Raw genomic sequence first — 57671 nt, forward strand, 5'->3', positions numbered from 1 at the left:
CAGTCCCCGGCAGCCACCAACTCCTCGACCGAGTCGTGCCGTATGCGCTCCGACGGGATGCCGGCGTCCCGCAGGGCGTGGACACCGCTGCGGATCATTCCGGGCGGCCCCGAGACGTAGGCGTCGAACTCGTTCCACGGCCCGTACGTGCGGATGGCGTCCGGGAGTTGGAGATTCCCCTGCCGGTCGACGATCGGCCGGACCGCGAGCCAGGGATGGGACTGCTGGAGCCGAAGCATCGTGTCGATGTCATACAGGTCGTGGTCGGTACGGGCGCCGTAGAACACCTCCACCGGGCGCCGCTCGCCGCGTTCGGCGACGTCCTCGACCAGTGCCTTGATCGGCGCTATGCCGGTGCCGCCGCCGACGCAGAGCAGTCCGCTGTCGGTGGTGTGGTCCACGGTCATCGAGCCGGTCGGCGGGCCGAGCCGGATGACATCGCCGGGCCGGGCGCGGTGCACCAGTGCGTTCGATACCCAGCCCGCGGGGACGGCCTTCACATGGAAGGTCAGCAGCCCGTCCGAGCGGGGCGCCGAGGCGAAGGAGTAGTGCCGCCAGATCCGCGGCCACCAGGGCGTCTCCAGGCTCGTGTACTGCCCGGCGAGGAAGGGATAGGGCTGGTCCGGGCGGACGGTGACGACGGCGACGTCCCGGGTCCTGAGGTCATGGGTGACGACCTCCGCGTGCCACCAGGCCGGAGCGCGAAGTTCGTCCGCTGCGGCCGCGTCGATCATGACCTGCGAGATCGTCGTGTACGCCCGCACCCAGGCCGCCTCCGTCTCGGCGTCCCAGACGGCGGAGGCGTACTTGTTCAGCGCGCCGATGAGGCACTCGCCGACGGCCGGGTAGTGCTCGGCCCTGGTGCCGTACTTGCGGTGTCCGCGGCCGAGGTTCTGCAGATACGCGACGAGGACCTCGGTGTTGTCGATGTGCTCGGCGGCGGTCAGCAACGCCCTGAGCAACCGGTCCCGCTGGGTGTCCATCGCCGCCGGGAACAGCGACCGCAACTCGGGGTGGCGGACGAAGAGCAGCGCGTAGAAGTACGAGGTGACCTTGTCGGCCACGGGGCCGACTTCGGCCATCGTCCGTCGGATGAGTACGGCGTCCGGAGAGGCCTTCTCGGTGGCGGTGACGGGGCCGGAAGAACGCTGGGCGGGCACGCGCACGGGGGCGGCCTGGGCCTGGGCTGGGGCAGCTACCGTGACGGCCGGAGCGGGTGCTGCGGCGGGCTGCGGCGCGGGAGGCAGGGGTGCTGCCGGCGCGGGGGCGGGAGCCATGGGTGGGGCCGGAGTTGAGGGCTGGACGGGGGGCGAGGGCTGAACGGGAGTTGAGCGCTGCGGGGCGGTCACGGCCGACGGTATTCGCTGCTGCCCGGACGTCACATCCTGCTGAGCGGTGTGCCCGTCCGGAGGGGATGCGGGACCGTCGCCACTCGGAGTCGGCGAGACGGGTGGGGCCACTGAGGCGGGTGAAGCCGAGAGGGTGGGAGGAGCCGAGGGGGCTGGTGGAGTCGAGGGTGCCGAACTGTCCGTGGGGGGAAGCTCTGCACTCCCCGCCGCCAGGCCCCTGCGGACCGGACGGAGCACTGCCGGACGCCGTCCCTCGGTCGTCTCACGCTCTTCGCCCGCAGGCACCTCCGGCTGCTTTCGCGGAGTGAACCAACCGCCTCCGCCTCCGCCGCTGCCGCCGGACGTGCCGTTGTCGGCCGACGGGGTGGTCGGAGCGTCCATGGTGTGCCTCGCCTCGAACATCTTTCGGTCGGTCTGCGCGCTTCCTCAGCCGGAAGCTGACTGCTTCCGCGCGGACGGCTTGCTGCTCCCCGTTCGGTCAAGCTGCCGATACAGCCATATCCAACCCACATTCCCACTGCGTACGGACAAGTAAGGCGAGAGTGTGACATTGCCCGCAGTACTCTCCCGCAGCGTCCGGCTCCGGACAAGAACCGGAGTCGACCCTACCGGCCCATGGTCCGCACACAAATGCCGCCTCGCTCCCCCGCGAACAGAGGGAGGGGCGAACCATCGATTCCCTCAATTACCGGGCGCCGCGCACCAATTCGTAGGCATCCCATAGATCCCGCCCCTCATAGGAGTGGGTCGCGAGGCCCGACAGATGCTGATCCGCGTTGACCGCGACGGAGACGGGCACGGCACCGAACAGGTCCTTGTCCGACATCGAGTCGCCGTACGCGACGCAGTCCGCCCGCGTCACCCCGAACTCCTCACACAGCCGGTCCGCGATCACCACCTTGGCAGCGGAGCTGAGAACTCCGGTCAGGTCCATGGACGGCGCGGTGAACGGCACGGCGGGGAAAAGCGATCCGTGTGCCGCGTGGGCGCCCCAACCCGTGAGCCGTTCCACAAAAAAGGAAGGCGAGAGCGATACGACGGCGCAGTATTCGCCGGCGCTCCTGATCTCGGCCCAGACCTCACGGATCCGCGCCAGCCAAGGGGCTCCTTCAAAGGCCGCCGCCACGTGCGCCTCGGTGAGATCCGCCCATAGCGTGTACACGCGGGTCGCATACTCCGGCGGCCCGATCAGCCCGGTCGAGATCGCCTGTTCGAGTTCCACCGTCTCGGCCTCCAGGCCGAGTTGACGGGAGATCTCCATGGGCGCGCTGGTTCCGTGCAGCAAAGTACCGTCGAGGTCGAAGAGATGAAGTCTCGCCATGAGCCACGAGGTTAATGGGCGGACCTGTGGCACCTTCCCCGAGGCTGCCGGATGCTCGCCGTTCGCCGGTGTTTCACGTGAAACATCCGGCTTCTGTGGGTGCGTTGTGCCGCTGATCACGACATGGCCAAAAGCACGTACGTCTCACCGGAAACAGGTGGACGCCGACAATGCACGTCAGACAGCCTGACCTGCGTGCCGACTCCTTCCCTCGCCGCTCTGCCCATCCGCCGGCTGACACTCCGCGATCGCCTCGCCTGCGCCGACTTGTCCGAAGACCGGGGGTGGCCACGCGAGGAACACAAGTGGGGCTTTCTCCTCAGCGCCGGAAAGGGCTACGGCATCGACGCCCCCGAAGGCGGTCTCCTCGCGGCATGCGTCGTCACGGAGTACGGCCCGCAGGACCGCCCGGATCTGGTTGCCATCGGTATGGTCCTGGTCGCCGAGCGGTACGCCCGTCAGGGCGTGGGCCGCCGACTGATGAGCCACCTGGTCTCAGCGATGGGCACCGCACCGCTGACCCTGTACGCGACCCCGAACGGCCGCCCGCTCTACGAAGAACTCGGCTTCAAGGCGACCGGCCGAGCCGAGACCCTGCGCGGCCACTTCACATCTGCCGGACCCGAGTCCCCGATCGCCACCCGTGCGGCCACGGCCGATGACCTCACCGGCATTCTGCGCCTCGACGAGGCGGTGTTCGGCACCGACCGCACGCCCCTCATCACGCGACTGCCCGCCTTCTCCGACCAGTTGAGGCTCGCGGAGGAGAACGGCCGGATCATCGGCTACGCGGCCGCCTGGCCCAACATGGACACCCAGGTCGTGGGCCCACTGATCGCACAGGACACGGAGACGGCAAAGGCCCTCCTGGCCTCCCTCGCCGCCCACACCGACCGTCCCCTGCGCACCGACATCGACGTACGCCACGAGGAGCTGCTGTCCTGGGCGAAGGAACACGGCCTCGCATCCTCCGCCCTCAACTCCGTGATGACGTACGGCATCGCCGAACTGCCCGGCGACTGGACACGACGGTTCGCCCCACTCACGGTCGCGGCCGGCTGACAGCCCCCGAACACGCAGAACGCCGGTTCCCGACCAACCTCGTCGAGAACCGACGTTTCCGTCACCCACAGACGTCAGACAAGCGCCTCTACGGCGGCCTGGGCGAAGCCGTGGTCCTGCGCGGGTGCGCCGCCACCGACCCCGATCGCTCCGATCAGCCGGCCGTCACGGTGCACCGGGATGCCGCCCGCGATGAACAGCAGCGGCCGGTCGAGCGCGGTGGGCAGGGTGTGGAAGAGGCCTCCGGGCTGCACGGCGTCGACGAGGTCGGCAGTGGGCGCGTTCAGCTGGAGCGCTGTGTACGCCTTGCGGGTGCTGGTCTCACCGGAGATCAGCACAGCCTGGTCGTCCCGCCGGAAGGCGAGCAGATGGCCGCCCGCGTCCAGCACGGTGATGCTCACGGTGACCCCGGCGGCCTCCGCGGCTCGGCGGGCCTCGGCGACGAGCGCTTCGGCGTCCTGGATGGTCAGCGGGGTTACGGCGGTGGTGATGGTCACCAGGGTTTCTCCTTGCGGGTGTTGCTGTTTCTGGTGGTGGTCGGACAGCCGAGGCCGGCTGTTGGTCGGGAGACCGAGGCCGGTGGGGATGCACGGGGACGGCCCTGGCCCCGCGTCTCCCCGTTCGGCCGGGCGCGGTCAGTGATGGACGGCGGTCCGCTGCTCGCTCGGCGTGCCGGCCGCCATCACGGCGCCGTGGGCACTCGTGCGGCGCTCCAGGGCGGCCGAGAGGAACGCGAGGACCAGGGCGGCCGCGGCGAGGACGGCGCCAACCCAGTTCGGGGCGGTATAGCCGAAGCCGGCCGCGATGACGATGCCGCCGAGCCACGCGGACAGCGCGTTGCCGAGGTTGAACGCGCCGATGTTCACGGCCGAGGCCAGCGTCGGGGCGCCGTGCGCCTGGTCGAGGACACGCTTCTGCAGCGGCGGCACGGTGGCGAAGCCCAGGGCGCCGATGAGTGCGATGGTGACGGCCGCCGCGATCTTGTTGTGCGCGGTGACCGTGAAGAGCGCGAGCACGACGGCCAGGGAGCCCAGCGAGACGTACAGCATGGGCATCAGGGCACGGTCGGCGAACTTGCCGCCGACGAGGTTGCCGCCGACCATGCCGAGGCCGAAGAGGACGAGCAGCCAGGTGACGGAGCCGTCGGCGAAGCCGGCGACGTGGGTCATCATCGGCGCGATGTAGGTGATGGCCGCGAAGACGCCGCCGAAGCCGAGGACGGTCATCGCCATGGCGAGCAGGACCTGGGTGTTCTTGAAGGCGGCCAGTTCGTGCCGCAGCCGTACGCCCTCGGGTTTGGGCAGGTCGGGCACCAACTTGGCGATACCGGCCAGGCCGATCACACCGAGGCCCGCGACGATGGCGAAGGTGACGCGCCAGCCGACGGACTGCCCGACGAGGGTGCCCAGCGGGACGCCTACGACGTTGGCGACGGTCAGTCCGGTGAACATCATCGCGATGGCCCCGGCCTTCTTGTCCGGGGCGACCAGTTCGGCCGCGACGACCGAGCCGATGCCGAAGAAGGCGCCGTGGGCGAGCGAGGCGACCACGCGGCCGATCAGCATCACGGAGAAGCTGGGGGCGACGGCGGAGAGCAGGTTGCCGAGGATGAACAGGCCCATCAGCAGCATCAGCATCCGCTTGCGGGGGACCTTGGTGCCGAGCACGGTCATCAGCGGGGCGCCGATCACCACACCCAGCGCGTAGCCGGTGACCAGCAGTCCCGCGGTGGGGATGGAGACCCCGAAGTCACCCGCGACCTGGGGCAGCAACCCCATGATCACGAACTCGGTCGTTCCGATTCCGAAGGCCCCGATCGCTAGGGCCAGAAGCGCGAGAGGCATGTGGAGGTACCCTTCCCAGAAGATTGCAGGAGCGCTTTGCGTGCGTTCACAATAGTTGTAGACGCGGGCTACATGCAAGCGCGGACTATTTCATCTGTGCTCTATCCTGGGTTCAGCCGCTCCGGGACGGAGGAAACGCCAATGACAGCGACGGACCCCGCACTCACCGCCCTCGCCCAGGGCTGGTGCGCCCTCTCTTTGCTGCACGGGAGGATCGAGGCGCACATCGAGCGCGCCCTGCAGGCCAAGCACGACCTGAGCATGCGCGAGTACTCGCTGCTCGACGTGCTCAGCCGACAGCACGACGGTGACGGGGGCCATCTGCAGATGCGGCAGGTCGCCGACGCGGTCGTCCTCAGCCAGAGCGCCACCACCCGGCTGGTCACCCGGCTGGAGGACCGCGGCCTGCTCGCGCGGTACCTGTGCCCGACCGACCGACGGGGCATCTACACGAACGTCTCCGAGGCCGGCCTCGCCCTGCTCGAAGAGGCCCGCCCGACCAACGACACCGCCCTGCGCGAGGCCCTCGACGCGGCGGCCGCGAACCCCGAACTGGCGCCACTGGTCCGGGTCGTGGAGTCGATGAACGTGCCCGCGTAGGTCCGTCCCGCACCCACACACCTCTGCCTAAGGTGTGGTCATGGGAGATCTTGAAATACGAGCCGCGGTCACCGAGGACGTCCCCGCCATCGTCGCCATGCTCGCCGACGACCCTCTGGGTTCCCAACGCGAGTCACCGGACGACTTGACGCCCTACCTGGCCGCCCTGGACCGTCTGACCGCCGACCCGAACCAGCACCTCGTCGTCGCCGTCCGCGAGGACCGCGTCGTCGGCACCCTCCAACTCACGGTCATTCCGGGGCTGTCCCGCAAGGGCGCCACACGCTCGATCATCGAGGCCGTACGCATCCACGCGGATGAGCGGGGCAGCGGCCTGGGCACACAGCTCATCGAGTGGGCGATCGCCGAATCGCGGCGCCAGGACTGCCAGTTGGTCCAGCTGACGTCGGATGTCACGCGGACAGACGCTCACCGGTTCTACGAGCGACTCGGCTTCACCGCCTCGCACGTGGGCTTCAAGCTCCCCCTCTGAGAAGACCTCTCCTCCGAAGAGGGAGCGAAGCATCCGTCCCGGCCGACAGCGGGAGGGCGTCATGTTTCACGTGAAACATGACGCCTCTACGGCTACGGCGGCTAGCGGATCCCCCGCCACCCCTCCGGGTCCACCCCACCCGGCACGGAAGCGTTCTCCTCGTACGGCTGACGGGTGAAGACGAACGATCCGAGGTCCAGGTGACTCAGGGACCCGTCCGGGCCCCGTACGGGCCGTAGGGCCTCTCCGGCGTAGTAACCCTCCAGCCCGGTCCAGGTGCCGTCATCGTTGGCCCGGAACCGCGAACGGCGGCCGTTGCCGACCAGCGGCTCCAGCGAGGCCGCACCGTCGGCCGTCAGCCGCAGGGCGAAGCCGTGCGTACCCCAGTACCACTGCCCCGCCAACTCCAGTGCGGCGGCGTCGACTTCGGGAATCGGACGCCATGGCTCGGGAATCCTCGGCTCGGCCTCGGCGACGATCCGGACGAGATCGGCGCCCACCGAGGACAGCAGAGGCCCCGAGGTGCAGTTGGCCAGGACGACGGCCGAGACGTCGTCGGCCAGGCTGATGGTGAGGTTCGCCAGGAAACCAGGCAACGATCCGGAATGGCCGACGAGCAGCCGCCCATCGCGGTGCTGGACCTGCAGGCCGAGACCGTAAGCGGAGCCGTCCACGACATCGGCGGCCTCTGCCGGTGCCGCTGGGGTCCGCATCTCCCGTACGGACTCCGCGCTCAGAACCCGGTCGTCCCCATGGGCGAGGAAGACGGCGAACCGCGCCAAGTCGCCGGTGGTGGACCAGAGTTGACCGGCAGACGCCATCCGGCCCAGATCCTCGGCGGGTTCCGGCAACAGCGCATCGGCCCAGGGATGCACCGCCCAGCCACCCGCGTGCGGTGCCTGCGGCTGAGCACTCGTACGGTCGAGGCCCAGGGGTTCGAGCACTTCCCGCCGGAGTACGTCCTCCCACGGGGCGCCCCGCAACTCCTCGACAAGCGCGCCCAACACCGAATAGCCGGGATTCGAATAGTGGAACCGGCGGCCCACCGGATGCAGCAGCGGCTGTTCGCCCAGCACGTCGCGGAGCTCCGGACGCAGGGAACCCGGCGTCCGCTCCCACCAGGGCGCGGGCGACTCGGCCGCCAACCCGCTTGTGTGCGCGAGCAGTTGAGCGATGGTGGCCTCCCCCGCGCCGGTGCCGGGCAGATGCTTCTCCAGCGGGTCACCGAGGTCGAGGACGCCCTCGTCGCGCAGCCGCAGAACCAGGACGGCGGTGAACGTCTTGGTGATCGAGCCGATCCTGTACTGCACGTTCTCGTCCGGCCCGTGCCCGTCCACAGAGGTCCGCGCGCCGTGCCACACCGCCTGCCCGTCCCGCACCACCGCCGCGACCAACGACGGCGCCCGTCCCTCGGCCTGGGCCACGGCGATCCGATGCAGCAGCGCCCGGCGGGTACCGGGAAGCAAGTCGTCCTGAGATGTCGTCATGCCCCCAGTCCATCCGGCGGGACGGCCGTACGTCGAGCACATTTCTCGGGACACGGCCCCGGGTCGGCCGCCTACAGTCGCCCGGTCACGTCTGCGCCATGTCCACGAAGCGCGAGTAGTGGCCCTGGAAGGCAACGGTGATCGTCGCCGTCGGGCCGTTACGGTGCTTGCCCACGATGATGTCGGCCTCGCCCGCGCGCGGGGACTCCTTCTCGTACGCGTCCTCGCGGTGCAGCAGGATGACCATGTCGGCGTCCTGCTCGATGGAGCCGGACTCACGCAGGTCGGACACCATCGGCTTCTTGTCCGTGCGCTGCTCGGGACCACGGTTCAGCTGCGAGAGCGCGATCACCGGGACCTCCAGCTCCTTGGCCAGGAGCTTGAGGTTTCGGGACATGTCCGAGACCTCCTGCTGACGGCTCTCTTGGCGCTTGGAGCCACCGGCCTGCATCAGCTGCAGATAGTCGATGATCACCAGCTTGATGTCGCTGCGCTGCTTGAGCCGACGGCACTTGGCGCGGATCTCCATCATCGAGAGGTTCGGGGAGTCGTCGATGTAGAGCGGTGCCGACGACACCTCGGGCATCCGGCGCGCCAGCCGCGTCCAGTCCTCGTCGGTCATGGTGCCGGAGCGCATGTGGTGCAGGGCGACTCTGGCCTCGGCGGACAGCAGACGCATCGCGATCTCGTTGCGCCCCATTTCGAGGGAGAAGATGACGCTCGGGAGGTTGTTCTTGATCGACGCCGCGCGAGCGAAGTCGAGCGCGAGTGTGGACTTACCCATGGCGGGACGGGCCGCGATGACGATCATCTGGCCCGGGTGCAGACCGTTGGTGAGCGAGTCGAGGTCGGTGAACCCGGTGGGTACGCCGGTCATCTCGCCGCTGCGTGAGCCGATCGCCTCGATCTCGTCGAGCGCGCCCTCCATGATGTCGCCGAGTGGAAGGTAGTCCTCACTGGTCCGCTGCTCAGTGACCGCGTAGATCTCGGCCTGGGCCCGGTTGACGATCTCGTCGACGTCGTCGTCGGCCGCGTATCCCATCTGGGTGATGCGCGTGCCGGCCTCGACCAAGCGGCGCAGGACGGCGCGCTCGTGGACGATCTCCGCGTAATACTCGGCGTTCGCCGCCGTGGGGACGGTCTGGACGAGCGTGTGCAGATACGATGCGCCGCCGACTTTGTTGATCTCACCGCGCTTGGTGAGTTCGGCGGCGATGGTGATCGGGTCGGCCGGCTCGCCCTTGGCGTAGACGTCGAGGATCGCCTGGTAGATCGTCTCGTGCGCGGGTTTGTAGAAGTCGTGACCCTTGAGGACCTCGACGACATCGGCGATGGCGTCCTTGGACAGGAGCATGCCGCCGAGCACGGACTGCTCGGCATCGAGATCCTGCGGCGGCACGCGTTCGAAGGCCGAACCCGCGCCTTCCCACTCGCCGCCCTCCCTGCCGCGGTCGTGCTGCTCGTCCCGGCCGCGGCCTCCGTCACCTCGTCGTCGGGAAGCGGGCAGACGATCACTTGGACCGCTCTCGGCCCACGGGTCGTCCAAGGGCTCGGAAATACTCACCGAGCCACCTCCTCCCGTCCGTCGAGCGGACCTCGCCATGCCCCTTATTTCTACGGCACGGCACTGACAAATGAAGCGCCCAACTCCGGTACGGGCGCGTCGGTTTTGTGATGGTTCTCAGGCCGACGGACGGAGCGGGCGCCGGTCCACCGTAGGCCCGCGGGCACCGTCAGCCAATCTGGTTATCCACAGGCCATGTGGACGACGGCCCGGATGCTGTGGAGAACCTGCCAAAACCTGTGCACGACCCGGTGGACAGCCCTGTGAACAAGACCTCGCCACTTCCGCCGTAACCGATCTGACCTGCTCCTTTCCCGTCCACCGGCTGTGCAGAAGAAAAACTTTCCACATCGGACCAAGATCGCTTCGAACAGTGCGCGAGAGGACACGAGGCGAGATCAAAGGTAAGGGTCAGAAAGCAATTGCATCTCTTACCTGTGGACGATTAGATTAGTGCTCATGACACAGGCTCCTGCGGCCACCAGGGCTGCCCGACGACAGCACGACCGAGAGATCGTCATGCTGGCCGTTCCGGCCTTCGGCGCACTCGTCGCCGAGCCTCTCTTCGTCATGGCCGACAGCGCGATCGTCGGCCATCTCGGCACGGCACAACTAGCCGGACTCGGAGTCGCATCCGCCCTCCTGGGGACAGCCGTGAGCGTCTTCGTCTTCCTCGCCTATGCCACCACTGCGGCCGTCGCCCGACGCGTCGGCGCTGGTGATCTCCAGGCCGCCATCCGCCAGGGCATGGACGGCATCTGGCTCGCCCTGCTGATCGGCGCCACCGTCATAGCCGTCGTCCTCCCCTCGGCGCCCGCCCTCGTCGACCTCTTCGGCGCCTCGGACACCGCCGCCCCGTTCGCGACGACCTACCTGCGGATCTCCTCCATCGGCATCCCGGCCATGCTGATCGTCCTCGCCGCCACCGGAGTCCTCCGCGGACTGCAGAACACCAAGACACCTCTCTACGTCGCCGTCTCGGGCTTCGTCGCCAACGGCGTCCTCAACGTAGGGCTCGTCTACGGCGCCGACCTCGGCATCGCCGGTTCCGCCTGGGGCACTGTCATCGCCCAGTGGGGTATGGCTGCCGTGTATCTCGTCGTGGTCGTCCGTGGAGCCCGCCGACATGGCGCCTCCCTCAGCCCGGACGCCGCAGGGATACGAGCCTCTGCCCAGGCCGGCATACCGCTCCTCGTACGCACCCTCTCCCTGAGAGCGATCCTCCTGATCGCCACCGCTGTCGCGGCCCGTCTCGGGGACGCAGACATCGCCGCCCACCAGATCATCCTGTCCCTGTGGTCTCTGCTGGCCTTCGCACTCGACGCCATCGCGATCGCGGGTCAGGCCATCATCGGCCGCTACCTCGGTGCGGACGATCCCGCGGGTGCCCGAGCCGCCTGCCGTCGCATGGTGCAGTGGGGGATCGCCGTCGGAGTGGTGCTCGGTCTCCTGGTGATCCTGTCCCGCCCGCTCTTCCTCCCTCTGTTCACCAGCGACCCCACCGTCAAGGACACCGCCCTGCCCGCCTTGATCATGGTCGCGCTCTCCCAGCCGATCTGTGGCGTCGTCTTCGTCCTGGACGGGGTACTGATGGGTGCGGGAGACGGACCGTATCTCGCCGGGGCGATGGTGGTGACCCTGGCGGTCTTCGCTCCAGTGGCGCTGCTCGTACCAGCTCTCGGCGCCGGACTGACCGCACTCTGGGGAGCGATGACCCTGATGATGACGGTGCGGATGCTGACGCTCCTGCTGCGGGCCCGCTCAGGACGCTGGGTTGTCACGGGCGCGACCCGCTGACCGTTTCACGTGAAACACGACGCACCGTCATGTTTCACGTGAAACATGAGCGCCGCAGGGCCGCCTCGAACGCAACACACGGGCCACGTATGCCCCGTCCCGGAACACAGCAGAGGGGCCGCACCCCAACGGGTGCGGCCCCTCTCTCAGCTGTGCCGAGTGCAGCGATCAGGCTGCGATGACCTCGATGTTGACCTTGGCGGCAACCTCGGGGTGCAGACGCACGGACGTCTCGTGGGCGCCCAGGGTCTTGATCGGGGCAGACAGCTCGATACGACGCTTGTCGACCTCGGGGCCACCCGAAGCCTTGATCGCGGAAGCGATGTCGGCCGGGGTGACGGAACCGAAGAGACGACCGGCGTCGCCGGAGCGGACGGCCAGCCGGACCTTGACGCCTTCGAGCTGGGCCTTCACAGAGTTGGCCTGCTCGATGGTCTGGATCTCGTGGATCTTGCGAGCACGACGGATCTGCTCGACGTCCTTCTCGCCACCCTTGGTCCAGCGGATAGCGAACTTCCGCGGGATCAGGTAGTTGCGAGCGTAACCGTCCTTGACGTCGACGACGTCGCCCGCGGCACCGAGGCCGGAGACCTCGTGGGTGAGGATGATCTTCATTAGTCGGTCACCCTTCCCTTATCGCGCGGTGGAGGTGTAGGGCAGCAGCGCCATCTCACGGCTGTTCTTCACAGCCGTGGCGACGTCACGCTGGTGCTGCGTGCAGTTGCCGGTCACGCGGCGGGCACGGATCTTGCCGCGGTCGGAAATGAACTTCCGCAGCATGTTCGTGTCCTTGTAGTCCACGTACTGGACCTTGTCCTTGCAGAATGCGCAGACCTTCTTCTTCGGCTTGCGCACAGGCGGCTTCGCCATGGTGTATCTCCTGTGTGATCAAGAAGTGTGGGTACGACCCACCCTCGGCCCGAGGACCTAGAAGGGGGGTTCGTCCGAGTAGCCGCCACCGCCGCCACCGCTGGCGCCGCCGGAGTTTCCACCCCAGCCGCCGCCACCGCCGCCGCCCTGGTTTCCACCGGCAGGAGCGCCGGTGGCCCACGGGTCGTCGGCAGGAGCGCCGCCGGCCGGCTGACCGCCGCCGGAGTTTCCACCCCAGCCGCCGCCACCCTGGCCACCGCCACCGCCGAAACCGCCGCCCTGGCCACCGCGAGCGCCACCGGCGGTCTTGGTGACCTTGGCCGTGGCACTGCGCAGGCTGGCGCCGACTTCCTCGACGTCCAGTTCGTAGACCGTGCGCTTGACGCCCTCACGGTCCTCGTAGGACCGCTGCTTCAGCCGACCCTGCACGATGACGCGCATGCCTCGCTGGAGCGATTCGGCGACGTTCTCCGCCGCCTGACGCCAGACCGAGCAGGTGAGGAAGAGGCTTTCGCCGTCCTTCCACTCATTCGTCTGGCGGTCGAAGGTGCGGGGAGTGGACGCGACACGGAATTTCGCGACCGCCGCACCGGACGGGGTGAAGCGCAGCTCGGGGTCGTCGACAAGATTGCCGACGACCGTGATGACGGTCTCGCCTGCCATGGGGGAACCTCTCGGCGGGTTTGCTGCTGGCTGCTTGGTGCTGCTACTCGAATCCCGAGATCAGCTGAGCTGGATGCTCAGTGGGTCTCGGGGCGGAGGACCTTGGTCCGGAGGACCGACTCGTTCAGGTTCATCTGGCGGTCGAGCTCCTTGACGACCGCAGGCTCGGCCTGCAGGTCGATGACCGAGTAGATGCCCTCGGGCTTCTTCTTGATCTCGTACGAGAGACGACGACGGCCCCAGGTGTCGACCTTCTCGACCTTTCCGTTGCCCTCACGGACGACGGAGAGGAAGTTCTCGATCAGGGGGGAGACAGCGCGCTCCTCCAGATCGGGGTCGAGGATGACCATCACCTCGTAGTGACGCATGTGGAACCCACCTCCTTTGGACTCAGCGGCCACGGTCGATCCGTGGCAGGAGGGTTGTGATGCGTAAGCAACAGTGTGTGCCAGTAAAACAGCCGCCACTGACATCGGGTGCCCCTGGCGGGGATTCCGAGTCGTGACATGGGCAGACACCAGTGCAGAGGGTACAGAGTACCCGCACACCGGCTTCCGGTTGAAATCCGGTGGCGGAGAGCGTCAATCTGTACACATCGGGTGCGTCCGGCGCGACGATGCGCCGCCTTCCGCAGGAGGTGCCATATGGCACAGGCATTGCGACCCAACACCGCCGGTTCTCTTTTCGCCACAGACGGCAAGCCTCATCCGCTCCAGGACACGCTGCTCGCGGTGACCGTGGTGCTCGGGCTGACCGCGTTCATCACCGGGTTCTTCCACAACCTGCATCTGCTCAGCTCGTGGGCCGGCCTGGTGGGGATCCTCACCGGCGCGTACGGACAGTGGATCTCCGAGACGACGCGGGAGCGCTTCGGCCTGATCCTGGGTCTCGGTGCCGCGGGTGTCGGATTCTTCCTCGGCATGGCGCACGGCGGCCTGTTCGGCGGCGTCATCAGCTGACGGCCCGGACGCCGCAGTCCGAACTCCGCGTAAAACAGCACGGAACGCCTTGGCGGCCAACAGGCCGAGGCGAAGGTTGCATACGCCCAGTCGGGGCGCTCGCAAGGCGCAGTAGGCTTCGGCGCGAGAGCCGGAGCCCCTGTACCCATGGGGACACACCAGCCCGAGGAGCGCCCCGAATGAGCCTGACCCTGAGGACCATCAGCCGTGAGCAGCATCTGGCATTCATCCAGAGCCTGCCCTCGGCGAGCCACATGCAGGTCCCGGCATGGGCTGATGTGAAGGCGGAGTGGCGCTCCGAGAGCCTCGGCTGGTTCGACGAGAAGACAGGCGAGCTGGTCGGCGCGGGCCTGGTCCTCTACCGCCAACTCCCCAAGATCAAGCGGTATTTGGCCTATCTGCCCGAGGGCCCGGTCATCAACTGGTTCGCGCCGAATCTGGACGACTGGATCCAGCCGATGCTGGCCCACCTCAAGCACCAGGGCGCCTTCTCGGTGAAGATGGGCCCGCCGGTCATCATCCGGCGCTGGGAGGCCACCTCCATCAAGGCCGGCATCCAGAACCCGGACGTGAAGCGACTGCGGGACATCGAGGCCGACTTCATCGAACCGCGCGCCTTCGAGGTGGCCGACAAGCTGCGCCGTATGGGCTGGCAACAGGGTGAGGACGGCGGCGCGGGCTTCGGCGACGTCCAGCCGCGCTACGTCTACCAGGTGCCGCTGGCGAACCGCTCCCTCGAAGAGGTCCACAAGAACTTCAACCAGCTGTGGCGCCGGAACATCAAGAAGGCCGAGAAGGCCGGTGTCGAGGTCGTCCAAGGCGGTTACCACGACCTTGAGGAATGGCAGCGGCTGTACGAGATCACGGCGGTGCGCGACCACTTCCGGCCCCGCCCGCTGTCGTACTTCCAGCGCATGTGGACGGCCCTCAACACCGAGGACCCCAACCGGATGCGGCTGTACTTCGCCCGGCACGACGGGGTGAACCTGTCGGCGGCGACGATGCTCGTGGTCGGCGGACACGTCTGGTACTCCTACGGCGCCTCCGACAACATCGGGCGTGAGGTCCGGCCCTCGAACGCGATGCAGTGGCGGATGCTGCGCGACGCCTACGCGCTCGGCGCCACCGTCTACGACCTGCGCGGCATCTCCGACTCGCTGGACGAGACCGACCACCTCTTCGGTCTGATCCAGTTCAAGGTGGGCACCGGCGGGCAGGCCGCCGAGTACCTCGGCGAGTGGGACTTCCCGCTCAACAAGCTGCTCCACAAGGCGCTCGACATCTACATGTCGCGCCGCTGACCTCACGGTCCTCGCTTCGATAACGTCGACAGCTTCCATACTTCTGATACACCGCAGCCACCCGAAAGGTTCCAGGTCCGGCCATGGCGCTCACGCTCTACGTCGACACCGCGCGCTGGCGGGCGCATCACAAGCACGTTGCCGGGCAGTTCCCGGGGCTCGTCCCGGTCTGCAAGGGCAACGGCTACGGCTTCGGGCACGAGCGGCTGGCGGAGGAGGCGACGCGGCTCGGCGCGGACGTCCTCGCCGTCGGCACGACGTACGAGGCCGCCCGGATCAAGGACTGGTTCGGCGGTGACCTGCTGGTGCTGACGCCGTACCGCCGCGGCGAGGAGCCCGTTCCGCTGCCGGACCGGGTCATCCGCTCGGTGTCGTCCATCGACGGCGTGTACGGCCTCGTGGGCGCGCGTGTGGTCATCGAGGTGATGTCCTCGATGAAGCGTCACGGCGTGAGCGAGCAGGAACTGCCGCAGCTGCACTCCGCCATAGAGAACGTGCGCCTGGAGGGCTTCGCCATCCACCTCCCGCTGGACCGCACCGACGGCTCGGACGCCGTCGAGGAGGTCATCGGCTGGATGGACCGTCTGCGGGCCGCCCGGCTGCCGTTGCACACGATGTTCGTCAGCCACCTCAAGGCCGAGGAACTGGCCCGGCTGCAGCAGCAGTTCCCGCAGACCCGCTTCCGCGCCCGTATCGGCACCCGCCTGTGGCTGGGGGACCACGAGGCCACCGAGTACCGCGGGGCGGTCCTGGACGTCACCCGGGTCTCCAAGGGCGACCGCTTCGGCTACCGCCAGCAGAAGGCGGCCTCGGACGGCTATCTGGTGGTCGTGGCGGGCGGTACGTCGCACGGAGTGGGCCTGGAGGCCCCCAAGGCGCTGCACGGCGTCATGCCGCGCGCCAAGGGCGTCGCCCGCGCCGGCCTCGCCACGGTCAACCGGAACCTTTCTCCGTTCGTCTGGGACGGCAAGCAGCGCTGGTTCGCCGAGCCGCCGCACATGCAGGTCTCGATCCTGTTCGTACCGGCGGAGGCGGCCGAGCCGAAGGTGGGCGAGGAACTGGTGGCCCATCTGCGGCACACCACTACGCAGTTCGACCGCATCGTGGATCGCTGAGCCACGCTAGGACAGCCGAAAGGCCGTACACGGGACCTCCCGTGTACGGCCTTTTCGTGTGGTCGCGCCGTCTTTCGCAGGTTCTTCCGCGCCCTGTTCGCTCACAGCGAACGGTCGGCCGGCCCCTCGCTGCCCCACTCCACCTGAGGTCCCTCAAAGGGGGCCGCGTGCCGCCCGGGACGGGCCGCAGCCCCGAAAACGAAGACATCCTCCGCCCTGTCGAGCACCCCGCCCGAGGGGTCGTCGTCACCCGCCAGGCGCACCACGTCCCGTTCCGGCATGAGGATGTCGCGCACGATCACGGCGCACAGGTAGAGCGTGCCCAGGAGGTGCAGGCCGATGGCCCAGTGGTAACCGTCGGTCGGCAGGCCCTTGTGGGCGTCTCCGCTGGTCGTGTACGCGAGGTACATCCAGATCCCCAGGAAGTACGCCACCTCGCACGCCTGCCAGATCAGGAAGTCCCGCCACTTCGGCCGGGCCAACACGGCCAGCGGGACCAGCCACAGCACGTACTGCGGCGAGTAGACCTTGTTGGTCAGGATGAACGCCGCGACGATCAGGAAGGCCAGCTGGGCGAAGCGCGGCCGGCGCGGAGCGGTCATCGTGAGCGCCGCGATGCCCGCGCAGCACAGCAGCATCAGCAGCGTGGCGAACGTGTTGACGGTGTCGGTGCTGAGCGGGTCGCTGGAGTTCTGCGCCAGGATCAGCCAGAACGAACCGAAGTCGACGCCCCGTTCCTGACTGAACGTGTAGAACTTCGACCAGCCGTCGAAGGCGAAGAGCATCACCGGCAGGTTCACCGCCAGCCAGGCGACGGCAGTTCCTCCGAACGCCTTCCCGAAGTCCCGCCACTTGCCCGCACGCCAGCACAGCAGGAACAGCGGGCCGAGCAGGAAGACGGGATACAGCTTGGCGGCCGTAGCAAGGCCCAACAGGACGCCGAACGCGAGGGAACGGCCCCGCGACCACATCAGCATCGCCGCGGCCGTCAGAGCGACCGCCAGGAGGTCCCAGTTGATGGTGGCGGTCAGCGCGAAGGCGGGTGCCAGGGCGACCAGCAGACCGTCCCAGGGCCGACGGGCGTGCGTGCGGCTGACACAGACGACGATGACGGCCGCGCACACCATCAGCATTCCGGCGTTGACCATCCAGTACCACTGTTCCTGGTGCTGGATGCTGCCGCTGCCCGGTGTGAGCCAGGCGGCCACCTCCATGAACACACCGGTCAGCACCGGGTATTCGAGGTACTGCATGTCGCCGGGCAGCTTGTCGAAGTACGGCACGAGCCCGTCGGCGAAACCGCGCCCCTGGTAGAGGTGCGGGATGTCCGAGTAGCACGCGTGCGTGTACTGCGAGCTGGCCCCGAAGAACCAACCGCTGTTGTAGCAGGGCGCCTTCTGGACCAGGCCGAGGGCGAACATGCCGATCGCCACCAACGCGACGACCCGTACGGGAGTCCACCAGGACGTCCCCAGGAGAGCGCGCCGGCCGATGGGGCCACCGATCAGTTCACTCCCGGCGGCGGCGACCTGGTCGTCCTTGGTCGGCCGTACCGGATCCGGCTCGTGCACGCTCGTGGGCGTCAGTTCTGCACTGGGCATGGGGCACATCCTGCCGTACGGACCTAGGTGTACGCCGAGGGCCGCCGCACCTCGTGGGTGCGACGGCCCTCGTTTCACGTGAAACATCCAGTGAAGGGTGTTTCACGTGAAACACCCTTCATAGGCGATATGGCGGCTACCCGGTTGAGCCTCCGAAGATGCCCCCGTTACTGCTGCCTCTACTGGTGCCACTGGATTCCGTAGCAGTGGCCGTGTCCGTCGGCGTGGACGTCACACCTCCGTCGGTGCTACCGCCGTCGCTGCACTGCCAGCTGAACTTGCAGGACTCAGTGGCTGAAGGTGTCGAACTCGGCGTCTCACTGGGCGTTTCGCTCGGCGTCTCGCTGGGCGTCTCAGTCGGTGTCACGACGGGCGTCGGAGTGGGAGTCGGGGCACCGTCTTCGTTCGACACCTTGTCGATCTTGGTGGCGTCCGGGAAGCCGGGGTCTGACTTGCCCTTCAGTGCGCCCTCCATGTACGCGGTCCATACCGCCGTCGGGATGTCACCACCGTGGATGGACGCCACGCCCGCCGTGCCGTTCATGGAGAGCAGTTCGGCGTCCTTGGGGTTCTCCCTGAACATCGCGACCGACGTCGAGAGCTGCTGGGTGTAGCCGACGAACCAGGCCGACTTGTTGCTGTCGGTGGTACCGGTCTTGCCGGCCGCAGCGCGGCCCAGAACCTTGGCGGCCTTAGCCGTACCGTTCTGGATGACGTTCTCCAGGGTGTCCGTGACGTTGTTCGCCACGTTCTCCGGCATCGCCTGCTTCACGGTCGGCTTGGTGAAGCCGGACACCGGCTGCCCGTCATGCTTGACGGCAGTCACCGAGTACGGGTCCGCCTGCTTGCCCGAGGCGGCGAACGTGGCGTACGCGTCGGCCATCCGGATCGCACTGGGCGTCGAGGTACCGATGGCGAAGGACGGGTTCAGCGTGGCGAAACTGTCGTCCAGTATCCCGGACGCCTTGGCCACGTCCCGCACCTTCGAGTTGCCCACGTCCATGCCCAGTTGCACGAACGGCGTGTTGATGGACTGCTCCATCGCCTTGCGCAGCGTGATGTAGCCCCAGGGGTAGTTGCTCTCGTTGTTCTGGTAGAAGATCGAGTTGTCCTTGTTCAGGACGCTCGTGCCGTCCTGGTTTCTGACCTTGAGATGGTCGTCGCCGTTGTACTTGCTCAGCGGCGAGATCCCGACGCCGTCGGTCTTGTACGTGCCGTACTCCATGGCGGCGGCGAGCACGAACGGCTTCCAGGTCGAACCCACCGGGACACCGGAGGTGTTGGCGTTGTTGGTGAAGTGGCCGTTCTCGTAACCGTCGCCTCCGTAGAGGGCGACGATCGCTCCGTCCTTGGGCACCACCGACGCCGCGCCGAACTGGACGTACTTGTCCAGGTCACGCTTCTTCGGGTCGATGCGCTCCTTCTGGATCTTCTTCACGGCCGCGCTCAGCTCGTTGACCTTGTCCTTCTGGAAGGTCGTGTAGATCTGGTAGCCGCCCTGGTCGAACTCGGCCTGCGAGATGTTCGAGTGGCTCAGGACGTACTTCTTGGCCGTGTCCACCAGATAGCTGATCTGGCCGGTCATGCCCTTGGTCGCCTTGAGCCCCTGAGGCATGGGGTACTTCTTGATGGCCGTCTGGTACTCGACGTCCGTGATGCGCTTGTCGTTGTGCATCTGCTCGAGGATCCAGCTCCAACGCGCCTTGGAGCGCGCGGTGTTGGACTTGGCGTCCGCCGCGGGGTCTATGTTCGTGGCGCCGATCGGGTCGTAGTACGTCGGACCCTTCAACAGCGCTGCCAAGAAGGCGCACTGGCTCGGCGTCAGTTTGACTGCGTCCACGCCGTAGTAGGTCTGCGCGGCGGCCTGGATGCCGTAGGCGCCGCGGCCGTAGTACGAGGTGTTCAGGTAGCCCTGGAGGACCTGCTGCTTGCTGAGCTGGGTGCCCACCTTTATGGAGATGAACATCTCCTTGAACTTACGGGTGACCGTCTGTTCCTGGCTCAGGTAGGTGTTCTTGACGAACTGCTGGGTGATCGTCGAACCACCCTGCGTCTGGCCGCCCCGGGCCATGTTGGCCAGGGCGCGGGCAATGCCCATGGGGTCGACGCCCGAGTCCGTGTAGAAGCTCTTGTTCTCGGCCGAGATCACCGACCACTGCATGGCCTGGGGAATCTGGGCGATCGTGATGTTCTGGCGGTTGGCCCCGGTGCCCGTGGCGACCATCTGGTCACCGTTGGACCAGTAGTAGACGTTGTTCTGCGACTTGGCCGCATCGTTCTCGCTGGGGATGCCGACCATCGCGTAGCCGACACCGACCGCGGCCACGAGGCTGCCGAAGAAGAACAGGCACAGGCCGGAGACAAGCTTCCAGGAGGGCATCCAGCGGCGCCATCCGTACTTGTCGAAGCGCGGATAGTCGATGAACCGCTTCTTGCCGGGCGCGGGAGCGCGGCCTCTGCCCCGGCCGGGCCCGTTCGGGCCGCCGGGACCTTGGCCGGCGGGCTCTCTGCGACGGCCGCCGCCTCTCTGCGCAGCCCGACGTGCTTCGGCGCGGCTGCCGTACTGGCGCTCCTCACCCCCCGGCTCTGCGGGGTTCGACCCATAGGAGTCGGAGGGAGACCCGGTGGTGGCGCCTCGCGGTGCCGCGCGGCGGCCGGAGGTAGGTCCGGACTGGCCGCGTCGGGCCGCGGCACGTCCGCCTCCCTGCGGCTGCGGCGGTTTGCGACGGTGCTCGCTCATCGAACGATTACTCCTCGGGCAGGCGCATCCGTGCGCGCCTGGAAACGGCGGCTGGTTTCCGGTCCCCCCGAAGTACGGATGTGGTCGGTTCTGCATTCATCCGTACCGCACCGGGGACGTTGACGCCCCCACGCGTCACTTGGTTCCCGGTGGTGTGCATGCCGCACAGACTACGCACCGTCAAAACCTGCTTAGCCCCGAAGTTCACCCCAAATCAGGCAACTTGATTCCAACGAATCAGTGATGTGACGCCGCTCACCATCTCCCCACTTGTCGCATCCGGAAGGCCGTTCTATCGTCTGGATGTATCGAGTCGATACATCAGCTCGGCATAAAGGCCGTCACGGTCGGACCGCGGACAGGAAGGAGGCGACGATGAGCAGACGCTCCGGCATCCTTGAGTTCGCCATCCTCGGCCTGCTCCGCGAATCCCCGATGCACGGCTATGAGCTGCGCAAACGACTCAACACGTCACTGGGTGTGTTCCGTGCGTTCAGCTACGGGACGCTCTACCCCTGCCTCAAGACGCTGGTCGCGAACGGCTGGTTGATCGAGGAGGCGGGGAACACCCCCGAGGACGCCCTTACCGCCACCCTCGCGGGACGTCGCGCCAAGATCGTCTACCGGTTGACGGCGGAAGGTAAGGAGCACTTCGAGGAGCTGCTCTCGCAGACGGGGCCCGACGCGTACGAGGACGAACATTTCGCCGCTCGTTTCGCCTTCTTCGGGCAGACGTCACGCGACGTACGCATGCGCGTACTGGAGGGTCGCCGCAGCCGGCTGGAGGAGCGTCTGGACAAGATGCGCACCTCCCTGGCGCGGACCCGGGAGCGCCTCGACGACTACACGCTTGAGCTCCAGCGCCACGGAATGGAGTCCGTGGAGCGCGAAGTGCGCTGGCTGAACGAGCTCATCGAGAGCGAGCGAGCCGGACGGGACCTGAAGGGTCCCGCCTCCGGAGGCTCGGCTCAGCAGGACAGCACATCTGGGGAGTCGGGCGGCCTGCCCCGGCTCGGGGGCGCCACCCCCGGGCCGGATCCGTCCGACGAAACCACCACATGAGGTCCAGTCAGGGCCTCACCTCGCACACACAGGGAGCAACCGGAATGGGTTCGGTTCGCGTAGCCATCGTCGGCGTGGGCAACTGCGCCGCCTCACTGGTACAGGGCGTCGAGTACTACAAGGACGCCGACCCGGCGGCCAAGGTGCCCGGCCTGATGCACGTCCAGTTCGGCGACTACCACGTCGGTGACGTCGAGTTCGTCGCCGCGTTCGACGTCGACGCGAAGAAGGTCGGCCTCGACCTCTCGGACGCCATCGGTGCCAGTGAGAACAACACCATCAAGATCTGCGAGGTCCCGAACAAGGGCGTCACGGTCCAGCGTGGTCACACCCTCGACGGCCTGGGCAAGTACTACCGCATGACGATCGAGGAGTCCGACGAGACTCCGGTCGACGTGGTCCAGGTCCTCAAGGACAAGCAGGTCGACGTCCTGATCTGCTACCTGCCCGTCGGTTCCGAGGACGCGGCGAAGTTCTACGCCCAGTGCGCCATCGACGCCAAGGTCGCCTTCGTCAACGCCCTCCCGGTCTTCATCGCCGGCACCAAGGAGTGGGCGGACAAGTTCACCGAGGCCGGTGTCCCGATCGTCGGCGACGACATCAAGTCGCAGGTCGGCGCCACCATCACGCACCGTGTGATGGCGAAGCTGTTCGAGGACCGCGGTGTCCGCCTTGAGCGCACGATGCAGCTCAACGTCGGCGGCAACATGGACTTCAAGAACATGCTGGAGCGCGACCGCCTGGAGTCCAAGAAGATCTCGAAGACGCAGGCCGTCACTTCGCAGATCCCGGACCGCGACCTGGGCGAGAAGAACGTCCACATCGGCCCGTCGGACTACGTCCAGTGGCTCGACGACCGCAAGTGGGCCTACGTCCGCCTCGAAGGCCGCGCCTTCGGCGACGTCCCGCTGAACCTGGAGTACAAGCTGGAGGTCTGGGATTCCCCGAACTCCGCGGGTGTCATCATCGACGCCCTGCGCGCCGCGAAGATCGCCAAGGACCGCGGCATCGGCGGCCCGATCCTCTCCGCGTCGAGCTACTTCATGAAGTCCCCGCCGGTCCAGTACTTCGACGACGAGGCCTACGCCAACGTCGAGAAGTTCATCAAGGGCGAGGTCGAGCGCTAGGACCCGCCACCGGTTCGGTCGTCGAGGGTCCCCGGGCATTGCGCCCGGGGACCCTCCTCGTATGTGAGGCTGTGCCCATGGCCGTCGTCCGTGACCTGCGCATCCTCCTGCGCTTCCAGGGCTTCCGCCGCCTGCTCGCCGTACGCCTGCTCTCCCAGGGCGCGGACGGCGTCTACCAGGTCGCACTCGCCGCCTATGTCGTCTTCTCCCCGGAGAAACAGACCTCGGCCGCCGCGATCGCCTCCGCGATGGCGGTCCTGCTCCTCCCGTACTCCCTCATCGGCCCCTTCGCCGGCGTCCTCCTGGACCGCTGGCGCCGCCGCCAGGTCTTCCTCTACGGCAACCTGCTGCGCGCCCTGCTGGCCGCGCTGACAGCTGTCCTGATGCTGAGCCACGTCCCGGACTGGCTCTTCTACGTCTCCGCCCTGTGCGTCACCGCGGTCAACCGCTTCGTCCTCGCCGGCCTGTCCGCCGCCCTCCCGCGCGTGGTCGACGACGAACGCCTGGTCGTCGCCAACTCCCTTTCCCCCACGGCCGGAACACTGGCGGCGACGGTCGGCGGCGGCCTCGCCTTCCTCGTACGGCTGCTCGTCGCGGACACCGACGCCGCGGTGGTGCTGCTGGGAGCCGCCCTGTACCTGTGCGCGGCCCTCACGTCCTTGCGCATGGCCCCCGAACTCCTCGGCCCCGACCGCGCGTTGACCCAGCCCCGACTGGCGACGGCACTCGCCGGCACCGCCCGGGACCTGACGGCGGCGGTACGGCATCTCGCCGCACCACAACGCAGGGAAGCAGTCTGGGCCCTCGCCGCGATGACACTGATGCGCTTCTGCTACGGCGCCCTGACCGTCCTCCTGTTGATGCTCTGCCGCTACGCCCTCTCGTCGACCCCGGACGGCGGACTGCGCCTGCTGGGGGTGGCGTTGGGGGTGTCCGGCGCCGGCTTCTTCGTGGCGGCCGTGGTGACGCCCTGGGCCGCGGGACGACTCGGCCCTGGTCGCTGGATCGCCGTGTGCGCAGCGGGCGCCGCCCTCCTGGAACCGGCCCTCGGCCTCCCGTTCACCACCGCCCCCATGCTGGCGGCGGCCTTCGTCCTGGGCCTGACCACACAGGGCGCGAAGATCGCCACGGACACGATCGTGCAGTTCTCGGTCGACGACGGCTTCCGCGGCCGCATCTTCTCCGTCTACGACGTCCTCTTCAACGTCGCTTTCGTCGGCGCCGCCGCGATGGCAGCGCTGATGCTTCCCCCTGACGGCCGCTCAGCGGTGCTGGTGCTCACCGTGGCCGTCGTCTACGGAGCGGTTGCTGCGACTATGGCCCACTTTGAGCGCCGGGGAGTGTCACATCACTGATACGGAGCCGCTCCGAGCCACGGCAGTGTCAGTGGGGGCAGGTAACTTACGGGCGTCTTATTTCGCATCATGCCGCACGCCAGCCCATGGGTCATGCCGTGCCATGCGTCCACGTTCCAGGGGGGACCCCAGTGACTACTCCGCCGCCTCAGAGCCCGAACCCATACGCCCAGGGACCGAATCCCTACGCCCAGGACCAGCAGCCCTACGGCCAGCCTCAGACACCGGCGCCCTACCCTCCGCAGGCCCAGGCCCAGGCGCCCTACCCGCCACAAGGCCAGGCTCCGTACCCGCCTCAGGGCGGCTACCCGCAGCAGCCCGGACAGCCCGGCTTCCCGCCCCAGGGCGGAGTCCCGTACGCTCCGGTCCCCCCGCAGCCGAAGCGCAAGTTCAGCCCCAAGATGATCCGGCTCGGCGTCATCGTCCTGATCGCCGCCGGCGCGGCCATCTACGGTGCCATATCGAGTCAGGACGACGCCGACACCGCAAAGGTCGGCGACTGCATGCACCGCGGCAGCACCAGCGACACCAACCCGGACCTCGAGGTCGTGAAGTGCAGCGACTCGAAGGCCCAGTACACGGTGCTCGCCAAGATCAGCGGCAAGTACTCCGAGTCGGAGGCCGACGCCAAGTGCACAGCGGCCGCGAAGGACTTCCAGTACTCGTACACCGAGAGCGGTGACGGCAGTAACTTCCTGCTCTGCCTGAAGGACTACTCGAAGTAGGGCGGATACGGCGAGGGGCGGTGTCTCATGTTTCACGTGAAACACCGCCCCTGATGCTGTCCGGGGTCATGTTTCACGTGAAACATGACCCCGTTCCACGCCCTCAGCTCTCCGAGGCCCACCACTCCTTGAGCGCGGCCACCGCCGCCTCATGTTCCATCGGCCCGTTCTCCAGCCGCAGTTCCAGCAGGAACTTGTAAGCACGGCCGATGGCAGGTCCCGGTGTGACGCCCAGGATCTCCATGATCTGGTTGCCGTCGAGGTCGGGACGGATCGAGTCCAGCTCCTCCTGCTCCTGCAGCTGGGCGATGCGCTCCTCCAGACCGTCGTATGCCCGGGACAGCGCGGCAGCCCTGCGCTTGTTCCGCGTGGTGCAGTCCGAGCGGGTCAGCTTGTGGAGGCGGCCGAGGAGCGGGCCGGCGTCCCGGACATAGCGGCGAACGGCCGAGTCGGTCCACTCGCCGGTGCCGTAGCCGTGGAAACGCAGGTGGAGTTCGACGAGACGGGAGACGTCCTTCACCAGGTCGTTGGAGTACTTGAGCGCCAGCATGCGCTTCTTGGTCATCTTCGCGCCGACCACCTCGTGGTGGTGGAACGAGACCCGGCCGTCGTTCTCGAAGCGGCGGGTGCGCGGCTTGCCGATGTCGTGCAGCAGGGCGGCCAGGCGGAGGGTGAGGTCGGGACCGTTCTCCTCCAGTTCGATCGCCTGCTCCAGAACGATCAGCGTGTGTTCGTAGACATCCTTGTGTCGGTGGTGCTCGTCGCTCTCCAGGCGGAGGGCGGGAAGCTCGGGCAGGACGTGGTCGGCCAGTCCGGTGTCGACCAGCAGGGCCAGCCCCTTGCGGGGGTGCGCGGAGAGGATCAGCTTGTTCAGCTCGTCCCGCACCCGCTCGGCGGAGACGATCTCGATCCGCCCGGACATCTCCGTCATCGCCGCGACGACCTCGGGAGCGACCTCGAAGTCGAGCTGGGCGGCGAAGCGAGCCGCCCGCATCATCCGCAGGGGATCGTCCGAGAAGGACGCCTCGGGAGTACCCGGGGTCCGCAGCACCCGGGCCGCGAGGTCGTCGAGACCGCCGTGCGGATCGATGAACTCCTTCTCCGGGAGCGCGACAGCCATCGCGTTCACCGTGAAGTCACGCCGGACGAGGTCCTCCTCGATGGAGTCGCCGTACGACACCTCGGGCTTGCGCGAGGTGCGGTCGTACGCCTCGGACCGGTAGGTAGTCACCTCGATCTGGTAGCCGTCCTTCTGCGCCCCGACCGTGCCGAAGGCGATCCCGACCTCCCACACGGCGTCCGCCCACGGCCGGACGATCTTCAGTACGTCCTCGGGCCGTGCGTCCGTCGTGAAATCCAGGTCGTTGCCGAGCCGATCCAGCAGCGCGTCCCGGACCGAGCCGCCGACCAGGGCGAGAGAGAACCCGGCCTCCTGGAAACGGCGGGCGAGGTCGTCGGCGACGGGAGCCACGCGCAGCAGCTCGCTCACCGCGCGGTGCTGCACCTGGCTCAGGGCACTGGGGTTGTCTTCGTTGGCGTTCGGCACAACAGAAAAGGGTACGTGGCCCCGGCCTCCGCGAGCGCCTCCATTAAATGTGCGCGGACATGTCCCCCGATACCCGCGCAAGCGCCGCCCTTACGACGTACACGAGTGCTCCCTCTTTATACGGGCGCATACAGGACGATCCGCCGCTGTTCTCCGATCTTGTGGACCAGTCCGCGGCACTTCCCCTCAGCGCGCATCGTTACCATGCGTGGACGCACATTGCGACGACCACTGACGATGACGAGGGACGGGCGAGCGCGTGGCCGAGGCGGCAGACTTCCAGGGGACGAGTCCCTCACCTGCCCGCCGGTGGCTGCGGCGCACCGGCGCACTGCTCGCCGGGGCGCCTCTGCTGGCCGGCCTCCTCCAGCTGTCCGCTGTCGCACCCGCCAGTGCGGCCGAGCAGACGTCCGCGAAGGCCGCCTCCGGTTCGCAGACGGTGTCCATCTCCCTGGACACGCTCAGCCCCAGCATCCCCACGGACGGGGACACCCTGACCGTCTCCGGGACGGTGACCAACAACGGCAAGCAGGCGGTCACCGACGCCCATGTGGGCCTGCGCCTGGGCCAGGCGCTGAGCACCCGTTCGGCGATCGACAGCGTCGCCAAGCGCACCGACTTCATCCAGGGCGTCGACGGCTCGGAGGTCGGCGACAAGTACACCGAGCAGTTCTCCAAGCTCACTCCGGGCGTCGCCGAGCCCTTCACCCTCTCCGTGCCGGTCGACAAGCTGGACCTCGGTGACGACGGCGTCTACCCGCTCGGCGTCTCGCTGTCCGGCCAGACCTCGGCGCAGCCATGGGAGCAGGTGCTGGGCATCCAGCGGACGTTCCTGCCGTGGCAGCCCGACGAGGCGGACACGAAGACGAAGACGACATATCTGTGGCCGATCGTCTCCAGCGTCCACATGACGGCGCAGACGGGTTCCAACGAGCAGCAGACGCCGGTCTTCCGCAACGACGACCTCGCCAAGGAGATCGCCCCGGGCGGTCGCCTCGACCAGATGCTGTCACTCGGCAAGGATCTCGACGTCACCTGGGTGATCGACCCGGACCTGCTTGCCTCCGTCGACGCGATGACCCGCAGCTACAAGATCCAGGGGGACGGCGACACCACGACGACGGGCACCCACCAGGCGGTCGCCAAGGCGTGGCTCGCCGAGCTCCAGTCGGCGGTGGCTGACAAGGAGGTCGTAGCCCTCCCCTTCGCCGACCCGGACCTGGCGTCCCTCGCCCACAACGGCACCAGCGTCACCGGCTCGCTGAGTCACCTCAAGGACGCCACGGACGTCGCCGCGAGCACCGTGGAGACGGTGCTGCACGTGACGCCGACCACGGACTTCGCGTGGCCGGTGAACGGTGCCGTGGACCCGTCGATCATCAAGGTCGCCACGTCGGCCGGCGCCGACAAGGTGATCGCCCGCAGCGACAGCTTCCAGGAGACCGGCGGCCTGTCGTACACGCCCTCCGCGGCCCGCCCCATCGGCGGCGGTACGACGGCTGTGGTCGCGGACGCACGGCTCTCGACGGCGTTCGAGGGCGATCTGACGAAGGCCGGGGCCGCCACGCTCGCCGAGCAGCGTTTCCTCGCCCAGAGCCTGGCTCTCGACCTGCAGACGGACAAGCAGCGCAGCATCGTCGTCGCCCCGCAGCGGATGCCGACCGGGAGCCAGGCCCAGACGATGGCCGAGGCGCTGACTACCCTCCAGGGCAGCACCTGGTCCGAGTCGCAGGATCTCGCCGCGGCGGCCAAGGCCAAGCCCGACCCGAGCGCCACCACGAAGATCCCGTCGTCCTCCTCGTACCCCTCCTCACTGCGCAAGCAGGAGCTGCCGAAGGCGGCCTTCGAACAGATCGCGGCCACCCAGGACAGGCTCGACAACTTCCGGGTGATCCTCACCGACGAGTCCCGGGTCGTGACCCCGTTCGGGCGGGCCATGAACCGTGAGATGTCGACGTCGTGGCGGGGACAGGCGGGCGAGGCGGCGAACTTCCGCCAGAGCGTGCTGGATTATCTCGACGACCTCACCAACCAGGTGAAGCTGATCGACAAGTCCGAGACCAAGCTCTCGGGCCGCAGCGCCACGATCCCCGTGACCGTGCAGAACAACCTGGTGCAGGGCGTCGATCACCTGGTCCTGCGCCTCACCTCGACGAGCCCCACGCGCCTGAAGATCGGCGGCAAGGCCTACACGGAGCAGCGGGTCACGGTCAACGGCGGGCACAGCCAGTCCGTGAAGTTCACCACCTCTGCCAACGCCAACGGCAAGGTGACCGTGATCGCGCAGCTGTACACGGAGGACGGCCAGGAGTACGGCCAGGCCGTCAGCTTCGACGTGAAGGTCACCGAGGTCACGGCCACCGTCATGCTGGTCATCGGCGGCGGTGTCCTGCTCCTCGTCCTCGCCGGCTTCCGGATGTACACCCACCGCAAGCGCGCCGTCGCCCGCCAGGCGGAGGAAGAGGGTCCCGACGGACCCGACGACGGGGCGGCCGAGGAACCCGACGGCCCGGAGAACCCCGAAGGCCCCCAGGACCGTCTCAAGGAGGAGTCCGGCACTCCGTCCCGGGCAGACGACCCGGAGCACCCGAGTGACCCGACACCGGACACCGCACCGGAAAGCGCCGACCCGTCCGGCACGGGTGAGAGAGTGGACCGTTGAGCGATGTCGTGGCCGGTGGGCCCGGGGACGATGAGGTGGGGTAACCATGAACGCGCCGTACGACGGTGACCGCGGTCAGGGCGCGGGCGGCTCGGGCTACCCCGAGGGCCCGCCGCCCGAACACGGCCAGGTGCCGCCGCAGCCCCCCGCGGACATGTACCTCCAGGACGCCTATGACCAGGACCCCTACCGGGCGCAGGACCTCTCCGCTCAGGACCCGGTCGCCGAGGCGCTCTACGACCGTGCCGCCCACCCCCCGCCGCCTCCGGGCACGTACCAGCCGCAGCCTCCGCTCTACGCACAGCCGCCCCAGTCCCCGTACGCCCCCGACCCCCGTGTGTGGGCACAGACCCCGGCGCCCGAACCGGAGGGCCCGACCCAGTACCTGCCCTACGGCGACGACGCCCGGACGACCCAGTTCGTGGGCGTGGACGACCTGGTGACCGGGGCCGGCGAGGAGCACCACGAGCCGGACGCGTTCGCCCATCTCTTCCGGGACCAAGGCCAGGGCGGCGGACGTCCGCCGATGGACTCCCCGGCAGTCCCCGGCCCGTCCCCGGCACCGTCCTCGGGCCCGCCGCCGATGTCCGACGCCACGATGCAGCTCACTCCCACGGCGCCGGCACCTGCGCCCGCAGCCGCCCCCAAGAAGGGCGGGAAGGCCTCCGGCCTGCTGAAGTCGAGCGCCGTGATGGCGGCGGGCACGATGGTCTCCCGCCTGACGGGTTTCGTCCGCTCCGCGCTGATCGTCGCGGCGCTGGGCACGGCTCTCCTCGGCGACACCTTCCAGGTCGCCTACCAGCTGCCTACGATGATCTACATCCTGACCGTCGGCGGCGGCCTCAACTCCGTCTTCGTGCCGCAGCTCGTGCGCGCCATGAAAGAGGACGACGACGGCGGCGAGGCATTCGCCAACCGTCTGCTGACCCTGGTCATCGTGGCGCTCGGAGTGCTGACCGCGCTGGCGATGTTCGCGGCACCTCTCCTGGTCCGCCTGCTGTCGGTGAAGGTCGCGAGCGACCCCGCGGCCGACAGCGTCGCCATCACCTTCACCCGCTACTTCCTGCCCTCGATCTTCTTCATGGGCATCCACGTGGTGATGGGCCAGATCCTCAACGCCCGCGGCAAGTTCGGCGCGATGATGTGGACACCGGTCCTCAACAACGTCGTCATCATCGTGACGCTCGTCATGTTCCTCTGGGTGTACGGCACCTCGGCGGACTCGGGCATGGGGGTCCAGAACATCCCGCCGGAGGCCCAGCGCCTCCTGGGCATCGGTGTTCTCCTCGGTCTGGTCGTCCAGGCTCTGGCGATGATCCCGTACCTGCGCGAAACAGGGTTCAGGCTGCGGCTGCGGTTCGACTGGAAGGGCCATGGCCTCGGCAAGGCCGCGATGCTCGCCAAGTGGACCGTCCTCTTCGTCCTCGCCAACCAGGCGGGTGCCCTCGTGGTCACCCAGCTCGCCACCGCGTCGGTCGCTGACACGAACATCGCCGGAACCGGGTTCAGCGCCTACGCCAACGCCCAGCTCATCTGGGGTCTGCCGCAGGCCATCATCACGGTGTCCCTCATGGCCGCCCTGCTGCCGCGCATCTCCCGCTCGGCCGCCGAGGGCGACGGCGGAGCCGTCCGTGACGACATCTCCCAGGGGCTGCGCACGACCGCCGTCGCGATCGTGCCGATCGCCTTCGGCCTGCTCGCCCTCGGCATCCCGATGTGCACCCTGATCTTCGGCTCCTCAGGTACCGGTGCGGCCACCAACATGGGCTTCATGCTGATGGCCTTCGCCCTCGGCCTGATCCCGTACTCGGTGCAGTACGTCGTCCTGCGTGCCTTCTACGCCTACGAGGACACCCGGACGCCGTTCTACAACACCGTCATCGTGGCCGCGGTCAACGCGGGTGCCTCGGCGGCCTGTTACTTCGTGCTCCCGGCCCGCTGGGCCGTGGTGGGCATGGCGGCCTCGTACGGCCTCGCGTACGCGACCGGCGTCGGTGTCGCCTGGAACCGGCTGCGCAAGCGGCTGAACGGCGACCTGGACGGCGCTCGCGTGCTGCGGACGTACGCTCGGCTCAGCATCGCCTCCGTGCCGGCCGCACTGCTCAGTGGTGCGGCTTGCTACGGGATCGGTCATACGCTCGGCCAGGGGGTCGTCGGCTCGTTCGCCGCCCTCCTGGTGGGCGGTGCCGTACTGCTCGGAATCTTCTACGTCGCGGCCCGACGCATGCGCATCGAGGAGCTCAACTCCCTCGTGGGCATGGTGCGCGGGCGCTTGGGGCGTTGAGGCGGGGGCACACGCACAACCATCGTCCGCCGCTGTGTGTCGTGCATAGCGGCAGACTGTGGGCACAATTGGTTTCGGCGTCGAACAGCGTGCAACGGATGGGGAGGCAGGAGCGACGGTGGCGGAACGGAGCACGGCTGCCGTCGACGTGGCAGACAACAGCGGCGACGAGCCGCTGACCGCCAAGGCGGACCAGTCCACGGCCGACGGGGTGGCCCAGAACCCGGAGCGGGACACGGAGAGCGACAAGGCACAGGGGAGCGGCGGGATCGAGGAAACCGAGAAGGCCTCGCCTCCCGAACTGCACAGCGGTCACAAGCTCGCCAGACGCTATCGCCTCGAAGAGTGCGTCACCCGTCTGGACGGCTTCAGCAGTTGGCGCGCGGTGGACGAGAAACTCCGCCGTGCCGTCGGCGTCCACATCCTCCCCGCGGACCATGCGAGGGCCCGCTCCGTGCTGGCTGCGGCACGTTCCTCGGCGCTGCTGGGTGATCCCCGCTTCGTCCAGGTCCTGGACGCCGTGGAGGAGAACGACCTCGTCTACGTCGTCCACGAATGGCTGCCCGACGCCACGGAACTGACGGCTCTTCTGGCACCCGGCCCGCTGGAGGTGCACGACGCCTACCAGATGGTCAGTCAGATCGCCTCGGCCATGGCCGCCGCGCACCGCGAGGGCCTCGCCCATCTGCGCCTGAACCCGAACGCGGTGCTGCGCACCTCGTCCGGTCAGTGGCGCATCCGCGGTCTGGCCGTCAACGCCGCGCTGCGCGGCATCGGTTCGGACACCCCGCAGCGCACGGACACGGAGGCGATCGGCGCCCTGCTGTACGCGGCGCTCACCCAGCGCTGGCCGTACGAGAGCGACGCCTACGGCCTGTCCGGGCTGCCCAAGGGTGTCGGTCTCATCGCCCCCGACCAGGTGCGTGCGGGTGTCCACCGCGGTCTGTCGGAGCTCGCCATGCGTGCGCTCGTCAACGACGGTGCCACGGCCTCCCGGCACGAGTCGGCGTGCACCACGCCGGAGGAGCTGGTGAAGGCGATCGGCGAGATGCCCCGCATCCGCCCGCCGGAACCCGCGTTCACCGCACCACCCGAGTACCAGCGCACGACGTACCAGCAGGGCACGTACGGCCGCCCGTCGCCGCCCGGTGCCACCCAGGTTCTGCCGCCCCCACCGCCCCCGCTGCAGAGCCGCACCGGCAAAGCCCTCAAGTGGGCTGTGTCCGCACTGCTGATCGCCGCACTGGGCTTGGGCAGTTGGCAGCTCGCCGACGCGCTCATGGACCAGGGCAACAAGTCCGAGGACACGAAGCAGACGCAGACGACGGACGGGAACGACAAGAGCGGCGACAAGACCAAGCCGCTCAAGACGCTCGCGATCCAGGGCGCCCAGGAGTTCGTGGCGAAGGGCGACGCCCAGCATCCGAACGACGTCGACAAGACCTATGACGGCAAGGCATCGACGTACTGGCGGACCTCCAGCTTCATAGGGGGCCCGGTGCTCGCGCCGTACAAGCCTGGCGTGGGCATCGTCTACGACCTCGGTTCGGCCCAGACCGTCTCCACGGCGGCCATAGGGCTCTACTACAGCGGCGATCACACAACGGTGAAGCTCTACGCGGCCGATTCACTGTCGCCCTCCTCGCTGGACTCCATGACGCAGATCGGCAACGTCACCACGACCGGTACCAGTGCGACGGTGAAGGTCACCAAGCAGGTGAAGAGCCGGTACGTTCTTGTCTGGCTCACCGCTCTGCCGCACGCGGACAGCGACCAGTACAGCGACGCCGGCTACAAGCAGGCCATCACCGACGTGAAGTTCACGGGCTGACGTCTCACCGGAGGGGGAGGGGGTCCGATGGCGGAAGGCGCCGGATACGACGGAACAAGCGATCAGGATCTGCTCGCCCGCCATGTCGAAGGCGACCCGGACGCCTTCGGTGAGCTCGTACGGCGGCACCGGGACCGGCTCTGGGCCGTGGCCCTGCGCACGCTGGGAGACCGCGAGGAGGCCGCTGACGCGGTCCAGGACGCCCTCGTCTCCGCCTACCGGGCCGCCCACACCTTCCGCGGCCAGTCGGCCGTCACGACCTGGCTGCACCGCATCACGGTGAACGCCTGCCTGGACCGCGCCCGCAAGGCCGCCTCCAGAAAGACGTCTCCGGTCGACGACACCGAGCGCCTGGAACAGCTGCTGGAACCGCACGAGTCGGCTTCGGCTCCCGCGGAGCGCAATGACCTGCACCGCCAACTGCTGGAAGCCCTGGGGACCCTCCCGCCCGACCAGCGCGCCGCCCTCGTCCTCGTGGACATGCAGGGCTACCCCGTCGCGGAGGCCGCCCGCATGCTCGATGTGCCGACCGGCACGGTGAAGAGCCGCTGCGCCCGCGGAAGAGCCAGACTGCTGCCGTTGCTCACCCATCTACGGCCGGAAAGAGCCGGTGACGGCAAGGAACCGGGCGCCGGACGGAACCGGGCGCAGGGGACATCCGTCCCACCGGCAGCGGGACCTCGCGATGGAGGTCCCAAGGATGCAGGGCCGAGCGATTCAGCTGCTGTGAAGGGCGGAGGTGGGCGAGCGTGACATCCACGACAGACACGGCCGGGCACCCGGACGTCGCGGAGATCTCCGACCTCACCGAAGGGCTTCTCCCGCCGTCCAGGGGTTCCGAGGTACGACGGCATCTGGACGAGTGCGAGCTCTGTGCGGACGTCCACGACTCGCTGGAGGAGATCCGGGGTCTGCTGGGCAGCATGCCCGGCCCGCCGCGCATGCCCGCCGAAGTCGCGGGCCGTATCGACGCAGCCCTCGCCGCGGAGGCCCTACTGGGTTCCACCACCCCTGAGTCCCTGGCCGCGCCGACATTGGTCAGCTCGCCCCGAGCCACATCGGGCGAGGGCAGCGAGCACACCGAGGCGCATGTTTCACGTGAAACATCGCTGACGTCCGACCGCCCGTCAGGACACGCACACGCGGCAACCGGTCCCGGACGCAACAAGGAACGCAAGGAGCGGAACCGAGGCGGACGCCGCGGCAGGATCGTCCTGGGAGCCGTGTTCACCGCGGCCGTTCTGGGAGCCGGCTCCCTGTTCATCCAGTCGCTGGGCGACCACACGTCGTCCGACACGGCTCAGGGGAACCCGACCAGCTCTGCGGACACCTTCTCCAAAGGGAAGCTGGAGAGCGAGGTCTCGGGTCTCCTCTCCACCAAGTCGTCTACGAGTCAGGGCGCCAACAGTGAGAAGCCCTGGAACGTCGCGTCCGACCCCGGCGGCGCGGAGTCTTCCACCAAGACTCCCAAAACCCTGATCCAACCGTCCGGCTCCATCCCGGACTGCATCCGGCAGGGCGTCGATCGTGGCAACACAGATGTCCTCGCTTTCAAGAAGGGCACCTACAACGGGACCGCCGCCTATCTCGTGGTGCTCCCCGACGCCTCCGACAACAGCCGGGTCACGGCCTACGTCGTCGACGCGGCCTGCGTAAGCCGTCAGACATCCACTCCTGGCAAGGTTCTTCTGACGCGGTCGTTCCCGCATTCCTGACTCCGGACTCCTCCTCTCCGTCCGCCGTGGCGATCCCCTGCCGCGCGCCGTCTCCGTGTGCCCGGACACAGCGGGAATGCGGGCCCCGTAGGATCCGTTGGGTGGTGTGGAGGCTCCGACAGGGGACTCCCGCCGGTCGTACTGACGCAGTCCAGAGACGAGGAACCAAGCCGTGAGCGACGTCCGAAACGTGATCATCATCGGCTCCGGGCCCGCCGGCTACACGGCGGCGCTCTACACCGCGCGCGCGTCGCTGAAGCCGCTGGTGTTCGAAGGCGCTGTCACCGCTGGTGGCGCGCTGATGAACACCACCGAGGTCGAGAACTTCCCGGGCTTCCAGGACGGCATCATGGGCCCCGAGCTCATGGACAACATGCGCGCCCAGGCCGAGCGCTTCGGTGCCGAGCTGATCCCGGACGACGTGGTCTCCGTCGACCTGACCGGTGAGATCAAGACCGTCACGGACACCTCGGGCACCGTGCACCAGGCGAAGGCTGTCATCGTCACCACCGGCTCCCAGCACCGCAAGCTGGGCCTGCCGAACGAGGACGCGCTCTCCGGCCGGGGTGTCTCCTGGTGTGCCACCTGTGACGGGTTCTTCTTCAAGGACCAGGACATCGCCGTCATCGGTGGTGGCGACACGGCGATGGAGGAGGCGACCTTCCTCTCCCGGTTCGCCAAGTCCGTGACGATCGTCCACCGCCGGGACAGCCTGCGCGCCTCCAAGGCAATGCAGGAACGCGCCTTCGCCGACCCGAAGATCAAGTTTGTCTGGGACAGCGAGGTCGCCGAGATCGAGGGCGACCCCAAGCTCGCCGGCCTCAAGCTGCGCAACCTGAAGACCGGGGAACTCTCGGACCTGGCGGTGACGGGCCTGTTCATCGCGATCGGCCACGACCCCCGCACGGAGCTCTTCAAGGGCCAGCTGGACCTGGACGGGGAGGGCTACCTGAAGGTCGAGGCGCCCTCGACCCGCACCAACCTGACCGGCGTCTTCGGCGCCGGTGACGTCGTCGACCACACCTACCGCCAGGCGATCACCGCTGCCGGTACCGGATGCTCCGCCGCTCTGGACGCCGAGCGCTTCCTGGCCGCTCTCGCGGACGAGGAAAAGGCAGAGCCCGCGAAGACCACCGTCTGACCCCCATCCTCCCCACCGCACGATCAAGTTAAGGAGCCCGCCGTGGCCGGCACTCTGAAGAATGTGACCGACGCTTCCTTCGACGAGGACGTCCTCAAGAGCGACAAGCCCGTCCTGGTGGACTTCTGGGCTTCCTGGTGCGGTCCGTGCCGCCAGATCGCTCCGTCCCTCGAAGCCATCGCCGCCGAGCACGGCGACGCGATCGAGATCGTCAAGCTCAACATCGACGAGAACCCGGCGACGGCCGCCCGTTACGGCGTCATGTCCATCCCGACCCTGAACGTCTACCAGGGTGGCGAGGTCGCCAAGACCATCGTCGGCGCCAAGCCGAAGGCCGCGATCCTTCGCGACCTCGACGAGTTCATCGCCAGCAAGTGATGTTTCACGTGAAACCGTGTTTCACGTGAAACACGAAGGGGCCGACTCTCCGGAGTCAGCCCCTTCGCTTTAGAGCGGTCGAAGCGCTGGTTCCTTCTGTACGGCTCCCAGCAACCGGTCGAGCGCCATCTCCACGTCTTCCTTCCAGGAGAGCGTCGTACGCAGCTCCAGCCTCAGCCGTGGATAGGCGGGATGCTGACGGACCGTCTTGAAGCCCACGGCGAGCAGATGGTCGGCGGGCAGGACGCAGGCGGCCTCTTTCGCATGGGCATCGCCGAATGCTTCGATCGCCTTGAAGCCGCGCCGCAACAGATCCTTGGCCACGGTCTGCACCATGACCCGGCCTAGTCCCTGTCCCTGGTAGCCCGGCATGATGAACGACGTCATCAGTTGCACGGCGTCCGGTGACACAGGACTCGTGGGAAACGCCGTCGAGCGGGGGACGTAGGCAGGGGGCGCGTAGAGGACGAAGCCCACCGGCACGTCATCGACGTAGACGACGCGGCCACAGGAGCCCCAATCCAGGAGGACTGCGGAGATCCAGGCTTCCTTCTCCAGGGCCGCTGTGCCCGCCTTTACCGCGGCTTGCCCGCTGACGGGGTCCAGCTCCCAGAAGACGCACGACTGACAACGGTTGGGAATGTCCGGGAGGTTGTCCAGCGTGAGCGGTACGAGCCGACGCCCCATGAAGGCTGATCCTCGCTTCCTTCGCCCGCAGCGCCACGGGCGGCTGTCAGAGCGCTGCGTTCCCTGAGCAGACTGCCGACGAACCCGCCGACCGCCCCCAGGCCGAGACCCGCGCTCAGCAGTCCGGTGCGGCTCACCGTTCGCATGGCCCCCGCCTCCCCTAAGAGGTGCTGCCAGGTGGATGCGCCATACCCAAACGCATCGTATCGATGATGCGATTGCATCGATACCGACAGAAAGCAAAGAGCGGGCCGCGTTCCGGTACACACCGGACACGGCCCGCTCTGCTGGTCGGACGGACAGGACGCCTGCCGTCGGCAGGTCGGCTCAGGCCTCGTCCTCCGAGTCGTCGTCCAGCAGACTCCTCTGCAGGACCGGACCCTCGCCCGGAGCCAGCGAACCGAGGATCCGCTCAAGGTCCTCCATCGAGGCGAACTCGACAGTGATCTTGCCCTTCTTCTGGCCCAGGTCGACCTTCACCCGGGTCTCGAACCGATCCGAGAGACGTGTAGCGAGATCGGACAGCGCCGGGGAGACCAGGGCGCCGGCCCGCGGCCCCTTGGAGCGCTGAGCGGTCTGGGGACGCGAACCCATCAGGGTCACGATCTCCTCGACGGCACGCACCGAGAGCCCCTCGGCCACGATCCGGTGAGCCAGCCTGTCCTGCTCCTCCGAGTCGTCGACGGAGAGCAGCGCCCGTGCGTGTCCGGCGGAGAGGACTCCAGCGGCGACACGGCGCTGGACCGACGGCGAGAGCTTCAGCAGACGCAGGGTGTTGGAGACCTGCGGACGCGAACGCCCGATGCGATCCGCCAGCTGGTCGTGCGTGCAGTTGAAGTCCTTGAGCAACTGGTCGTAGGCAGCCGCCTCTTCGAGCGGGTTCAGCTGGGCGCGGTGCAGGTTCTCCAGGAGCGCGTCCAGGAGAAGCTTCTCGTCGTCCGTGGCCCGCACGATCGCCGGGATCGCCTCCAGGCCGGCCTCACGGCAGGCCCGCCAACGCCGCTCGCCCATGATGAGCTCATAGCTCGTCGGACCGATCTGCCGTACGACGACAGGCTGGAGGAGACCGACCTCCTTGATGGAGGTGACGAGCTCTTGCAGCGCGTCCTCGTCGAAGACCTCACGCGGCTGGCGCGAGTTCGGCGTGATGGAGTCGAGAGGTAGCTCGGCGAAGTGGGCACCGATGGGAGGCGCGAACGTCTCCACGGCGCCGTTCGACGACGGCTCCTCCATGTCGTAGGAGACCGGCGGCAGCGTGGCGACCTTCGCCGCGGCCACCCCCCGGTCGCCGGTGATGACCGGAACAGCCGTCGGGGAGGCGGAACCCATGGCAGCCGGAGCTACCGCCTTCTCCCCGGTCGGGGCTGCGGGGATCAGTGCGCCGAGCCCACGGCCCAAACCCCTCCGTCGCTCGCTCACTGAATGCCCTCCACCATGCTCTGGTCGCTCTGAGCGCCGATGTGCGCATGCGGTGCGTCGTAGCTGACGCCCACACCCTTCAGCGCGATTTCCCTTGCTGCCTCAAAGTAGGAGAGGGCACCGCTCGATCCGGGATCGTAGGTCAGTACCGTCTGCCCATAACTCGGCGCCTCGGAGATACGGACCGAGCGGGGAATGCTCGTCCGCAGCACCTCGTCGCCGAAGTGACTGCGCACCTCGTCCGCGACCTGGGACGCGAGACGCGTCCGGCCGTCGTACATGGTGAGCAGGATGGTCGACACATGCAGGTTGGGGTTGAGGTGCCCCCGAACCAGGTCGACGTTGCGGAGCAACTGTCCGAGGCCTTCCAGTGCGTAGTACTCGCACTGGATCGGGATGAGAACCTCCGCGCCGGCGACCAACGCGTTGACCGTCAGCAGGCCGAGTGAGGGCGGACAGTCGATGAGGATGTAGTCCAGGGGCTGCTCGTAGGCCTGAATCGCCCGCTGCAGCCTGCTCTCTCTCGCCACCAGGGACACCAGCTCGATCTCCGCACCGGCGAGATCGATCGTGGCAGGGGCACAGAAGAGACCCTCGACATCGGGGACCGGCTGCACGACCTCGGAGAGAGGCCGGCTGTCGACCAACACGTCATAGATGGAAGGGACTTCCGCGTGGTGGTCGATCCCCAGTGCAGTGGACGCGTTGCCCTGTGGGTCGAGGTCGACCACCAGAACACGGGCACCGTGCAGTGCCAGCGAAGCGGCAAGATTGACGGTCGTCGTCGTCTTACCCACCCCGCCCTTCTGGTTGGCGACGACCATGATGCGGGTCTGCTCAGGGCGTGGCAGGCCCTCGCCGGCACGACCTAGGGCTTCCACCGCCAGTTGGGCAGCACGACCGATGGGAGTGTCGTCCATAGGGGGTGGTGTTTCACGTGAAACATCCTCCCCCATCGACTCGGTACGGGGACCGGGGACCGGATCGGTCATCGGTCCCGCGATGTTGGCGTCGGACCGCAAGGATTCACTCTCCTCGACTTCAGGCTCGCAATGAACAGAGCCTCCCATGTCTTCAGGGTCGTGAACCAGTGAGGCCTGTTGTTCTGTGGAGAATTCCACCTCTGTGGACAACTCCGTGCCCTCTCCGAGTGATCCGAGAGGCTTCCGGTCGCGGGGTTCGGCCGCGGCGCGGGTGCGACCGATGATGCCGTGCAGCAGTGAGCGACGTTTCACGTGAAACACGATGCACAGCAGCTGAGGCCGAACTGTCGCGACACTCCGGCATGCGTAGTTTTGGCAGCTTGTGTGGAGTAAGTCTCAACGACGCCGACGTGTACGGCCCGTACGAGCCGCCTTGGCCCGCTTCGCCGCGAAACGAACCCCGCCGGGGCTCTCTCCGACCTCGACACGCACCACCGTGGACAGCGGATCGACGATGCCTTCGCCGACATGCAGGATGGACGTCTCCACGGCTCCGAGCTTGCTGAGCACGGTCCCCGCACTCTTGAGCTCCTCCTCGGCCGTGTCCCCCTTGAGGGCGAGCATCTCGCCGTAGGGACGCAGGAGCGGGATGCCCCAGGTGGCCAGTCGCTCCAGCGGAGCCACCGCCCGGGCCGTCACCACATGGACCGGCTGCAGGGTGCCCATGACCTCTTCGGCACGCCCTCGCACGACGGTGACGTGGTCGAGGCCCAGGAGTTCGACGACCTCAGTGAGGAAGGTCGTACGGCGCAGCAGCGGTTCGAGCAGAGTGATCTTGATGTCCTCACGGACCAGAGCCAGCGGAATGCCCGGGAGGCCGGCGCCGGAGCCGACATCGCAAACCGTCACTCCGTCCGGCACGACCTCCGAGAGGACCGCGCAGTTCAGCAGGTGCCGTTCCCACAGGCGGGGCACCTCACGTGGGCCGATCAGACCGCGCTGCACACCAGCGTCGGCGAGCAGTTCGGCGTACCGGACCGCGTCCTCGAAGCGATCGCCGAACACCTCGCGCGCCTGCTCGGGCGCGGGGGGAAGCTCCGCTGCCTCCGTCACGGGGGACCGTCCTTCCGTACCGCAAAAGCGCCTTGGGCGCTGACCACCAGGACCACCAGAACTACAGGACTATCAGGCTGACAAAGTTCGGCCCCGTCTGATCGACAGACGGGGCCGGTGGAACGTCGGGACCGATCAGGCGGGAAGCACGACGACGAAGCGCTGCGGCTCCTCGCCCTCCGACTCGCTGCGCAGTCCCGCGGCCTTGACCGCGTCGTGCACGACCTTGCGCTCGAACGGGGTCATCGGGTTCAGCTTCACCGGCTCGCCGGTGTTCTTCACGTCGGCCGCGGCCTTGGCACCCAGCTCGGAGAGCTCGGTGCGCTTCTTGGCACGGTAGCCCGCGATGTCCAGCATCAGCCGGCTGCGGTCCCCGGTCTCCCGGTGCACGGCCAGGCGGGTGAGCTCCTGGAGTGCTTCCAGCACCTCACCGTCACGGCCGACGAGCTTCTGGAGGTCACGGCCGCTGCTGTCGCTGATGATCGAGACAGCGGCGCGGTCGGCCTCGACATCCATGTCGATGTCGCCGTCGAGATCGGCGATGTCCAGCAGACCCTCAAGGTAGTCCGCCGCGATCTCGCCCTCCTGCTCCAGGCGGGACAGGGTGTCTGCACCCTCGGCAGCGGCGGAGGTGGTGCCTTCCGTCACGGGATGGACTCCTTCTTTACTTCTTGGACGGGGACTTGGGCCGCTGCGGGCCCTTGCGCTGTCCGGACTGGGCCTTGCTGCGGGTGCCGCCGGCCGGCTTCGGGGCGGCCTTCTTCGCGGCGGTGGCGGGCTTGGCGTCCTCGGGTTCGTCCGACTTGCTCAGCGAGGTCTTCGGCTCGTCGGCGTCGTCGTCCGTGTGCTCAGCGCTGTCGTCAGCCGCCTTCGCGGCGGCGGACTGGCGCTGGGCCTTGGTCTGCCGCTTGGGCTGCTGACGCCGGGGAGTGGCCGGGGTCGTCGTCGTACCGTCCTCGGACTCCACAGCCGTGCTCTCGCCCTTCACCACGGTGCCGTCCGGCTGGGCCACGAGGCCCACCTTGGTGAGGCTGTTGATGAACTTGCGCTCGAACTCGTTGCGTTCACGGCCCTTGGAGACGATCGCCTTGACGATGGCCTTCTCACCCCGGCTGCGGGTCTTCTCGTGGTGCGTGACGTGCTTGGTCAGGCGCTCCAGGTAGGCGGCCTGGGCCTTGGAACCCGGGGTCGGGTTGTTGTGGATGACGTACATCTGCTGGCCCATGGTCCACACGTTGGTGGTCAGCCAGTAGACGAGGACACCGACAGGAAAGTTGATGCCGAAGATGGCGAACATGACCGGGAAGACGTACATCAGCATCTTCTGCTGCTGCATGAACGGGGTCTTCACCGTGGTGTCGACGTTCTTCGTCATCAGCTGGCGCTGCGTGTAGAACTGCGACGCCGACATCATCACGATCATGACCGCGGTGACGACCCGGACGTCGGTCAGCGTGGCACCGAGCGCCGCGACCTTGCTGCTGCCGTCCGTGAACTTCGCGGCCAGCGGGGCACCGAAGATGTGCGCATTACGCGCGCTGGCCAGCAGCGAGTCGTTGATGACGCCGATCGTCTTGCCCGTCGCGATGCCGTTGAGCACGTGGTACAGGGCGAAGAAGAACGGGGACTGCGCCAGGATGGGAAGGCACGAGGAGAGCGGGTTGGTACCCGACTCCTTGTACAGCTTCATCATCTCTTCGGACTGACGCTGCTTGTCGTTCTTGTAGCGTTCCTGGATCTTCTTCATCTCGGGCTGCAGGGTCTGCATGGCCCGGGTCGCCTTGATCTGCTTCACGAAGAGCGGGATCAGACAGATGCGGATCAGGATCACCAGGGACACGATGGACAGGCCCCAGGCCCAGCCCGTGTCGGGACCGAAAACCTTCCCGTACACCGAGTGGAACTGGACGATGACCCAAGAAACGGGTGTCGTGATGAAGCTGAAAAGACTGGCAATCGTGTCCACTAATCATGCTCCTTGGGCATGGGACGGTGTCTCTGCGGCCGGGCTCGAAGGACTCAGCCCTTCTGTGGCCGTTTCGGCGGCGGAGGTCCCGCCCTTGTCTGCGCGCCGTGCGCCCCGCAGCATCTCGTGCCACCGCGGACGCTTGCGCGGTGGGACATGGTCCACACCGCCGAGCGACCACGGATTGCAGCGCAGGATGCGCCAGGCCGTGAGCGCTGTGCCCTTGATCGCGCCGTGCCGGTCTATGGCCGTGTAGCCGTAGTGGGAGCACGACGGGTAGTACTTGCAGACCGGCCCGAGCAAGGGACTGATCGTCCACTGATAGAGCTTGATCAGCGCCAGTAGTGGGTACTTCATCGCGCGCCCCCTCCCAGCAGCCGCTGAACGGCGGCATCCAGGTCTTGGGCCAGCTGTGCATGGTCGGCGTCGCCCGCTCCGGGCAGCGCTCGTACGACTACCAGGCTACCGGGGGGAAACAGGGCGACTCGCTCGCGCATCAGATGACGGAGTCTGCGCTTCACCTTGTTGCGCACCACGGCGCCGCCCACCGCCTTGCTGACGACGAAACCCGCACGCGTCGGGGGAGCGCTCTCCCCTGGCGCGTGCGGGTCCGTGGCACCGCTACGAAAGTGGACGACGAGAAGCGGGCGGCCGGCCCGGCGACCCCGTCGTACCGCGGTCGCGAAGTCTTCGCGCCGCCTCAGCCGATGCTCGGTAGGCAGCACGACGTCATGACCTGATCGGGATCAGGCGGACAGGCTGGCGCGACCCTTGCCACGACGGTTCGCGAGAATCGCGCGACCGGCACGGGTACGCATCCGCAGGCGGAAGCCGTGGGTCTTGGCACGACGACGGTTGTTCGGCTGGAAGGTGCGCTTGCTCACGAGGGGGCTCCAGAAATAAATCGGTGGTGGCGGGTGCCGTCCTGGCTGTCACCGTGCGCCCACGAGTAGCTCGCAGTTACGCCCGAGTGCACCGCTTCCCGATCACCTCGAAGCGATCTGTGCCCATCGGAGGCAGGCGGCAGCAGCCATCGACAACTCGACCTGGTCACGGTACGCGGGGCTACGCCATCCGGTCAAACCAGCGGTCACGAGGAGACACTATCCACAGGCTGGGGACAACAACTTGAACCGCACCCGTCGCCCTGACTACCGTGGCTGGACTCCGATTCGTTCCTTTGTCCCCCGCCCCACACCTTTTTCCCGAGCGCCCCACCCGATGTACATCCCGTCCCGTCCGCGAACCACACGTTCGTGGGACCCGTGAGAGAGCGTGCCCTGTGGCTGACGTACCTGCCGATCTTGCCGCAGTGTGGCCACGAGTGCTGGAGCAACTTCTCGGTGAGGGGCGTGGGCAGGGTGTCGAGACCAAGGACGAGCACTGGATCCGGCGCTGCCAGCCCCTGGCACTCGTCGCCGACACAGCCTTGCTCGCCGTACCGAACGAGTTTGCGAAAGGCGTCCTCGAAGGCCGCCTCGCCCCGATCGTCAGCGAGACGCTGAGCCGCGAGTGCGGCCGGCCGATCCGCATCGCGATCACCGTCGACGACTCCGCCGGCGAGCCCGCCGGCCCGCCGTCACCCCCCGCCCAGCCCCAGCGCCGTTACGAGGAACCCGAGCAGAACCGCGACCCCTACGAGGGCGGCTACGGCCGTCATCGCGCCGAGCCACTCCCGGGCGGCCCCGGCGACCAGCTGCCCACCGCCCGCCCCGCCTATCCGTCGGAGTACCAGCGCCCCGAGCCGGGCGCCTGGCCGCGGCCGTCGCAGGACGACTACGGCTGGCAGCAGCAGCGGCTCGGCTTCCCCGAGCGGGACCCGTACGCGTCGCCGCCGCAGGACCAGTACGGCCCGTCGTCCCAGGACCAGTACGGGGCACCGGCCAAGGACAAGTACGGTCCGCCGCAGGACTCGTACCAGTCCCAGCAGGACCAGTACGCGCCGCCGCAGCAGGAGTACCGCCCGCAGTCGATGGAACGTCCGTCGTACGAGCAGCAGCGCGCCGAGTACGAACAGTCGCGGGCCGAGTACGAGAAGTCCCGCGAGCAGTACAACCAGCGCGACGCGCGCCGCGACCTGTCCGACTCGCACTCACCGTCCAACTCCGGTCATGTGCACCGCAGCGGTCCGGGCCCGCTGGGCTCGAAGCCCGCGCCGGCGGCCGGCCCGGGTGAGCCGACCGCGCGCCTGAACCCGAAGTACCTCTTCGACACGTTCGTCATCGGTGCCTCGAACCGGTTCGCGCACGCGGCCGCGGTCGCCGTCGCCGAGGCGCCCGCGAAGGCGTACAACCCACTTTTCATCTATGGGGAGTCGGGCCTCGGCAAAACGCACCTGCTGCACGCGATCGGGCACTACGCGCGGAGCCTGTACCCCGGCACGCGCGTGCGGTACGTCAGCTCCGAGGAGTTCACCAACGAGTTCATCAACTCGATCCGCGACGGCAAGGGCGACAGCTTCCGCAAGCGGTACCGCGAAATGGACATCCTTCTTGTCGACGACATCCAGTTCCTCGCGGACAAGGAGTCGACGCAGGAGGAGTTCTTCCACACGTTCAACACCCTCCACAACGCGAACAAGCAGATCGTGCTCTCCAGCGACCGGCCGCCCAAGCAGCTGGTCACGCTGGAGGACCGGCTGCGGAACCGTTTCGAGTGGGGACTGATCACCGACGTCCAGCCGCCCGAGCTGGAGACCCGTATCGCCATCCTTCGTAAGAAGGCGGTGCAGGAGCAGCTCAACGCCCCGCCGGAGGTCCTGGAGTTCATCGCCTCCCGCATCTCGCGCAACATCCGCGAGCTGGAGGGGGCGCTGATCCGTGTGACGGCGTTCGCGTCGCTCAACCGGCAGCCCGTCGACCTAGGTCTCACCGAGATCGTTCTCAAGGACCTCATCCCGGGCGGCGAGGACTCGACGCCGGAGATCACCGCGACGGCGATCATGGGAGCGACCGCCGACTACTTCGGCATCACGGTCGAGGACCTCTGCGGAAGTTCGCGTGGCCGCCAACTGGTGACGGCCCGGCAGATCGCCATGTACGTGTGCCGCGAACTGACCGACCTCTCCCTGCCGAAGATCGGCGCGCAGTTCGGCGGCCGCGACCACACGACGGTCATGCACGCCGACCGCAAGATCCGCGCGCTGATGGCCGAGCGACGGTCGATCTACAACCAGGTCACGGAACTGACCAACCGCATCAAGAACGGCTGACAGCCGCCGAGTTACGGCACCAGAGCTACGGCACCGAAGGGCGCCCCGGGATCTCTCCCGGGGCGCCCTTCGGCTTGCCGGGAGGCGGTCGGTTGCGGCGGATGGAGGGGAGGAAGGCGTTTCGGCAGACTTCTGGAAGGGCGGAGGGCTCTTCGGAGGGTGTCGGGAGTAGGCGGAGAGGACGGGGGCTGCGAGACGAAAAGGGGCGTCGGGGGGCGTCGAAAGAGCGCGTCCCAAAGGGCGCGCTGAGGTGTCAGAGACGTCCGGAGAAGATCCGCAGGCGTTTCTACCCGCTCCGGAGCCACGCTGAAGGCGCTCCGAAGCGGTCCGCGGCTGATCCTCAGCCCGTCCGGAGCCCCTCCGGCAGCCGCTCGCCCCCGTTTCAAACCCGCGGGCCGAGCCCCCGCTGTTCGAATACCCGCCGGGTTACGGCCGTCCTCCACAGATTCGGTGACTTTCTTCCGTCCACATCCTGGGGACTGTGAAGTTGTCCAGATCGTGTCCACAGGCTCCGTGGGTGAGGGACCATCAGACCAGGTCAGGTGGTTGTGGATTCGTGGACAAAAGATATCCACAGGCTGTGGAGAGATCTTTGATCCCCAGCCTGTGGATCAAGTTGTCCACCGACAACCCACAGACTGGGGCCGGTTGTCCCCAGCGATCACCAGCTTCTCCACACCGCTGTCCACTGTTCGGCAACGCAACGCGCCATCTCACCGTGTCGAGTGAAAGGCGTCACACGAAGGTGCCGGGTTGGGCTGTGGGAAAGGCGGGTAAAGCTGGGGACGGCGCTGGGGAGAAGTGGCCCTCGGCTGTGCATGGGGTGTGCAGAACTTTCCGTTCTCCACAGAAACCCGAGGTTGTCCACCGCCGTCGCCCACAGGGTCGGTGGACAAAATTCCCGCCCTGACCTGCGAAAACGCGGTTATCCACGGTATCCACAGCCCCTACTACTACTAGCAACTAGAGAGAGCTGGGAAACCGTTTCGAAGCGGGGCCTGTGCACAACTCGCGCTTCGTCGCCCGACAGCCCCCCGTCACGACTTGACCCCGATAGGCACCTACTGTCAGTGCCGTGCGTCAGACTGTTCCCCGATGTCCTTCCCCTCACAGGGACCGACAACACCGAGACAGACGACGAAGCCAGGCAGGCCGAGAAGCGCCGGCAACAGCAGGAGGCGGCAACAGTGAAGATCCGGGTGGAACGCGACGTACTCGCGGAGGCAGTGGCCTGGGCGGCACGCAGCCTCCCGGCCCGTCCGCCGGCGCCGGTCCTCGCCGGCCTCCTGCTGAAGTCCGAGGAGGGGCAGCTGAGCCTGTCCAGCTTCGACTACGAGGTCTCCGCGCGCGTGTCGGTCGACGCGGAGGTCGAGGAAGAGGGCACGGTCCTCGTCTCCGGCCGGCTGCTCGCCGACATCTGCCGCGCCCTTCCCAACCGGCCGGTGGAGATTTCCACAGACGGTGTACGGGCGACGGTGGTTTGCGGCTCCTCCCGCTTCACGCTGCACACACTGCCTGTGGAGGAGTACCCGGCGCTGCCGCAGATGCCGGGCGCGACCGGCACCGTCCCCGGTGAGGTGTTCGCCTCGGCGGCCGCCCAGGTGGCCATCGCCGCCGGCCGTGACGACACGCTGCCCGTCCTCACCGGTGTGCGCATCGAGATCGAAGGCGACACGGTGACGCTGGCGTCCACCGACCGCTACCGCTTCGCGGTCCGCGAGTTCCTGTGGAAGCCGGAGAACCCGGAGGCGTCCGCGGTCGCCCTGGTGCCCGCCAAGACGCTCCTGGACACCGCCAAGGCCCTCACGAGCGGCGACAGCGTCATCCTGGCGCTGTCCGGCTCGGGCGCGGGCGAGGGCCTCATCGGCTTCGAGGGCGCCGGGCGCCGTACGACGACCCGCCTCCTGGAGGGCGACCTCCCGAAGTACCGCTCGCTGTTCCCGACGGAGTTCAACTCCATCGCGGTGATCGAGACCGCCCCCTTCGTGGAGGCCGTCAAGCGCGTGGCCCTGGTCGCCGAGCGCAACACGCCGGTGCGGCTGAGCTTCGAGCAGGGCGTGCTGATCCTGGAGGCCGGTTCCAGCGACGACGCACAGGCTGTGGAGCGGGTCGACGCGAACCTTGAGGGTGACGACGTGTCGATCGCCTTCAACCCGACGTTCCTGCTGGACGGCCTGAGCGCCATCGACTCCCCGGTGGCCCAGCTGTCCTTCACGACGTCCACCAAGCCCGCGCTGCTCAGCGGCAAGCCGGCCCTGGACGCCGAGGCGGACGAGGCCTACAAGTACCTGATCATGCCCGTACGCCTCAGCGGCTGATCGGCGTCGACGAGAACACCGCAGGTCGGGGCATACGTTTGAGCACGTATGCCCACAGGTGTGCATGACCGTCCGGGTCTAGGCTCGGACACAGGTACGCAAGTGCCTTCATGCCACGTCGCACCCTAAGGAACAACTGATGGAGCTCGGTCTCGTCGGCCTCGGCAAGATGGGCGGCAACATGCGCGAGCGCATCCGCCGCGCAGGCCACACCGTCATCGGATACGACCGCAACCCGGACCTCGCCGATGTCCACAGCCTGGGAGAGCTTGTGGGCAAGCTCAAGGGCCCGCGGGTGGTGTGGGTGATGGTCCCGGCCGGCGCCCCGACCCAGGCGACCGTCGACGAGCTGGCCGGACTCCTGGAGCCCGGCGACGTCGTCGTGGACGGCGGCAACTCCCGCTGGACGGACGACGAGAAGCACGCCGAGGAGCTGGGCGCCAAGGGCATCGGCTTCGTCGACGCGGGCGTCTCAGGCGGTGTCTGGGGCCTTCAGAACGGCTACGCCCTGATGGTCGGCGGCGACGCCGAGGACATCGCCAAGGTCCAGCCCGTCTTCGACGCCCTCAAGCCGGAGGGCGACTTCGGCTTCGTCCACGCCGGCAAGGTCGGCGCGGGCCACTTCTCGAAGATGGTCCACAACGGCATCGAGTACGCGATGATGCAGGCCTATGCCGAGGGCTGGGAGCTGCTGGAGAAGGTCGACTCGGTGACGGACGTCCGCGAGGTCTTCCGCTCCTGGCAGGAGGGCACGGTCATCCGTTCCTGGCTGCTCGACCTGGCCGTCAACGCCCTGGACGGCGACGAGCATCTCGACAAGCTCAAGGGCTACGCCGAGGACTCGGGCGAGGGCCGCTGGACCGTCGAGGCGGCCATCGACAACGCCGTACCGCTGCCCGCGATCACGGCGTCCCTGTTCGCGCGGTTCGCGTCGCGCCAGGACGACTCGCCGCAGATGAAGATGATCGCGGCGCTGCGCAACCAGTTCGGCGGCCATGCCGTCGAGACGAAGTAGTCCACAACGACGAAGTAATCCACCGATCCACAGGCCCCGGCCCATGGATCCACAACCTGGGGGAGGTCGGTGAACGACCATGCACGTCACGCATCTGTCGCTGGCCGACTTCCGCTCGTACGCCGGGGTCGACGTCCCGCTCGACCCCGGCGTCACCGCGTTCGTGGGGCCCAACGGGCAGGGCAAGACCAACCTCGTAGAGGCGATCGGCTACCTCGCCACCCTGGGCAGCCACCGCGTCTCCTCCGACGCCCCCCTCGTCCGCATGGGCGCCGAGCGGGCGATCATCCGGGCACAGGTCAGAGAGGGCGAGCGGCAGCAGCTGGTCGAGCTGGAGCTGAACCCCGGCCGCGCCAACCGCGCCCGCATCAACCGGTCCTCGCAGGTCAGGCCCCGTGACGTGCTGGGCATCGTACGGACCGTGCTGTTCGCGCCCGAGGATCTCGCCCTGGTGAAGGGGGATCCCGGGGAGCGGCGGCGGTTCCTGGACGAGCTGATCACCGCGCGCTCTCCGCGCATGGCCGGGGTCCGCTCCGACTACGAGCGGGTGCTCAAGCAGCGCAACACTCTCCTGAAGTCGGCCGCGTTGGCGCGGCGGCACGGCGGGCGGTCGATGGACCTGTCCACGCTCGACGTGTGGGATCAGCATCTCGCGCGCGTGGGCGCCGAGTTGCTCGCCCAGCGGCTCGATCTGATCGCCGCGGTCCAGCCCCTCGCCGACAAGGCGTACGAGCAACTGGCGCCCGGCGGCGGCCCGGTGGCCCTGGAGTACAAGCCGTCGGCTCCGGGTGAGGCACACACGCGTGAAGACCTCTACGAGCAGTTGATGGCGGCGATCGCGGAGGCGCGCAAGCAGGAGATCGAGCGGGGCGTCACCCTCGTAGGACCGCATCGGGACGATCTGATTCTCAAACTCGGTCAGTTGCCCGCCAAGGGGTACGCCTCGCACGGGGAGTCCTGGTCGTACGCGCTGGCGTTGCGGCTCGCGTCGTACGACCTGCTCCGGGGTGAGGGCAACGAGCCGGTGCTCGTGCTCGACGACGTGTTCGCGGAACTCGACACACGGCGTCGGGAGCGGCTCGCCGAGCTCGTGGCGCCCGGCGAACAGGTGCTGGTGACGGCCGCCGTCGACGACGACGTACCGCATGTCCTGGCGGGGACGCGGTACAGCGTGGCGGAGGGGGCGGTGGAGCGCGTATGACGACGGATCAGCCCGCGGACGGGGAACCCGCGCCCAAGAAGGCCGCCGAGCCCTCCGGCGTCGACCTCGCGCGCGTGGCGTTGCGCGCCGCGAAGGAACAGGCACGCGCGCGTGGGGACGCGGCGCAGCAGAAGAAGCAGGCGCGACGCGGCGGCCTCCGCTCCGGCGCGCGCGCCGACGGCCGCGACCCGATGGCACTCGGCGCTGCGATCAACCGGCTGCTGAACGAGCGCGGGTGGGAGACACCGGCCGCGGTGGGCGGTGTGATGGGCCGCTGGCCGCAGATCGTCGGCGAGGACCTGGCCAATCACTGTGTCCCGGAGAAGTACGACGAGGACGAGCGGGTCCTGGTCGTGCGCTGCGATTCGACGGCCTGGGCGACGAACCTGCGCCTCCTCGCCCCGCAGCTGGTGGCCCGGCTGAACGAGGACCTGGGGCACGGCACGGTGAAGCTCCTCAAGGTGAACGGCCCCGGTGGGCCGCCCCGCCGCTACGGTCCTCTGCGCGCTCCCGGCAGCACGGGTCCCGGCGACACCTATGGGTGACTGACATCACAGCGCGGGCTCCGGCGGGTGAACGGACGCGGTTGCGAATACCGACCTGACCCCTGAGTAGCAAAGGGTTGACACCCGGAAGCGCTGAGTGCCTCCGTGAGCCTCTTTGAGCCCCGTTCCGCATATGGGGAGTCGGGAGAGACCGGTTCAGGGCGGCACATGAGGACTCAGGTACCGGCAAACCCCCATCCATGTCGGCGCTACCGGTAGACTGGAAGCAATCCCGCCCCACTTGTGGGACACACACCGAGCAACGCTGACTAAGGCTTACCAACGCAACACGCCGCAGCCGCTCCGGCCACCAGCCTGAGCCTGGCTTGTGCTGTGCCAGAAAGGGCGCTTCGTGGCCGATTCCGGCAACCCCAACGAGAACATCCCGTCCACCGACGCCGGCGCCAACGGCGGGGCTCACACCTCGAACGGCGAGGTCACCGCCTCGTACGACGCCAGCGCCATCACCGTCCTCGAAGGGCTGGACGCGGTCCGCAAGCGGCCCGGTATGTACATCGGCTCGACCGGTGAGCGCGGCCTGCACCACCTCGTGCAGGAAGTCGTCGACAACTCCGTCGACGAGGCGCTGGCCGGGCACGCGGACACGATCGACGTCACGATCCTTCATGACGGCGGCGTCCGCGTCATCGACAACGGCCGAGGCATCCCGGTGGGCATCGTCCCGTCCGAGGGCAAGCCGGCCGTCGAGGTCGTGCTGACGGTGCTGCACGCGGGCGGCAAGTTCGGGGGCGGCGGTTACGCGGTCTCCGGCGGTCTGCACGGCGTGGGCGTGTCCGTGGTGAACGCGCTGTCCAGCAAGGTCGCCGTCGAGGTCAGGACCGACGGATACCGCTGGACGCAGGACTACAAGCTGGGCGTTCCGACCGCCCCGCTCGCGCAGCACGAGGCCACGGACGAGACCGGCACCTCGGTCACCTTCTGGGCCGACCCGGACATCTTCGAGACCACCGAGTACTCCTTCGAGACGCTGTCGCGGCGCTTTCAGGAGATGGCGTTCCTCAACAAGGGTTTGACGATCAAACTCACTGACGAACGCGAGCTGGCGAAGGCCACGGCCGGTGCCGACGAGGCGGGTGCGGACGAGAAGGACGAGGTCAAGACCGTCACGTACCACTACGAGGGCGGCATCGTCGACTACGTGACGTACCTCAACTCCCGCAAGGGAGACGTGGTGCACCCGACCGTCATCGACCTGGAGGCGGAGGACAAGGACAAGAGCCTGTCCCTCGAGGTCGCCATGCAGTGGAACAGCGGTTACAGCGAGGGTGTGTACTCCTTCGCCAACATCATCCACACGCATGAGGGCGGCACGCACGAAGAGGGCTTCCGGGCCGCGCTGACGTCGCTGATCAACAAGTACGCGCGCGACAAGAAGCTGCTCCGCGAGAAGGACGACAACCTCACGGGTGACGACATCCGCGAGGGTCTGACCGCGATCATCTCGGTGAAGCTGGCCGAGCCGCAGTTCGAGGGCCAGACCAAGACCAAGCTCGGCAACACCGAAGCGAAGACCTTCGTACAGAAGGCGGTCTACGAGCACCTCAACGACTGGCTCGACCGCAACCCGAACGAGGCCTCGGACATCATCCGCAAGGGCATCCAGGCGGCCACCGCGCGCGTGGCGGCCCGCAAGGCCCGTGACCTCACCCGTCGCAAGGGTCTGCTGGAGACGGCTTCGCTGCCGGGCAAGCTGTCCGACTGCCAGTCGAACGACCCCACCAAGTGCGAGATCTTCATCGTCGAGGGTGACTCCGCCGGCGGCTCGGCCAAGTCCGGCCGGAACCCGCAGTACCAGGCGATCCTCCCGATCCGAGGCAAGATCCTCAACGTCGAGAAGGCCAGGATCGACAAGATCCTGCAGAACCAGGAGATCCAGGCACTGATCTCCGCCTTCGGCACCGGGGTCCACGAGGACTTCGACATCGCCAGGCTGCGCTATCACAAGATCATCCTGATGGCGGACGCCGACGTCGACGGTCAGCACATCAGCACCCTGCTGCTGACCTTCCTGTTCCGCTTCATGCGGCCGCTGGTCGAGGCCGGGCACGTGTTCCTGTCGCGTCCCCCGCTGTACAAGATCAAGTGGGGCCGTGACGACTTCGAGTACGCGTACTCGGACCGCGAGCGCGACGCCCTGATCGAGCTGGGCCGGCAGAGCGGCAAGCGCATCAAGGAAGACTCGATCCAGCGCTTCAAGGGTCTCGGCGAGATGAACGCCGAGGAGCTGCGCATCACCACGATGGACCAGGAGCACCGCGTCCTCGGCCAGGTCACCCTGGACGACGCCGCGCAGGCCGACGACCTGTTCTCGGTCCTCATGGGCGAGGACGTCGAGGCGCGCCGCCAGTTCATCCAGCGCAACGCCAAGGACGTCCGCTTCCTCGACATCTGAGTCGGTCTCAGCTGACCGCATCAGGAAGGATCTTCACCAGCAATGGCCGACGAGAACACTCCCAGTACGCCTGAAGAGGGCGCCATCATCGCCCAGCGCGTCGAGCCCGTCGGGCTCGAGACGGAGATGCAGCGCTCGTACCTCGACTACGCGATGTCCGTCATCGTGTCGCGCGCCCTGCCCGACGTCCGTGACGGCCTCAAGCCCGTCCACCGCCGCGTCCTGTACGCCATGTACGACGGCGGCTACCGGCCCGAGAAGGGCTTCTACAAGTGCGCCCGTGTCGTCGGCGACGTCATGGGCAACTACCACCCGCACGGCGACTCCTCGATCTACGACGCGCTGGTCCGCCTCGCGCAGCCGTGGTCGATGCGGATGCCGCTGGTGGACTCGAACGGCAACTTCGGCTCCCCGGGCAACGACCCCGCCGCCGCCATGCGCTACACCGAGTGCAAGCTGGCGCCGCTGTCCATGGAGATGGTCCGTGACATCGACGAGGAGACCGTCGACTTCACGGACAACTACGACGGCCGCTCCCAGGAGCCGACCGTCCTGCCGGCCCGCTTCCCGAACCTGCTGATCAACGGCTCGGCGGGCATCGCGGTCGGCATGGCCACCAACATTCCGCCGCACAACCTCCGTGAGGTCGCGGCGGGCGCCCAGTGGTGCCTGGAGAACCCGGAGGCCTCCCACGAGGAGCTGCTCGACGCGCTGATCGAGCGCATCAAGGGCCCCGACTTCCCGACCGGCGCCCTCGTCGTCGGCCGCAAGGGCATCGAAGAGGCGTACCGCACCGGGCGCGGCTCGATCACCATGCGCGCGGTCGTCGAGGTCGAGGAGATCCAGAACCGCCAGTGCCTGGTGGTCACCGAACTCCCCTACCAGACGAACCCCGACAACCTCGCGCAGAAGATCGCCGACCTGGTGAAGGACGGCAAGGTCGGCGGCATCGCGGACGTCCGCGACGAGACGTCGTCCCGTACCGGCCAGCGCCTCGTCATCGTCCTCAAGAGGGACGCGGTCGCCAAGGTCGTACTGAACAACCTCTACAAGCACACCGATCTGCAGTCGAACTTCAGCGCCAACATGCTGGCCCTGGTCGACGGCGTGCCGAGGACTCTCTCCCTGGACGCGTTCATCCGGCACTGGGTGGCGCACCAGATCGAGGTCATCGTCCGCCGGACGAAGTTCCGGCTGCGCAAGGCCGAGGAGCGGGCGCACATCCTGCGTGGCCTCCTGAAGGCCCTGGACGCCATCGACGAGGTCATCGCGCTGATCCGGCGCAGCGACACCGTGGAGATCGCGCGTACGGGCCTGATGGGCCTCCTGGAGATCGACGAGATCCAGGCGAACGCCATCCTGGAGATGCAGCTCCGCCGACTGGCCGCCCTGGAGCGCCAGAAGATCATCCAGGAGCACGACGAACTCCAGGCGAAGATCACCGAGTACAACGCGATCCTCGCCTCCCCGGTCCGCCAGCGCGGCATCGTCAGCGAGGAACTCGCCGCGATCGTCGAGAAGTACGGCGACGACCGCAAGACGATGCTGGTGCCCTTCGACGGCGACATGTCCATCGAGGACCTCATCGCCGAAGAGGACATCGTCGTCACCATCTCGCGCGGCGGCTACGTCAAGCGCACCAAGGCGGACGACTACCGCTCCCAGAAGCGCGGCGGCAAGGGCGTACGCGGCACGAAGCTCAAAGAAGACGACATCGTCGACCACTTCTTCGTGTCGACCACCCACCACTGGCTGCTGTTCTTCACCAACAAGGGCCGCGTCTACCGCGCGAAGGCGTACGAACTCCCGGACGCCGGCCGCGACGCGCGCGGGCAGCACGTGGCGAACCTGCTGGCCTTCCAGCCGGACGAGGCGATCGCGGAGATCCTCGCGATCCGTGACTACGAAGCGGCGCCCTACCTGGTCCTCGCCACCAAGGGCGGCTTGGTCAAGAAGACGCCTCTGAAGGATTACGATTCCCCCCGCTCCGGCGGTGTCATCGCGATCAACCTCCGTGAGACGGAGGACGGTTCCGACGACGAACTGATCGGTGCCGAACTCGTCTCGAACGAGGACGATCTGCTGCTGATCAGCAAGAAGGCACAGTCGATCAGGTTCACGGCGACGGACGACGCACTGCGCCCCATGGGGCGCGCGACCTCCGGTGTCAAGGGCATGAGTTTCCGCGAGGGCGACCAGCTTCTCTCGATGAATGTTGTTCGACCCGGTACGTTCGTGTTCACTGCCACAGACGGCGGGTACGCGAAGCGGACCGCCGTCGACGAGTACCGCGTCCAGGGTCGTGGCGGCCTGGGTATCAAGGCCGCCAAGATCGTCGAGGACCGCGGTTCTCTCGTCGGCGCGCTGGTGGTCGAGGAGACCGACGAGATCCTCGCCATCACGCTGTCCGGCGGTGTGATTCGTACGCGAGTCAACGAGGTCAGGGAGACGGGCCGTGACACCATGGGCGTCCAACTGATCAACCTGGGCAAGCGCGATGCCGTCGTCGGTATCGCTCGTAACGCCGAGGCGGGACCCGAGGCGGAGGAAGTCGTCGGCGACGAAGCCGTCGACGAGACCACCGAGGGTGTCGCGACCACCGGCACGGACGAGGGTGACGCACCCTCGGACGAGTAGCACGAGGAGAGAGTCATCGTGAGCGGAGCCACGGGCGCCGGATCGACCGGTACGGACACGGACGGCGGCGGCCGTGGCTCCGCCGCGAACGCGACAGATCCGCACACGACCCAACTGCGTGCGATCGACGTGAAGAAGACGGACGCGCACTCGCCCGACTCGCATGGATCCCAGGGGGGAACTGTGACGGACACCCGAGGTCCGCAGACCCAGCAGCAGTCTGCTGGGGCGGGCCCGGCCGCGCCGGGCGCCAAGGCTCCGGCCCAGGGCCAGCCGCCGGCCCAGCCGGTCGCGCCGCCGCCTTCCCCGCTGCCGGGGGAGCGTCAGCCGCAGCAGGCCGCGGGGCCGTACCACCCGCCGCAGGCCTACCCCACGCAGGCGCCCGCCGCCCAGAGCGGTGCCGTACGGCGGCCGCGCACGGGCGCGCGTACCGCGCCGCGCACCCGTAAGGCGCGGCTGCGGGTGGCCAAGGCCGACCCGTGGTCCGTGATGAAGGTCAGCTTCCTGCTCTCCATCGCGCTGGGCATCTGCACGGTCGTGGCGTCCGCGGTGCTGTGGATGGTCATGGACGCGATGGGGGTCTTCTCGACGGTCGGCGGCACGATCTCGGAGGCGACCGGCTCGAACGAGTCGAACGGCTTCGACCTGCAGTCCTTCCTGTCCCTCCCGCACGTCCTGACGTTCTCGGGGATCATCGCGGTCATCGACGTCGTCCTGGCCACGGCCCTCGCGACGCTCGGCGCGTTCATCTACAACCTCTCCGCCGGCTTCGTCGGCGGCATCGAGCTGACGCTCGCCGAGGACGAGTGAGAGTCGGGTGAACGGGGGTTGAAACCTCCCCGGGCGGTCCTGTGACTATCGATTTTGGGACTGCCCATGTCGTGCGCTAATCTTCAGGAGTCAGCGCGCGGGACACACTCCGCAGAGCGCGGCGGGGCTATAGCTCAGTTGGTTAGAGCGCATCCCTGATAAGGATGAGGCCACAGGTTCAAATCCTGTTAGCCCCACCAGCACGAAGACCCCCAGCCATCAGGCTGGGGGTCTTCGTGCTGGTGGGGGAGGACGGTTCAGGCTCGGGAGAATTTCGATTGCCGTGCCGTCCTAGTGGCCGGTGATACTCACCCATGAGCAGATTCGCCGAGGTCGTCGTGTTGGCCAGGGACGCAGAAAACATCATGAAACCGCTGACCGAGCGGGACGACAGCCGTCCGTGGACGGGGCGGTTCACCGACATCGGCCACGGCATGTTCGACGGCTGGGCCATCGAGTTCGTGCGACGAAGTCGATGGGCCGGACTGCTGGGACACCTGGAGTCTCTGCCCTGGCCGTCGCCGCACACCGTTCAGGTGCTGATCCACGATGAGGAAGACGACTGCTTCGGCCTGTGGATGATCCATGACAGCCGCCTTGTGGAAGTGCCGTTGCCGCGCACCCGGCGGGAGTTCTGGACCAGCCCCTACACAGGCGTGGTCGATCCGGATTGCCCTGGGATTCTGGTCCGCACGGACGGGCCGGGCGGTGGGCCGGGGGAATGATGCGCCGCGGGCACGCCGGAAGACCCCCGGCCGTGATGGGCCGGGGGTTTTCGGGGTCCTTTGTGTTGTCTCTGGAGCTTTGTACGCAAGTTCGCC

49 protein-coding genes and 1 tRNA gene (1 of these 50 cut by a window edge) are annotated in these 57671 nt (G+C 67.8%); 28 read left to right on the forward strand and 22 right to left on the reverse strand.

What is annotated here, in order from left to right; genetic code table 11:
• Both ACGFY9_RS00485 and ACGFY9_RS00490 read right to left on the reverse strand, forming a co-directional pair.
• On the reverse strand, positions 1 to 1751 hold the 5' portion of the coding sequence (locus ACGFY9_RS00485) for a globin domain-containing protein (protein WP_393750507.1). Its footprint begins 1 nt before the window's first position; 1751 of the gene's 1752 nt are visible here — the first part of the coding sequence; its start codon is at positions 1749 to 1751; only part of the stop codon is in view: it crosses the left edge, with 2 bases visible at positions 1 to 2.
• Positions 1752 to 2034: 283 nt separating this feature from the next.
• Positions 2035 to 2670, reverse strand: a complete 636-nt coding sequence (locus ACGFY9_RS00490; RefSeq protein WP_393751731.1) for an HAD family hydrolase — start codon at positions 2668 to 2670, stop codon at positions 2035 to 2037.
• Positions 2671 to 2865: 195 nt separating this feature from the next.
• Between ACGFY9_RS00490 and ACGFY9_RS00495 the strand changes: the two genes are divergently transcribed.
• Positions 2866 to 3732 (forward strand): GNAT family N-acetyltransferase, encoded by an 867-nt coding sequence (locus tag ACGFY9_RS00495; protein WP_393750509.1) that lies wholly within the window; start codon positions 2866 to 2868, stop codon positions 3730 to 3732.
• A 74-nt stretch (positions 3733 to 3806) separates the two neighbouring features.
• Here ACGFY9_RS00495 and ACGFY9_RS00500 read toward each other — a convergent pair whose 3' ends face one another.
• A complete protein-coding gene (locus ACGFY9_RS00500; RefSeq protein WP_393750511.1) occupies positions 3807 to 4229 on the reverse strand; it encodes a heme-binding protein in 423 nt (140 codons plus the stop codon).
• Between the two features lie 138 nt (positions 4230 to 4367).
• On the reverse strand, positions 4368 to 5576 hold the full coding sequence (locus tag ACGFY9_RS00505) for an MFS transporter (protein WP_393750513.1): 1209 nt from the start codon (positions 5574 to 5576) through the stop codon (positions 4368 to 4370).
• Between the two features lie 141 nt (positions 5577 to 5717).
• On the opposite strand from ACGFY9_RS00505, the gene ACGFY9_RS00510 reads away from it, so the two are divergent.
• Both ACGFY9_RS00510 and ACGFY9_RS00515 read left to right on the forward strand, forming a co-directional pair.
• Complete coding sequence (locus ACGFY9_RS00510; RefSeq protein WP_393750515.1) at positions 5718 to 6176, forward strand: MarR family winged helix-turn-helix transcriptional regulator; 459 nt, start codon at positions 5718 to 5720, stop codon at positions 6174 to 6176.
• Positions 6177 to 6216: 40 nt separating this feature from the next.
• Positions 6217 to 6669 (forward strand): GNAT family N-acetyltransferase, encoded by a 453-nt coding sequence (locus ACGFY9_RS00515; protein WP_393750517.1) that lies wholly within the window; start codon positions 6217 to 6219, stop codon positions 6667 to 6669.
• Positions 6670 to 6770: 101 nt separating this feature from the next.
• On the opposite strand, the gene ACGFY9_RS00520 is transcribed toward ACGFY9_RS00515, so the two are convergent.
• Positions 6771 to 8156 carry a serine hydrolase domain-containing protein gene (locus tag ACGFY9_RS00520; protein WP_393750519.1) on the reverse strand — a complete coding sequence of 462 codons (1386 nt, stop codon included), beginning with the start codon at positions 8154 to 8156 and terminating at the stop codon, positions 6771 to 6773.
• A gap of 85 nt (positions 8157 to 8241) precedes the next feature.
• The gene (gene dnaB / locus ACGFY9_RS00525) at positions 8242 to 9720 is read right to left on the reverse strand and encodes a replicative DNA helicase (protein WP_026150108.1); all 1479 of its coding nucleotides are present in this window, start codon (positions 9718 to 9720) and stop codon (positions 8242 to 8244) included.
• Between the two features lie 459 nt (positions 9721 to 10179).
• Between dnaB and ACGFY9_RS00530 the strand changes: the two genes are divergently transcribed.
• On the forward strand, positions 10180 to 11517 hold the full coding sequence (locus tag ACGFY9_RS00530) for an MATE family efflux transporter (RefSeq protein WP_393750521.1): 1338 nt from the start codon (positions 10180 to 10182) through the stop codon (positions 11515 to 11517).
• Positions 11518 to 11685: 168 nt separating this feature from the next.
• Here the strand turns inward: ACGFY9_RS00530 and rplI are convergent, their stop codons facing one another.
• From rplI to rpsF, 4 genes are all read right to left on the reverse strand, one after another.
• A complete protein-coding gene (gene rplI / locus ACGFY9_RS00535) occupies positions 11686 to 12132 on the reverse strand; it encodes a 50S ribosomal protein L9 (protein WP_019073380.1) in 447 nt (148 codons plus the stop codon).
• Positions 12133 to 12150: 18 nt separating this feature from the next.
• Entirely contained in the window at positions 12151 to 12387 is a 237-nt protein-coding gene (gene rpsR, locus ACGFY9_RS00540; RefSeq protein WP_006381652.1) for a 30S ribosomal protein S18, read from the reverse strand.
• A gap of 57 nt (positions 12388 to 12444) precedes the next feature.
• Complete coding sequence (locus ACGFY9_RS00545) at positions 12445 to 13050, reverse strand: single-stranded DNA-binding protein (protein ID WP_393750523.1); 606 nt, start codon at positions 13048 to 13050, stop codon at positions 12445 to 12447.
• Positions 13051 to 13127: 77 nt separating this feature from the next.
• Positions 13128 to 13418, reverse strand: coding sequence for a 30S ribosomal protein S6 (gene rpsF / locus ACGFY9_RS00550; protein WP_006604399.1), 291 nt, complete (start codon positions 13416 to 13418; stop codon positions 13128 to 13130).
• A 276-nt stretch (positions 13419 to 13694) separates the two neighbouring features.
• Here rpsF and ACGFY9_RS00555 point away from each other — a divergent pair, with 276 nt between their 5' ends.
• The 3 genes from ACGFY9_RS00555 (at position 13695) to ACGFY9_RS00565 (ending at position 16425) form a co-directional block, all read left to right on the forward strand.
• Entirely contained in the window at positions 13695 to 14009 is a 315-nt protein-coding gene (locus tag ACGFY9_RS00555) for a hypothetical protein (RefSeq protein WP_318017438.1), read from the forward strand.
• 179 nt (positions 14010 to 14188) lie between these two features.
• Positions 14189 to 15310, forward strand: a complete 1122-nt coding sequence (gene femX, locus ACGFY9_RS00560) for a peptidoglycan bridge formation glycyltransferase FemX (RefSeq protein ID WP_033285753.1) — start codon at positions 14189 to 14191, stop codon at positions 15308 to 15310.
• Positions 15311 to 15393: 83 nt separating this feature from the next.
• A complete protein-coding gene (locus ACGFY9_RS00565; protein ID WP_393750525.1) occupies positions 15394 to 16425 on the forward strand; it encodes an alanine racemase in 1032 nt (343 codons plus the stop codon).
• A gap of 101 nt (positions 16426 to 16526) precedes the next feature.
• On the opposite strand, the gene ACGFY9_RS00570 is transcribed toward ACGFY9_RS00565, so the two are convergent.
• Both ACGFY9_RS00570 and ACGFY9_RS00575 read right to left on the reverse strand, forming a co-directional pair.
• A complete protein-coding gene (locus ACGFY9_RS00570) occupies positions 16527 to 18026 on the reverse strand; it encodes a glycosyltransferase family 87 protein (protein ID WP_393750527.1) in 1500 nt (499 codons plus the stop codon).
• Between the two features lie 136 nt (positions 18027 to 18162).
• Entirely contained in the window at positions 18163 to 20406 is a 2244-nt protein-coding gene (locus ACGFY9_RS00575; protein ID WP_393751733.1) for a transglycosylase domain-containing protein, read from the reverse strand.
• Positions 20407 to 21141: 735 nt separating this feature from the next.
• Here ACGFY9_RS00575 and ACGFY9_RS00580 point away from each other — a divergent pair.
• The 4 genes from ACGFY9_RS00580 to ACGFY9_RS00595 all read left to right on the forward strand — a co-directional run bounded on the left by ACGFY9_RS00580 (position 21142) and on the right by ACGFY9_RS00595 (position 25035).
• Positions 21142 to 21828 carry a PadR family transcriptional regulator gene (locus ACGFY9_RS00580; protein WP_393750529.1) on the forward strand — a complete coding sequence of 229 codons (687 nt, stop codon included), beginning with the start codon at positions 21142 to 21144 and terminating at the stop codon, positions 21826 to 21828.
• A gap of 44 nt (positions 21829 to 21872) precedes the next feature.
• Complete coding sequence (locus ACGFY9_RS00585; RefSeq protein WP_393750531.1) at positions 21873 to 22955, forward strand: inositol-3-phosphate synthase; 1083 nt, start codon at positions 21873 to 21875, stop codon at positions 22953 to 22955.
• A gap of 77 nt (positions 22956 to 23032) precedes the next feature.
• Positions 23033 to 24310 (forward strand): MFS transporter, encoded by a 1278-nt coding sequence (locus ACGFY9_RS00590; RefSeq protein WP_393750533.1) that lies wholly within the window; start codon positions 23033 to 23035, stop codon positions 24308 to 24310.
• A 131-nt stretch (positions 24311 to 24441) separates the two neighbouring features.
• Positions 24442 to 25035: a hypothetical protein gene (locus ACGFY9_RS00595; protein ID WP_393750535.1), complete on the forward strand. Its 594-nt coding sequence runs from the start codon at positions 24442 to 24444 to the stop codon at positions 25033 to 25035.
• A gap of 103 nt (positions 25036 to 25138) precedes the next feature.
• Here the strand turns inward: ACGFY9_RS00595 and ACGFY9_RS00600 are convergent, their stop codons facing one another.
• On the reverse strand, positions 25139 to 26581 hold the full coding sequence (locus ACGFY9_RS00600) for a CCA tRNA nucleotidyltransferase (RefSeq protein WP_393750537.1): 1443 nt from the start codon (positions 26579 to 26581) through the stop codon (positions 25139 to 25141).
• Between the two features lie 259 nt (positions 26582 to 26840).
• Here ACGFY9_RS00600 and ACGFY9_RS00605 point away from each other — a divergent pair, with 259 nt between their 5' ends.
• The 7 genes from ACGFY9_RS00605 to trxA all read left to right on the forward strand — a co-directional run bounded on the left by ACGFY9_RS00605 (position 26841) and on the right by trxA (position 36592).
• The gene (locus ACGFY9_RS00605; protein WP_393750539.1) at positions 26841 to 29243 is read left to right on the forward strand and encodes a DUF6049 family protein; all 2403 of its coding nucleotides are present in this window, start codon (positions 26841 to 26843) and stop codon (positions 29241 to 29243) included.
• 46 nt (positions 29244 to 29289) lie between these two features.
• Complete coding sequence (gene murJ, locus ACGFY9_RS00610; protein WP_393750541.1) at positions 29290 to 31527, forward strand: murein biosynthesis integral membrane protein MurJ; 2238 nt, start codon at positions 29290 to 29292, stop codon at positions 31525 to 31527.
• Between the two features lie 118 nt (positions 31528 to 31645).
• The gene (locus tag ACGFY9_RS00615) at positions 31646 to 33358 is read left to right on the forward strand and encodes a protein kinase family protein (RefSeq protein WP_393750543.1); all 1713 of its coding nucleotides are present in this window, start codon (positions 31646 to 31648) and stop codon (positions 33356 to 33358) included.
• 27 nt (positions 33359 to 33385) lie between these two features.
• A complete protein-coding gene (gene sigM, locus ACGFY9_RS00620; RefSeq protein ID WP_033285742.1) occupies positions 33386 to 34111 on the forward strand; it encodes an RNA polymerase sigma factor SigM in 726 nt (241 codons plus the stop codon).
• The gene (locus tag ACGFY9_RS00625) at positions 34108 to 35073 is read left to right on the forward strand and encodes an anti-sigma factor family protein (protein WP_393750545.1); all 966 of its coding nucleotides are present in this window, start codon (positions 34108 to 34110) and stop codon (positions 35071 to 35073) included. Before sigM ends, ACGFY9_RS00625 begins: the two co-directional genes overlap by 4 nt.
• A gap of 172 nt (positions 35074 to 35245) precedes the next feature.
• Positions 35246 to 36214, forward strand: a complete 969-nt coding sequence (trxB, locus tag ACGFY9_RS00630) for a thioredoxin-disulfide reductase (RefSeq protein ID WP_393750547.1) — start codon at positions 35246 to 35248, stop codon at positions 36212 to 36214.
• Between the two features lie 42 nt (positions 36215 to 36256).
• Positions 36257 to 36592, forward strand: a complete 336-nt coding sequence (trxA, locus tag ACGFY9_RS00635) for a thioredoxin (protein WP_327402795.1) — start codon at positions 36257 to 36259, stop codon at positions 36590 to 36592.
• A 69-nt stretch (positions 36593 to 36661) separates the two neighbouring features.
• Here the strand turns inward: trxA and ACGFY9_RS00640 are convergent, their stop codons facing one another.
• From ACGFY9_RS00640 to rpmH, 9 genes are all read right to left on the reverse strand, one after another.
• A complete protein-coding gene (locus ACGFY9_RS00640; RefSeq protein WP_393750549.1) occupies positions 36662 to 37279 on the reverse strand; it encodes a GNAT family N-acetyltransferase in 618 nt (205 codons plus the stop codon).
• A gap of 327 nt (positions 37280 to 37606) precedes the next feature.
• A complete protein-coding gene (locus tag ACGFY9_RS00645) occupies positions 37607 to 38698 on the reverse strand; it encodes a ParB/RepB/Spo0J family partition protein (RefSeq protein WP_393750551.1) in 1092 nt (363 codons plus the stop codon).
• A complete protein-coding gene (locus tag ACGFY9_RS00650; RefSeq protein ID WP_078532690.1) occupies positions 38695 to 39768 on the reverse strand; it encodes a ParA family protein in 1074 nt (357 codons plus the stop codon). Before ACGFY9_RS00650 ends, ACGFY9_RS00645 begins: the two co-directional genes overlap by 4 nt.
• A 249-nt stretch (positions 39769 to 40017) precedes the next feature.
• Positions 40018 to 40734: a 16S rRNA (guanine(527)-N(7))-methyltransferase RsmG gene (gene rsmG, locus ACGFY9_RS00655; protein WP_019055150.1), complete on the reverse strand. Its 717-nt coding sequence runs from the start codon at positions 40732 to 40734 to the stop codon at positions 40018 to 40020.
• A gap of 135 nt (positions 40735 to 40869) precedes the next feature.
• Entirely contained in the window at positions 40870 to 41382 is a 513-nt protein-coding gene (locus ACGFY9_RS00660) for a R3H domain-containing nucleic acid-binding protein (protein WP_019055151.1), read from the reverse strand.
• 16 nt (positions 41383 to 41398) lie between these two features.
• Complete coding sequence (gene yidC / locus ACGFY9_RS00665) at positions 41399 to 42700, reverse strand: membrane protein insertase YidC (protein ID WP_393750553.1); 1302 nt, start codon at positions 42698 to 42700, stop codon at positions 41399 to 41401.
• A gap of 3 nt (positions 42701 to 42703) precedes the next feature.
• Positions 42704 to 43057, reverse strand: a complete 354-nt coding sequence (gene yidD / locus ACGFY9_RS00670; protein ID WP_019073355.1) for a membrane protein insertion efficiency factor YidD — start codon at positions 43055 to 43057, stop codon at positions 42704 to 42706.
• Positions 43054 to 43425 (reverse strand): ribonuclease P protein component, encoded by a 372-nt coding sequence (gene rnpA, locus ACGFY9_RS00675; protein ID WP_078532680.1) that lies wholly within the window; start codon positions 43423 to 43425, stop codon positions 43054 to 43056. The genes yidD and rnpA overlap by 4 nt, the downstream gene beginning before the upstream one ends.
• 21 nt (positions 43426 to 43446) lie before the next feature.
• Positions 43447 to 43584, reverse strand: coding sequence for a 50S ribosomal protein L34 (gene rpmH / locus ACGFY9_RS00680; RefSeq protein WP_006381191.1), 138 nt, complete (start codon positions 43582 to 43584; stop codon positions 43447 to 43449).
• Between the two features lie 398 nt (positions 43585 to 43982).
• Between rpmH and dnaA the strand changes: the two genes are divergently transcribed.
• From dnaA to ACGFY9_RS00730, 10 genes are all read left to right on the forward strand, one after another.
• Positions 43983 to 45911 carry a chromosomal replication initiator protein DnaA gene (dnaA, locus tag ACGFY9_RS00685; RefSeq protein WP_393750555.1) on the forward strand — a complete coding sequence of 643 codons (1929 nt, stop codon included), beginning with the start codon at positions 43983 to 43985 and terminating at the stop codon, positions 45909 to 45911.
• Positions 45912 to 47098: 1187 nt separating this feature from the next.
• A complete protein-coding gene (gene dnaN, locus ACGFY9_RS00690; RefSeq protein ID WP_019073352.1) occupies positions 47099 to 48229 on the forward strand; it encodes a DNA polymerase III subunit beta in 1131 nt (376 codons plus the stop codon).
• A 139-nt stretch (positions 48230 to 48368) separates the two neighbouring features.
• Complete coding sequence (gene gnd, locus ACGFY9_RS00695) at positions 48369 to 49244, forward strand: phosphogluconate dehydrogenase (NAD(+)-dependent, decarboxylating) (protein ID WP_393750556.1); 876 nt, start codon at positions 48369 to 48371, stop codon at positions 49242 to 49244.
• Between the two features lie 79 nt (positions 49245 to 49323).
• The gene (gene recF, locus ACGFY9_RS00700; RefSeq protein ID WP_393750558.1) at positions 49324 to 50445 is read left to right on the forward strand and encodes a DNA replication/repair protein RecF; all 1122 of its coding nucleotides are present in this window, start codon (positions 49324 to 49326) and stop codon (positions 50443 to 50445) included.
• Positions 50442 to 50990, forward strand: coding sequence for a DUF721 domain-containing protein (locus ACGFY9_RS00705; RefSeq protein ID WP_393750560.1), 549 nt, complete (start codon positions 50442 to 50444; stop codon positions 50988 to 50990). Before recF ends, ACGFY9_RS00705 begins: the two co-directional genes overlap by 4 nt.
• 352 nt (positions 50991 to 51342) lie before the next feature.
• Positions 51343 to 53403 carry a DNA topoisomerase (ATP-hydrolyzing) subunit B gene (gene gyrB, locus ACGFY9_RS00710; protein WP_390167134.1) on the forward strand — a complete coding sequence of 687 codons (2061 nt, stop codon included), beginning with the start codon at positions 51343 to 51345 and terminating at the stop codon, positions 53401 to 53403.
• Positions 53404 to 53445: 42 nt separating this feature from the next.
• Entirely contained in the window at positions 53446 to 56040 is a 2595-nt protein-coding gene (gyrA, locus tag ACGFY9_RS00715; protein WP_393750562.1) for a DNA gyrase subunit A, read from the forward strand.
• Between the two features lie 18 nt (positions 56041 to 56058).
• The gene (locus ACGFY9_RS00720) at positions 56059 to 56850 is read left to right on the forward strand and encodes a DUF3566 domain-containing protein (protein ID WP_393750564.1); all 792 of its coding nucleotides are present in this window, start codon (positions 56059 to 56061) and stop codon (positions 56848 to 56850) included.
• Positions 56851 to 56973: 123 nt separating this feature from the next.
• Positions 56974 to 57050, forward strand: a tRNA-Ile gene (locus ACGFY9_RS00725).
• Positions 57051 to 57164: 114 nt separating this feature from the next.
• A complete protein-coding gene (locus tag ACGFY9_RS00730) occupies positions 57165 to 57575 on the forward strand; it encodes a hypothetical protein (protein ID WP_393750566.1) in 411 nt (136 codons plus the stop codon).
• Positions 57576 to 57671 lie beyond the last annotated feature (96 nt).

The sequence above is a fragment of the Streptomyces sp. NPDC048504 genome (genome assembly GCF_043200035.1).
Classification (GTDB): domain Bacteria; phylum Actinomycetota; class Actinomycetes; order Streptomycetales; family Streptomycetaceae; genus Streptomyces.

Coding starts and splice junctions, on each gene's coding strand:
- ACGFY9_RS00520 (WP_393750519.1), bottom strand. CDS start 8,156: ATGACGACATCTCAGGACGACTTGCTTCCCGGTACCCGCCGGGCGCTG.
- ACGFY9_RS00730 (WP_393750566.1), top strand. CDS start 57,165: ATGAGCAGATTCGCCGAGGTCGTCGTGTTGGCCAGGGACGCAGAAAAC.
- murJ (WP_393750541.1), top strand. CDS start 29,290: ATGAACGCGCCGTACGACGGTGACCGCGGTCAGGGCGCGGGCGGCTCG.
- ACGFY9_RS00590 (WP_393750533.1), top strand. CDS start 23,033: ATGGCCGTCGTCCGTGACCTGCGCATCCTCCTGCGCTTCCAGGGCTTC.
- rplI (WP_019073380.1), bottom strand. CDS start 12,132: ATGAAGATCATCCTCACCCACGAGGTCTCCGGCCTCGGTGCCGCGGGC.
- ACGFY9_RS00640 (WP_393750549.1), bottom strand. CDS start 37,279: ATGGGGCGTCGGCTCGTACCGCTCACGCTGGACAACCTCCCGGACATT.
- ACGFY9_RS00575 (WP_393751733.1), bottom strand. CDS start 20,406: ATGCCCTCCTGGAAGCTTGTCTCCGGCCTGTGCCTGTTCTTCTTCGGC.
- sigM (WP_033285742.1), top strand. CDS start 33,386: ATGGCGGAAGGCGCCGGATACGACGGAACAAGCGATCAGGATCTGCTC.
- ACGFY9_RS00565 (WP_393750525.1), top strand. CDS start 15,394: ATGGCGCTCACGCTCTACGTCGACACCGCGCGCTGGCGGGCGCATCAC.
- femX (WP_033285753.1), top strand. CDS start 14,189: ATGAGCCTGACCCTGAGGACCATCAGCCGTGAGCAGCATCTGGCATTC.
- rpsR (WP_006381652.1), bottom strand. CDS start 12,387: ATGGCGAAGCCGCCTGTGCGCAAGCCGAAGAAGAAGGTCTGCGCATTC.
- gnd (WP_393750556.1), top strand. CDS start 48,369: ATGGAGCTCGGTCTCGTCGGCCTCGGCAAGATGGGCGGCAACATGCGC.
- ACGFY9_RS00515 (WP_393750517.1), top strand. CDS start 6,217: ATGGGAGATCTTGAAATACGAGCCGCGGTCACCGAGGACGTCCCCGCC.
- ACGFY9_RS00650 (WP_078532690.1), bottom strand. CDS start 39,768: ATGGGAGGCTCTGTTCATTGCGAGCCTGAAGTCGAGGAGAGTGAATCC.
- ACGFY9_RS00530 (WP_393750521.1), top strand. CDS start 10,180: ATGACACAGGCTCCTGCGGCCACCAGGGCTGCCCGACGACAGCACGAC.
- yidD (WP_019073355.1), bottom strand. CDS start 43,057: ATGAAGTACCCACTACTGGCGCTGATCAAGCTCTATCAGTGGACGATC.
- ACGFY9_RS00585 (WP_393750531.1), top strand. CDS start 21,873: ATGGGTTCGGTTCGCGTAGCCATCGTCGGCGTGGGCAACTGCGCCGCC.
- ACGFY9_RS00545 (WP_393750523.1), bottom strand. CDS start 13,050: ATGGCAGGCGAGACCGTCATCACGGTCGTCGGCAATCTTGTCGACGAC.
- ACGFY9_RS00580 (WP_393750529.1), top strand. CDS start 21,142: ATGAGCAGACGCTCCGGCATCCTTGAGTTCGCCATCCTCGGCCTGCTC.
- ACGFY9_RS00555 (WP_318017438.1), top strand. CDS start 13,695: ATGGCACAGGCATTGCGACCCAACACCGCCGGTTCTCTTTTCGCCACA.
- gyrA (WP_393750562.1), top strand. CDS start 53,446: ATGGCCGACGAGAACACTCCCAGTACGCCTGAAGAGGGCGCCATCATC.
- ACGFY9_RS00490 (WP_393751731.1), bottom strand. CDS start 2,670: ATGGCGAGACTTCATCTCTTCGACCTCGACGGTACTTTGCTGCACGGA.
- ACGFY9_RS00705 (WP_393750560.1), top strand. CDS start 50,442: ATGACGACGGATCAGCCCGCGGACGGGGAACCCGCGCCCAAGAAGGCC.
- ACGFY9_RS00505 (WP_393750513.1), bottom strand. CDS start 5,576: ATGCCTCTCGCGCTTCTGGCCCTAGCGATCGGGGCCTTCGGAATCGGA.
- ACGFY9_RS00570 (WP_393750527.1), bottom strand. CDS start 18,026: ATGCCCAGTGCAGAACTGACGCCCACGAGCGTGCACGAGCCGGATCCG.
- recF (WP_393750558.1), top strand. CDS start 49,324: ATGCACGTCACGCATCTGTCGCTGGCCGACTTCCGCTCGTACGCCGGG.
- ACGFY9_RS00510 (WP_393750515.1), top strand. CDS start 5,718: ATGACAGCGACGGACCCCGCACTCACCGCCCTCGCCCAGGGCTGGTGC.
- rpsF (WP_006604399.1), bottom strand. CDS start 13,418: ATGCGTCACTACGAGGTGATGGTCATCCTCGACCCCGATCTGGAGGAG.